A 48,056-nucleotide genomic window follows, 5' to 3' on the forward strand; every position below is an offset into this window, starting at 1 on the left:
GGCTACCTGAAGGTCATTGGCTTGAAATAGCCCCCGCACTTTTAAATCAGTTTATTCTAAGTGCAGGTAACACGCAGTATTTACAACAACGTTTACGCGTTCACAGCGACTTACTTTGTAATACCAAACGCTGTCAGCTGCCAGCCACTGGGCATAACCGCATTATTGCCATACAAAATCATCTCGACGAGCGTGCTGAATTTACTGCCATGATAGGCCATTACCAAGGCGCAAGAGACAGCTTTAGGCGCGCCATAAAAATAGCCGCTCCTTCCATACAACTAAGCTCTGCCCAAGGAAATGAGCGGTATTATGCGCTCAAAAAAAATGAAGAAGTGAAACTGTTTTTTCCTGCTGCAAAAAAACTAACGATCTCTGTACGTCAAAATATGCAGCAGCCCGATCCTAATGGTGTGGTGTACGCATCTATTGATAACGAACTGGTTGCTAGAGTAAATACCATAAATAGCCAAGCATTTGAGTTTAGCGAATACGATGTAGGCCTCGTAAACAGTGACTACCTTGCCATTGCGGCTGGGCAGTATTTAACTCTTAAAAGTCACACCAATGCGTATATTAAAATAGAGCAAAGCCACCGCGCTATTTATGATGACCGCGCAGCCGAAAAAGAACAAGAAAAACTGTTACTCCCCTATTGGCTAACCACCGCAAATGAAGCGATTGAATCGGTTTATAACACACACTCTTTTAGTGTGTTTAGCGATGATGTGTACACACAAAACAACCCGCTTTCTATAAAACGTCATTACAACTTATTATCGATGATGACAGTGCAATCAAAACTCACTGGCAGCACTGAGCATTCATCACTACAAATGCATAGCAAAACCATTAGCGAATTAGTGGAGCAACGCCTCGTTGATGAGCGGTTTTACCCACGTATTAATCAGCAAGTGCGCGAATTAACCTACCTTGGACACCAACCCATTGAGTTCGATTTAAGCATTCAACAACGTGCAACGCCGTGGTTAACCCTTATTGCAAAAACACAACAAGACACCCAATTTCAGTTAACCGCGGGTGAGCGTAATTGGCTTATAAACCTAAAAGCGACCGAACATTATCAAACACTTATGATTTCGGTGCCTATTTCAACCTCATCGGTAACGATTAAAAGGCTAACCAACACCTCGAAGCCTATCGATTTTGCCCTGTATGCGAGAACACTCGCCTCTTTACCGAGTGACGAATTACTGTATCAGCAACAGGGAGACCTCACTGAAACAAGCCCTATTATCGCTAATTTATTGAGTCGCTATTTAAACAAACAACATGACGACTATGTGGCTTCAATCGAACCCTATACACCGGCTTTGCAAAATAACCCCGATATAGACTGGCAAGCGTCACTCACAAAAGCACAACATATTGCTACATCAGCGCCTCTAGAAGCACTGGCTTTGTTAAAACCGTTGAGCACAAGCCCAGACCCTGATATTGCAATTCAAGCATGGCAGCTAAGAGTAGCCATACTGCGTGAACAACATCAGTTTCACCTTGCCAACAGTTACCTTGAAGGCTTGTATAAAAGCGCGCAGCACGCTCAGTTAAAACACTATGCCGCACAAGCCCTTGTTCGTGCCTATCAAGCAGAACAAATCGAACATAAACTTTTTGCATTATGTGCGGGGAACGTGAGGACAATAGAGCAATGTGAAGCTCAACTTATAAACCTCGCAGTAAAACAGCAAAAGAACCGTTTAGCAGTATGGCTTGCACATCAAACCCAGGCGCAAACACAGGTTGAACACAGTTTTAGTGCGCTCAATTATCAGAGTTTAACGGAACTTGAAAAACCTGAAGAGGCACTTTATCAACGCTCTATTGGCTCGCAATACGCGTTTATTAACCCAGAAGGAAAGCAACAAAGCACCCTCGTTAATAACGATATACCTTGGGTATTTACCGCTAACCGCGCAATGCATTTAAGCATAAAGGCGCGGACTAAAGCCGATCAAAGTGGTGAATATCATACCGCGTGGTTGAAAGCTGATAGTCAGTATCAGCATAAGTTAATGCCCATTTTTAGTGATATAGCGGCCACATCCCAATTCGTCAGTAATCAGCAAGCAGTCTCTATTGCCGCTAATTTGGTTATTAGCTTGCAAGCCGGTGAAACGCTCACTGTGACCACCAATCAAGCTGCTTACCTTGATATAAGTGTTATTCCAAAGCCGTTATTTGCACTTTTTGATTATTATTCTGATGCCACCACTCAAGCAACCAGCGATGATATTAGCTCGCTTATTCATGCGTACGATACAACGCCAAACAAACTCCTTATCAATGGGTTGTATCTACTATCTGAAAAACGCCTCAGCAATAATCAGTACACACAACTGCTGCAACGAATCGACACATTTCCCCCCTCTGCCCATTCGGTTTTCTTACAAAATAGAATTGAACGCTTTGGTCAGTGGCAGCCCATTGAAAACATGCTCGATTACGCTGGTACACGCCTGTTTAATATGCAAGAGACTGAACAACGTAGTTTTGCCGACAGGTTTGCTCAACACACGACTCAATCCGCACCTGAGCAAGGGATTTTATTACGCCCTTTTCATACTTTATACGTTGATTTAACGAAGACTGAAGGCACACAAATTCGCTTTAAATTTAACTTTTCTAGCGCAGAATTAGCGCGTGCAAATAGAGCAAATATCTCTTTTCAGTTAGCAAATCAACAAAAGGTGTGGTCTGTTTCTGAGCAGCAAAGCATTCCATTCACTTTTAATAAGCGAGAGTTAAACAACAATACAATTGCCGTACGTTGGCTCAACCCATACCTGTCGCAACAGCTTGCTATTGAAGCAGAGCAATATATTGCGGGGCAATGGAGAGCGTTGCCGCTACCAACAAATTTAGCGTTTTATACTGTATCAGCTGATACGCCACTTATTGCTAACTTACCTGCCGATACATTAGTAAAACTAGAAGAGATGAATGAAAACAAACGCAGCGAGCGTCGTTTTTTCCATCCAGCAGGTAAAATTGAAGTGCGCACGGATCAATTAAAGTATGTACGCCTCTATCGTTGGCATTTAAGTGAAAGAAACAACAAGATTACGAGTTTTTCTGACATCAATACGCCACTGCCAGAATTAGTCACTTATCAGGCCCCATCAATACCTAAAATAGTGAATAAGCAAGCCACTTTGCATAGCGATGAGACCAACCTACAAGGCTTTATTCGCTTTGATCGACAACATATATTTCAAAGTGCAGAAGACATTCCTGCACAACAAGAAACCGACATAGGTGTGAGGCTTCGCTTTAATGATCAACAACATTGGTATCAATTAGAAGGCTATTATGCGTTTGACGAAAAGCAGCATGACTTCATTGCCTTAAATGGTTACCACTCTTGGCTTGATGACACGAGTCATTGGTTTATCGATTCACAGATCACTAGTCGATGGCAGCTTAGTCGTGATAACTCTGATAGCCAATACGCGTTAAATGGCGCGATTAGTATTGGACAAGTATGGCGCCAAGATACAGTGCATCGGCATCAATGGTCTGTTGCCCCCTTTATTCACATCAGTAGCGCAGACTTAAACGACTACCTTAATGACGAGAAACTAAACTCTAATATTTTTAATTTTTATCGTGAAAATCATGCTTCTGGCTGGCAAGGTTCTTACCAATATCGCTACCAACCTTGGGTAGATAACTACCTCAACTTTGGTGTTGCATCTGGCTCAAATGATGATTGGCTAAGTCTTGATTATTTGCGGTTTAACAGCAGTTGGAACCAATATTACCATGGTCACATTTTGCAAGTTGGTCTTGATAGCTACTACCGTTTTGCCGATGATCATCGTGCAACAGCCACGTGGCAGTACATCAGTCGCGTAGCTTGGCAAAAGCAAATTGATATCGGCTCCTTCTCACAGGGTTGGCTAAAAATCAGTTGGCAGCAAGACTGGGGATGGAATAACCATAATATCAGTCTGGAATTTTCATCGGGCAATAATCAGCATACTGGCTTTGCTCCCTATGCCCATGATGAAATTATTTTTCCGACACTTCAACTTAACCATTTGCTAGAGCGAAGAGATTATGAGCAGTAAAGAACTTAAAAAACGCTTAGAAACCTTACTTTTTGCAGATATCGCAAGCTTTTGGTTAGATCTCTACAGGCAAAAATACCGTCAATTAGTCAACGAGCTAAGTCAATGGGAATTGATCAAGAACCAACCAGACGGACACGACGAAGATGACTGGCTATTACTGCAAGCAATTGCCTTTTTAACTCATAAAATAGATACCCTACAACATCAACTTACAAAGTTAGATGCAGATCACAGCCGTTTTATAGAAAAGCTAAGTCATGCCGAACTCAAAGCAGAAAGACAGTTCCATATACTGGATTATGCGGCCACGTTAGGGGCTGATAAACAACAGTTACAACAAGATCAAGAAGCCTTCGCACGTTGGTTTGATGAAGGGGCCATGATCAACCGTTATCAAGATAAAGTGTCTGAACTTGAGCAATCATTAAAGTTTTTAATTGGTAAACTGGGCGACTTAACGCACCGTTATTTATGCCTTCATTTACATGAAATAGAGCAGTCATGGCAAACCGTAAATTTAGAAAGCTTTTTTTTAGATTTACTCGAACACACTGATAATGATGCAATAAAAAACTCTCTTTTTAGAGCCTTGGCAAACCAAGTTACTTTATTAAGCGAGCATGTGGACGATCCGGAATTTAGCGCGGATCTGGTTGAAATGCTGTTACTCTCACTTGAGAAATCAACCACACCACATGCAGCCAAAGTGGATATATTAGAAATATTGATCAACCTTCGCCCCACCTTTACCCGTTATTTCATGCGTTCGCACATTGACTTAGAGGTCCCAAAGACGGGTAAAGCTGACCGCCAGCAATTATTTTTATTAAGCGCTTTTTCAGCCATCATCAGTAAACAACAAACGCTCAATGAGGCAAATCAAAACCTGTTACAGTTGCTGGCAGCTCACCCCTACCCGCGCGTGCGTCAAAGTGTGATAGAACAATGTTTTATTTTGCCGTGCTCATTCGCACTTGCACTAATAACCGAGCGTTTAGAAAAAGAAACCCACCTCGCAATCAGGCTCACATTAATTAAACAATTAACCGCAACCCGATTTAGCGATGGGCAACACAGCTTGATTATTTGGCAACAGCAACTGATGCAAGCTCAACATTTTGCAGAGCAACGTTTATTGCTCGAACTTGCACCACGTATTATGTTTAATTTACAGGTTGAGTGTGAGGAGCAACAAGCCAATACGATTTTCAAGCGCTTCATCGACACCTTAAATAAACACCTTGAAGCACAACAAAACCTTGCCATAAAGCGGATTATTAGCCGTGTCCGTGAACAACTTGTCAGTTTTATGCACCAACAACACGTTGCTCAACTCGAGGCAAACTTAAACACCCATTCGTCAATCAATAACCAAAACATTGACGAGGCACTACTAGGCCGGCTTTTAAGTCAACAGGCGCAAAAATATGAAGCCTACAATGTGAGTCAAAAGAAACAAGGTTGGCACATAAATCAAGGTTATCAACGCGGCTTCCGCTTTTGGCGCTTTTGGCATGAATTTAAAAACCCCAGTACAGGTAAGCGCCAAAGCTATAACCATTTACAAGCAAGAAAACCCAGTGCATACATGCATGTTCCTAGCTGCACTGTCGCAGAAATTAGCCAAACAGATGTCCCCGGCGAACCGCGATTTGATGACCTACAATTTAGTTCGCGTCCTCATTTGCCATTGCTCGACTTTCTTTTAAGTACTTTATCGCAAGATAACTTAAAATCCCCAGCGAAAACCTATACCCCTGACGGCATATTAGTCGTAACACCACCCAAAACAGTATTTAAACGCCTTCAAGCATACTGCTGGATTTCATTTAACTTTGAAGAACTTAATAATTTACGAAACGGCTCAGACATAGAGCAAAATAATTTTTTAAATGCTTTAAGAGCGAAAGGATTTACATTTGATTTCCAACAATATGGTGCGGTACTCGATAGCGACTTCCCGGTAGAATCAAGTATTGCGACTCTGTATAAAAAACTCGCCGTTACCCCTTTTATGTTTAATATTTGGGTGAGCTTTAAAGAATATGCCTATTCAATTTATCAAAACAGTATTGGTCAGCTGGTATTTTTCGTGCTGGCTTTCATAGGTTACTTTTGGACACGCCACATAAAAGTGAGCCGCCAAATTCGCGCCGACAGAGCGCAAATTCCTGTATCTATTGGTGGTTGGGGTACTCGCGGAAAATCAGGTACAGAGCGATTAAAAGCAGCACTGTTTAGTAGCTTGAGTTTAAAGCTAATCAGTAAAACAACAGGCTGTGAAGCCACATTAATTTATGCAAGAGCCAGTGGTGAGCAATTCGAAATCCCCTTGTTCAGACCATTCGATAAAGCCAGTATTTGGGAGCAAGGTGATGTGCTTCATTTTGCAAAAAATGTTAAGGCCGATGTGTTTTTGTGGGAATGCATGGGGTTAACACCTCGTTATGTCCGTATTCTGAGAAACTGGATGCAAGATAACTTTTCAACAATAACCAATGCATACCCAGATCATGAAGATATATTAGGCCCCACAGGCATTGATGTTGCAAACGAAACAAGTCATTTCATTGGTGAGAATAGCCTTGTTTTTACCAGTGAACAAAATATGGCGCCGATTTTAGAACTCAATGCCAAACGAAAAAATGCCAGTTTAATTCAAGTGCATTGGGCAGATGGTATGCAAGTTACTGACGATATTCGTGCTTTATACCCATATCAAGAACACCCCGCTAATATTGCCCTTGTGTGTAAAATGGCGCAACACATCGGCCTTAGTAAAGACTATGTGTTTAAAGAAACCTCTGCACGCATTATTCCTGATATCGGCGTATTGCAACACTACCCACAGGCACGCATAGGCGCAATATCTCAGTCGTTTGTTAATAGCATGTCAGCCAATGAGCGCCTAGCAACACTAGAAAATTGGCAGCGATTGAGCCTTTATGATTTAAATAATAAAGCAGATACGCAAGTGATCGCCTTAATCAATAACCGTAATGATCGTGTGGCACGCTCCAAGGTGTTTGCCGGCATTTTAAGCCATGATTTGCGATTCGACCGCATCGTTGTCATTGGTACTAACGTCGATGGTTTTTATAGTTATTACCTGCAAGCACTCACAGAGCGCATCGATAAAATTATCAGCAATAATGACACCAAGGCCCTTGAGATTTTACTCACTCAGCTTAATTTAATGTCATCTTGTCAACTAAAGGCACGTTTAGTTATCGCCTTTGATGAAGATATTGCTGAGAAATTACTCTTGTTAGCGCACCGCACTTCAGTAGATAAAACCGATATCAGCGAAGTACTCACGGATGCGAGTAAAAAGGAAATTTCGACAATCCTATTAAATCTAAAACATTATCAAGCCCGAACAACCTTAGACTCTTTAAAACAAGACACATCTAAGCACAGTGAAGAAATCAAGCAGCAACTCCTCAGTATTGCAAAATCAAAAGTGACCTTGCTTGATGATAGTAGTTTATCTGCGGATGCACTCACCGACACAATCTCTGACTTAGCATTAGCAAATACTCATCAAGTCATTGTTGGGATGCAAAATATTAAAGGTGTCGGCCTCAATTATGTTTATGCATGGCAACAGTGGCAAAAGATTTCACACTCGGTAGAACACCTTTTTGATGAGCAATGCACGGCCAAAGAGTTTAGGAGTACACTGTCTAATTTAAATATGATTGTGTCTTTCAATCGTTTAGATATTGATTATCTTCAAGAAAAACTAGCGCTTTTAAAGAAAAGTGCATTGGCGCAAAATGAGTTTTGCCAAGCTGAGATCACAAGTCTATTCAACAAACTAGATAAAACAGATAACAAGCAACAACACACACAACAACATCAACATGCTTTTACACGTTACTTTAACCAAGTCGTTGAATCTTTTTTAGATGCAGGGGCTGCTGTTAAACGTAAAAAGCGCGCGAATCAAATTTACCAAGACATTGCTGATCAACGCATCACATTAGAAAAAGCCATAAAAGTATTGGGTAAGTTAAATCGAAATCAAAAAGCGGGGTGGTTTGCGAACAAGTCAGAACAAGATTAACTAAATAATGACAAAGTAAAATAAAAACCATACTAAAGGAGGTTTAGCATTTTAAACCTCAAAACAATTGAAAAATCAGAATTTTCCCAAAGATAAAACAACTGTTTTATCGTCAATAAGTTACCTAATTATTAGGGTATTTCGCATATAAACAGGACCGTTCCTCGTTTGAATACGCATACTCTAAAGCAGTAAGATGATACCTGTTCAGAATAGATCATTGCAGAGACAGTATTCGTTATAAAACGACTTAACGTTTGTTAGCCACACGGTGTGTACAGCGAAATAAATTGTGTTCAAAGCCTCAAAAATGCCGGCAAATCGCTGGCATTTTTTTTACTTTGAGCATTATACCTGTACGCGCTAATAGTGAGTGTTTTGGCAGCGTATTAACATCATTGATTAGTGATCTTTTTTTGCTCAAGCATTTCTTTCCAATGCATTATCTCTGCCGGTAAAATAGGCGCAACACCTTTAAACCCAGCAACTTCAAGCATTTCTTCAACACTAACCACTCCTTTCTTACGCTTGAATACACCGCGTACATAAGCAATGGCATGTAAGCCACGCTCTGAATGAAACTTTTGCTCAATATAAAAATACTTATGATCCCATCCGACTAAACGCGTGCTTACTGTGTATTTTTGCATCGGTTTAATGTCTCGAATGTAGGTGATTGCCGTCGCGTTAACGATTGGAAACCAACGACGCTTCATAATATGCTGCAACAATCCAACCCGCTCAGTCATCCAAGTACGCGCTAAATCCATGATGCCTAAATACCGAGAGTTAGTCAGATGAAAATTTATATCACAATCAGTGGGTAATGCTTTAAATTCAATATCAATCGTATCAAGTAAGTCTTGGTAATCACGATTACGTTTAATTTTAAAAAACAATAAAATGAGTCGGAAATAGAGGTTCACGATAAAGGTCTAACCAGTTGTTAATGAGCAAAGTGTATCACAGCATATTGCTATGGCGAATATTCTGCTCTAATCTGTGCATATATTAGTATAAAAAAAGAATAATCTAATGAAATTTATTAATTTAGCGGCCTTGTTGACTGCAAGCTTATATACTCAATCTGCCTTTGCTGATTTTAATTACCCGGGCGAAGGGACTTTAAGTTACCCTACCGGGGTTGAGAAACCCTTTAAGTTTGGTTTTGGCTGGCAACAAGACACAGAGAAATTCACCATTGGTAATAAAACCTATGATATGTCGTTGCCTGAGTCTTACTCTGTCGCCATTACATTAAGTAAAGATGAGCAACAAATATGGGTACAGGAATTTAATAATGGGTTCTTCGAAGGGTTTCGTTGGCAAATTGGCGAGCACACTCTGGCATTAGAAAAACGTCAGTTTTCTGAAGCAGTCAAGGGCGATTATGTGATAAGCCTAGATAACCGAGACTACTTTTTTGCGCGCAACAATATCAGTATTGTTATTAAATTTGATAACGAGGGTATAAAAAACATCGCCATTGATGGCGTCACAAAAGACATGGGCACTAAACAATAGTGCCCAGAGGGTAATTACACTTTCACCGTTTTACGATTAATGCCGTAATCTCTAAGCTTATTAGCCACCGCGGTATGGCTTAACCCTAAACGCTTCGCTAGCTGACGAGAACTTGGATACGCCGGATACAACTTACGAAGTAACGTGGCTTCAAAGCGTTTTACGGCTTGGTCAAGTGTGCCTTCAAAGTCTGACTCCAAATAGCCTAAATCATGTGTAAATGTTGGTAATTGTAAATGCTCAATTCTAAGCTCATTATCATCTAACAATGAAACAGCGCGATAAATCGCGTTTTCTAATTGTCGCACATTACCCGGCCACGGATAATCCTGTAAAAACCGTAAACATTCCTCCGATAAAACAGGCACCGAATGACCGTTTTGCTGAGCGTATTTTTGAATAAAATGCTCAGCGAGTGGACCCACATCCGCTTTTCTATCGCGAAGTGGCGCTATTTCAAGAGTCAAAACGTTGATACGATAGTAAAGATCTTCTCTGAAGGTGCCTTCTTGAACCATGGCTGGCAAATCTTTTTGAGTCGCCGCAATAATACGAACATTCACTTTAACTTCGTTTTCATCGCCTACTTTTCTAAAAGTTCCATCCTGTAAAAAGCGTAATAACTTAGTCTGCAACTGAGTCGACATTTCACCCACTTCATCTAAGAATACGGTGCCGCCATCAGCTTGCTCTAACACGCCTCGTTTTGGGGCTGCATTTTCCTCATAACCTGCATAGCCAAACAGTTCAGATTCAGCAACATCATCTGGTAACGAGGCACACGATAAAGCAATAAAAGGTTTTACAGAACGATTAGACGCATAGTGGCAAGCACGCGCTAAAAGCTCTTTACCCGTACCTGTTTCACCGGTTATTAAAATAGGTGCTTCGAGTTGCGCCATTTTCCGTGCTTCTCTGACAACACGACGCATAGCAGTACTAAAGTTATGAATAGTGGCAAAACTTTCTTGCCCATAACGACGAAAAGCACTGACCTGCTGACCAAGACGGCTTTGCGATTTAATATTAATAACAGCACCTGCAAGCACATCCCCTTCAACGCCTTGGGGAACTGAAATAGGCAGAATATCGGCAATAAAGTCTTCACCTGCCACTTCAACACGCGTGGTTTGTCCTAATACTTCTTTACCCTCAAGCCAGCGGGTGAAGTTAAAGCCTTTCAATAAATTATTTATATTAGCGCCAATGACTTCTTTTTCTGATAACTGTAAATCACGGCATGCTGCATCATTACATAAACGCACCCATCCTTTTGCGTCTATAGAAATAACGCCGTCGGGCAAAGCTCTCAGCAGTGTATTTAGCTCATTATGTTCTCGCTCAGAAGGTAAGAATGCAGTTGTTCGCACATCTTTTACGCCATCAATTAAACGAATTGATGGCATAATTTTTTGAAACTGCTCAAACTCTATCGGTGGAAAACTCACATACATTCGGCAATTAACCGAATCAACTTCGATACCTTTTAAATCGACCTGGTAACTTACCAAAATATTGAGAATTTCTTGTGCGATACCAATTCGGTCGGCACAGTGAATATCTAAACGCATTACATCCTCAAAGAACGGGAACCTATAGTATGAGAATAATACGCTAACTCCCCATTTCTGGGTAGTCTATTGTAAAGATTTTTGGACAAACGTGTGCAAAAAACTCAATTGCTTGGGTACTTGGTCCACTCTTGGCCATCTAATTGGATATAAGGCTGTCCTTTAATGTACATCATAACGGTATCTTGGTTTTCAGCGACTACCGGAGCACTTGGTAAATTATCAAGCACACGCTTAACAGGCACCGTACCCGCAAATACATCCAGTTTCATGGTGTTATTGATAAGTTCAGACAACGAAAAATAGCTCATCGTCTGTTGTACATCATTCAAACCGCTGTGTTTAACATCAGGACCAATAAACTTCACGGCAGTGGGTACAGACACAATTGACGGGCTTGGGATTTCACGAAGACCTGCAAATTGTAGTTTATCACCCTCTAATGCTGCACCATGTTCAGGCACAACCATTAACAGTACATTGCGCCCTTCTCTTTCAAGCTGACTAATAAAGTCATCAATATCACTAAATAAATGCTGCTGGCGAATTGGATAACTCTTTAGGCTATTCATACGAGAGCGGCCCGCTAGCTGATTACCATCATGCAAGCTAATCGTGTTGTAATAAAGCGCACGTGGCTGCTTGGTATTTTTATGACTCTCCAACCAATTACTTAAGATAGCGGCATCTGAATAAATAGGCTTTCCATCGAAACCATATTGCGCAGCTTGAAATTGACTAAAATCCAAATTAGGCACTGACACGCCACCGTATTGTTTGATCAAGCCAATAAAGTCATCAAAATGACCATCATGATTTAATGCCACGCTCGTGTTATAACCTAGCTGCGATAAGTTACTAAATAATTGACACTCTTTAGCTACAGGTTTAAACAGTTGGTCTTGAGGAGTTTGCCCACAACTCGCACGCAATAACCTTATTGCTGCAGGACCACTGTATGAGGTTGCTGAATTAAAATTACTAAACAAAATATCAAAGTTATCAAATAAATCACGCGGTCTCACATCAATGGCGTCCAGGTCCGCAGTGGCCAAAGAGCAAATATTAAGCACAACTACGTCAAAGGGTTGTCCATTGAAGTTAGTCGGAAATTGGCTTTTTAGTTGAGTTTGTTGCTGATAAAAATCATCGAGTTGTTGATCAAACGTTTTTTGTGGTGACGAACTCGACACTGCGACAGGTACCTGTTTTTTCGTTGATTGATTATTCACAACCACAGGGGTTGAGAGTGTATCTGTTACTGTCGTCGCACTCAGCCAATAAACGTAAATAAACCCGATCACTGAAATACTGGTGTAGCGTATCCATTTTACTGAATACCAATACACCACGACTAAAACAAACAGCCCCAGTAATATATCAACACTGATCACTCGCGTCGCAATCTCCACAAAGTAAGCAAAGCTGAAGTCTTGTACATTTTCAGCTTGTTTAGTTAAACGTGAAATGGGGGGGAGCCACGAATCGTGATACAAAAGTGCAGCCCCAACTACGACACTGATACTCTGTTTTAAATACGTTAACCATTTGATTTGAAATGACACGGCTAAAAAAGCAAAAAACGCTAAATTTGCGACGAGATCAAATGAAATATCACCACGACTATAAAGAAAAAACTTTACTAAAAAGTATAAGTTCCAAACACCTAATCCTGAAAGCCTCACTGAGAATCCTTTTTCTGTTTTTTGGGAGTATAGGGCGTTAATAACACATGCCTAAAAGTCAATGTACGGTAAATGCTTACTATTTTTTTAAACAGGATTTTACCTGTATTACTAATCAAAACCCCCAATAATAAAGCGATAATAAAAGTAATAAAGAACTGATTTAAACTCATATTTGCTCACCTTTTAAAGTTACTTTTACGGGTTTAGAGATAGGCCTAATCACCTTTTTAAATTCAGGAGTCTCCTTATTCAATGAAGAAATATCAGCTGTTTTAGCATCAAAAACATAACTGACATTTTCTTTTAATTGCTCGGTGTAATCAGGCACGTCAACATTGGTATACCTGCGCTGCAGATGACGGCATTCTTGCTGAATGTAGAAATGATCTGCAATCACATTTTTCGACATAAAAAAGTCGCTAATTTCAAGCTTAAATAAATGCTTAATCGCACTTTCTACGTCATGCTCACGACACGCATGTAAATACAGGTAAATATAATCGTCAGCAAAGCTAAAAATATCCCCTTCACGTTTTACATGAAACAAATGCAGCGGGTGTATTGCATCTATACGGGGTAAAAGTTGTAACATAACAAGCACCCCGCTAACACCTAAATTTGCAGCTGAGTCACTATGCTTAGCAACTTGTTCAACAAATTTATTTATCGGCAGGTACCCTTTAGTCAGTACGTTTTCACTGTATTTCAATACCTCATCAATTGAGTTAGGAAGTGGTCTTGAAAACTGGAATCCTTGGATTGATTGAATTTGTGATTGTAACCGCGAAGGCTCAGAGAAACTGTATAAAATAAGGTTCACGCCTAACGTTAAAAAGAGGCACTCATCTTGATGGCGAATAATGCCATCTACATTTTGAATGACTAGCTTTAACTTTCGACCACATTGTTTGCGAAGCGAAAAGCACTCACCTGCCAATGCAGACAAATCAGTGTAGCGCGTTACCGAAAACACTAATGTAGCAGCTTTTTTTGTAAGGCCTAGTTTATACAGTGCATTATTATCTTCGACTATTTTATAAGACAGCGGTAACTTCGTCCCTTGCGGCAACGCATGTTTAACAAGCCATACCTCATCTTCATCTAATCCTTGTTGCGATGATGTTTGCTCATTCGACTCTTCTAAATGAGCATCAAAAACGCTCAATTGCCCCTGCAAAAGCTCACAATTTATAGAATGACCCGCAATTACGCCATCTTTATGGCTCCAATAGTCATATTCTAAGGTACGAATTGAGGCTTCTTGAGTAATAAAAATTTGGCCATCAAAAAGCGTATTTAAAGCCAGAAACTGGCGCCTTACATCACTAATACGCGAGCCCGAAATCAAGAATATAACTGTTACGTTTTTAGCAATAGATAAATCACGGTAAAACCCGAGCTTTTTAGTTAATTGCGCTTCAGTAAGAGGTACTAGCAGCTCTGAATCCAAGTGTAAAATCAGTGTACTATTTCGAAGCTCTTTATATTGTTTTAATTCCTGAATCACGCCGCGAGAGAAATGTAAGTTTTTTGCTAAATTTGCATCGTGATGTAAATGAAAAGGATGCAGCAAACCTTGCTCAAAAAGGCTAAATAATAGCGTGTTATTTTCACTCTCAAAAAACACCTCAACGTGTTCGGAGAGCAGGAACACAGGGTCTTTATTACTAGCTAATAGGTGTCTTACTAACTCTAATAACTGATTGTCTAAAGATGCCAACAGTGCATAATTTGCACAACGCTTGAGCACTGAGTAAGCGTTTTGTAATCCTGTAATTTGTAAATGGGGCACCAGAAAATCCTTTTAAAAGATACTTTAGCACTAGTTTTAAGCGTTATTCTATATATAATGCGGCTTATGTCCATGTATCGTAGACAAATTAAATTCAGATTTTGCCGTTATAGGTCTATTAGATGAATGACTTAGCATTAAAAAAATCAACTGTTTTAACAAAAAATGACATTGACAATTTATTACGCCAATTTGGCGGAAAAAATCAAGGTTATATTGAAATAGTCGACGTTGAAAAAAACCGTCAAACGATCGATAAATATCCTTTAATTAAAGATATCGCTTTATCTATTAAAGATACACAACAAGATAAATTATTTAACAAAAGCACATACTAAAGAATGAAAAAGATTTTCGTGAAAGGGATAAAAGGAGGTACTGGAACCACATCGGTAGTGGCAAACCTTGCGTGTGCTTTAAGAAAATCACATGAAACAGTTTATGTAATAGATCTCGATCCTAAAAGCGACATAGGCTTACACCTAGGGCTTGCATGGGACCATTTACTAGGATGGAGTGATTACGCCGATTTTGCATCTGCCAGTGAGCAGTTCCATCAAGATAATGACGGCGTCACATTCTTACCTTACGGAAGTGGCTCAAACACAAAAAGCAGCTTTAAAGATATAATAAATCATTGCCAGCAACTTCATGACAGCGATGACGCGTGGTTCTTATTTGATTGCCCTGCACATATTAATGCACTTGAATACCCGCTTGACCCTGAAGATATTTTTCTTGAAGTCATCAATTGTGACGCCATATGCCATAGTTTGATGTATAAGCAACTGAATTTTTTAAAGCAGTCTGGTTCATCGTGGCAGCACTACTTCTTGACTAATCGTTTTAATTCAGCGTCTGAATTAGAGTCTGACTTATTACAGCTATGGCAATCTGAATTGCCTCTTTTTGCGCCTTTATACATCAACAAAGACGAAGCTATCATGGAAGCAACCGCATTTCGTAATGTCGCGATTAATTGTGCTCCATACAGTGTTGCCAACGATGACTTTGAAACCTTAGCCGGTTGGCTCGTTAGTCGTGCAAACAATAATGAATCATAAGCCAACAGCAATGAAATTACCTGAACGTATCATCAAAACCTGTTTAGGCTTCTTATTTACAAAGAAGATAACTCGTTTTGTGTTTTTTAAATTTCATGGCTACTTTAATCAGCATAAAATAAGCCTACTTGGGGCATTTATTCTGCCTTTTTTGGTGTTATTTTTATCCTTGTTTATAAAACTGGATAAAAACAGAAAAAACCTAATAAAACAAAAGTTAAAGTACTTTTATCCGCATGTAACGCGCCCCGTTGTCACACCCAGTAACTGTGTACGCATTGTATTGCAAAGTATTTATTTAGCCTTGTTCAACACCACAACAACATCACAGGCACAGATAAGCTATGAGCAGCGTAAAACATGGCGAAAAATAAAGCATTCACTCAGAATACTGCGCCTTGTCGACAAAAAATTAGTGCGTGCATTTAAGCGACTTTGGCTGTTTGCTAAAACAAACCCATCAGCAGAATCTTACCAGCGTATTAGTAAAGCTGAAATTTGGAACAATCGCATACTGAAAATCGCGTTTTTCACCATACTCATTTTTGCTGTGGCAGTTTTTGTCACGGTGCCTTTCAGTATCGAAGCACAAGCGGTGTTCATTAGTTTACTGCTTATCGTTGCCTACTCGCTAAGGCGCGTTGAAGGACAGATGGCCACCATCACCATGATCACGCTGGCAGTCACAACATCAACACGTTATTTATGGTGGCGCTACACCGACACGCTTAACTGGGATGACCCCGTCGCATTAGCGTTAGGTATTGGCTTATTATTAGCTGAAAGCTATGCGTGGCTGGTGCTTATTTTAGGCTTTTTTCAAACCATTAACCCACTAAAACGTAAGCCTTTACCACTTAATGAAGACACGTCAACGTGGCCAACCGTCGACATTTATATTCCGACTTACAATGAGCCATTAAGTGTCGTTAAACCTACCACTATTGCTGCCCAAAGCATCGACTGGCCTGCTGATAAGTTAAACATCTACATTTTAGATGATGGTAAGCGTCCTGAATTCGCTGAATTTGCAAGACAAATTGGGGTTGGCTACCTCACTCGCTCAGACAATAATCACGCTAAAGCGGGTAATATGAATCAGGCTATGAAAGTGACACAGGGCGAATATATCGCTATTTTTGACTGCGATCACATCCCTGCCCGCTCTTTCTTACAAATGACTATGGGGCAATTTCTTAACGACAGCAAAGTGTGTCTAGTGCAGACTCCACATCACTTTTTCTCTGCGGATCCATTTGAACGAAATTTAAAAAACCATCGAAAAATCCCGAATGAAAACATGCTGTTTTATGGCTTAATTCAAGACGGAAATGACATGTGGGACGCTACATTTTTCTGTGGTTCGTGTGCTGTACTCAGGCGAAGTGCGCTTGAAGAAATAGGCGGTTTTGCCGTTGAAACCGTCACCGAAGATGCTCACACTGCATTAAGAATGCAGCGTGCAGGCTACAAAACCACCTATATCAATATTCCACAAGCTGCAGGGTTGGCTACTGATAGTTTATCGGCACATGTGGGTCAAAGAATTCGCTGGGCACGAGGGATGGCGCAAATTTTCCGCTTAGATAACCCTTTGTTTGGTAAAGGCCTGAATATTGCTCAACGACTCTGTTATCTCAATGCAATGTTACACTTTTTATCTGGTATCCCTCGCATTGTCTTTTTAACGGCCCCGCTTGCACTAATTTACTTCAATGCACAAATTATCTATGCGCCTTTTGTGGCTATTTTCTTATATATAGTGCCAACATTATTGCAGGTAAAAATTACTAACTCTCGTATTCAAGGTAAGTATCGTTACTCTTTTTGGGGGGAGGTCTATGAGTCTGTTCTTGCGTGGTATATTTTAAAGCCCACCACAGTTGCGTTAATTAACCCTAATAAAGGAAAGTTTAATGTGACCGAAAAAGGGGGATTAAACGACACCGATCATTACGACTGGACTATTTCAAGGCCTTACATCATCCTTTTACTTATCAATGTTATCGGCATGACCTATGGCGTATTCAGACTCTTTTTTGGTGATACATCACAGATAGGTGTGTTAATTATCAGTATGTTATGGGCAAGCTACAACGTTATAATTCTGGGTGCTGCGGTTGCCGTTGCAGCTGAAGCAAAACAAGTACGTAGCTCACACCGAATTAAAGCTAACTTCCCTGCTGCAATTAGATTAGCCAACGGACACACGATAAAGGTCAAAATCACCGATTACTCTGATAACGGCGTCGGGCTTGAAACAGAACATAGCCACCTGTGCCGTGTAAACGATAAAGTTGAACTACTAATGAGTCGAGGATTTAAGCAGTATTCATTTGCCACCTACATTTGCAACACACGCGACAAACAATTGGGCTTAACGCTTCGTGATCTAGATTTAGAAAAACAAAAAGCGTTTATTCAATGCACCTTCTCTCGTGCAGATGCCTGGCTTGATTGGCAAGAAAACTTTAAACACGATAAACCGTCATACAGTTTTTCAAATGTATTTTACACCAGCCTTCGAGGCTTTAAGAACTTGATTTTCCACGCTCCAAATGAATTAAGACCCGTCATTGTATTTGTATCGCAGGTCTTATATTTTGTGGCCTCGTTATTACCTAAAAAACCAACAAAAGCGTTTAAACCATCATGATGAAATCACTATTAACCTTGTTATTAGCAGTTGGCACTCTCAGTTTATCTGGCTGGGCTATGAGCGCAGAGCCACTCCCTGATAAATCTATTTTTGATGATGGTTACCCTGAAAGTGCCCCTGTCGAAAGTTTAACGCTCAGTTTTGAACAGTTAGGGCTTAGTAAGTTTAAACTCGATGGCGTGAGTAGTAATACACGTGTTGAGTTTACCAATCGTTTAGACAGGCTCGGGAAAAAGTTAACGCTTAACTTTTCATATACTTACTCACCTTCTTTAATAGGCCGAGTCTCGCATCTAAAAATATTTTTCAATGAAAACTTAGTCACTGTATTACCTATTGACGATAAAAATACGGTACTCGGCAGTGTAACCGAGCACAGTGTTGCGCTTAATCCCAAGCTAATTAAAGATTTTAACCAAGTGCGTTTTGAACTCATCGGTTACTACGATTTAGTGTGCCAAGACGATTACAGTAAAACAATTTGGGCAGAAATTGGCAAAAGTAGTCATATCAGCATTGAGAGCCAATCACTTGCACTTGAAAGTTTACTTGAGTATTTCCCGGCGCCGTTTTTTGACTCGCGTGATTACACCAAGCTGACATTGCCATTTATTTTTTCTTCGCAACCCGATGAGCCAACACTGGAAGCTGCCGCTGCACTATCAAGTTTTTTTGGTGCGCAAGCGAAATGGCGTAAAGCGCAGTTTCCTGTCCATATCAATAGTACGCCCACTGAACATAGCGTGGTGTTTGCAACCAATGATAATAAGCCTGACTTTTTACTAAATTATCCCGATGTCGATAAGCCAACAATCGAAATCATCAGCAGCCCGACACATCGCTATGCAAAAGTTTTATTAGTGTTAGGCAAAAACACAGAGCAATTAAAAGAGGCAGTTGTTGGATTAGTGTTTGGCTATAAAGTCATGACAGGTCGAAGCGCCACCGTTGACGCAATTGCCAGCCTGCCTTTAAGAAAAGCTTACGATGCGCCGCTGTGGGTTCGTTCAGACCGTGCTGTGAGTTTTGATGAATTTATCGAATACCCGACCCAATTACAATCACAAGGCTTTCGTGGACAACCTGTCCGTTTAGACTTACGCTTTGCGCCCGACTTATTTACATGGCGCGAAAATGGCATTCCCATTACGCTAAACTACCGCAATACCCCTGTTGAGCATGGCATGTTGTCGCGCTTAAATATGCTTATAAATGGCAAATTTGTAGATGGTTTTATTCTTGAGAACGACCATGGTAAAACCATTACTACGCAAACCTTACTGCCGCTATTATCAGACATAAACCCGAGCCAATCACGCCAAGATTTTGAGCTAACAGGGCTTGATTTAACCACTAACAATCAACTCACTTATGACTTTAACTTTGCCGTTGTAAAAACAGGCGAATGCAGTGCGATTCCTGCCGGTGGCGAATTTGGTGCTATCGATGGCAGCTCTACAATTGATGTGAGTAACTTCCATCACTATATTGCTTTACCCAATTTACGAGCATTTGCGAGTGGCGGTTTCCCCTTTACGAAATATGCCGATTTACATCAAAGCACTTTAGTGATGGAGGCTAATAGCTCTACAAATGCGATTAGCTTACTGCTGAATTTTACAGGCCATTTAGGGGCGATTACCGGTTATCCTGCTCATCGTTTGAGTATTCAATTTCCAAGTAGTCAGCTAGATTTTGCTGACAAAGATATTGTCATTATTGGTAAACCAGATTCATTTTTAAGCTCGGTCGCCGAAAACAGCTCTCTCAGTGTATTGATTGATAATAATCAACGTATTGTCGATCAAGCTATTTATAATGGTGCTTATGACAGTACCGATGCCGAAAAAATTAAAGTCAATATACGGAGTTTGGGCCGTTTAGCCATTATATCTGGTTTCCAATCGCCTTTTGATTCTGACCGCTCAGTAGTGTCTTTAATTGCCACTAACGACAATGCTTACTCATTGCTTACAGATGCACTATTAGATAACGCGAAAACATCACAAATAATGGGTAGCTCTGCAATTATTAATAACCAAGGCATTAAAACCATAAAAACCGATGACCAGTATTTTGTTGGCCACGTGCCAATCCACACGCTAATTTGGTTCCATTTTTCAGACCAACCTTTGTTGTTGGCTATTTTATCAATTCTTACCCTACTGCTCATTTCATTTATGTTATGGCGACTATTAATGTTGTTAACAAAGAAACGTTTATCTGAAGGAGATATAGCATAATGAAAACTCTTGCTTCTTTGCTATTCGTTTTAGCATTTTCAACACCCGCTTTTGCACAATTAACCTGTGCAGCGTGGCCACAGTGGAATACGTTTAAAACGCATTTTATTTCGCCTAAAGGACGTGTTATCGATTTAGGCAGCGAATATGATATAACGACATCGGAGGGTCAATCATATTCACTTTTCTTCGCCTTAGTTGCCAACGATCAAGCCAGCTTTGATACATTATTAGAGTGGACGGAAGTTAATCTTTCTGAAGGCGATTTAAGTACGCGCCTGCCTGCATGGAAATGGGGTATAAAGGAAGGTGAAGGTAAAATTTTAGATTCAAACCCAGCCTCTGACTCTGATTTATGGATAGCATACACTCTCTCTCAAGCAGCCAAACTATGGCAAGACAGGCGCTATGCAGTGCTAAGCAGTGTGCTTGCAGAACGTATTATTCGTGAAGAAACCGCACAGCTTCCTAAACTGGGGATTACATTACTGCCTGGACCTAATGGCTTTAAGGACGAAAACACTTGGAAGCTTAATCCAAGCTATGCCCCACTGTTTATCCTTAAGCAATTTGCTGAACTTTATCCGCACTCTCCTTGGCAGCAATTGCATGACAACTCTGCCAATATGCTTATTAGCACAGCCGCTAAAGGGTTTAGCCCTGACTGGGTTAATTACAATGCAGAGCAAGGCTTTTTTCATGATAAACACGCACCTGCTCTTGGAAGTTATAATGCAATACGGGTCTATTTATGGGCCAGTTTGATGGCTGAAGATGCGCCTTACAAATCAGCATTAATGAAACAATTAACCCCCATGGTTGAGCACATTGTTTCTTCAGGCAAAGTGCCCCTAGAAACACAGACTGTCACGGGGAAAGTATCAGGTACGGGACCTATTGGCTTTGGGGCTGCACTGTTGCCATTTTTAGCGGCAGAGAATGCATCGCAATCAATCACCGCATTACAACAGCAAATGATGATGGACACCGGTTTTATTAGTAGCCGCTACTATGACAGTGTGTTGTATTTATTTGGCACGAGCGCATTAAACAAACGCTTCAGCATTAATAAAAATGGCGAACTCATTACGAACTGGAGTGCTGAATGCCAATAAAATGGTTACTTGCTGCAATTATAGCAAGTCCGAGTGCAATCGCCTCTTCGACACAAAACAGCCTTGATACCCAATCTATTGATTGGTTAATAAGCCAAGTGCAACTCGGTGAGATAGAGCTAGACACTGAACTTATGACCAATAGTTTAGATAAGCTGTTGAGTATCGCGCCTAAAGACACGCAAGTGCAGTGTGCAGAGATACGCGTGCTGTATGCGCTGAAAGAAACAGAGCAAGCCAACAACTTGCTTGCAGGCATTGCTCAACAGCCCCACCCCTGTGTTGACAGCCTTGCGCTTTTGGCCAGAGTAAATAACGAAGATAAAGCCACGATTCAACAGGCTCGCCTGCGTGCGCGTGCGGGTCAATATGCTGCAGCAGTTAAAATTTACAATACGTTATTTAAATCGGCTTATCCGAATATCGAGTTCGAGCTTGAGCATATTAATTGGCTAGCCCAAGACAGCAGCCAATATCAACACGCCCTAAGGGGGTATCGTTCTTTAATGAAACGCTACCCAAATAGCGGCCGTTTTGAGTTGGCTTATGCCCGTCATCTTATTAAGAAAAATCCTGAAAATGCACACGCGATTGACCTGCTAAGTCACTACGCACACAGTAATCAATATGGTGTAGAAGCCGAATTTGCTTGGCTTTCAGCACTCGAAGACATGCCGCTTAACCAACAAACCATGCGTGCCTATGCACGTTATTTTGAAGCGTACCCAAAAAGCAGTAAGGGGCAGTTACAATTTAGTGATTTTGAAAAAAAATACCAAGCAGAGCAAAGAAAGCTTGCAGATCCTGCCTACAAAGCGTGGGTTAGAGGCAACCAAGCACTTGAAAAGAAAGATTTTTCAAAAGCACAGAGGTATTTTAATTCTGCGTTATCAGGGCGTCCAACAGACCCAGAAATCTATAATAGTTTGGGTTTGCTTAATCTTCGGCAAGGCAATAATGAGCAGGCTTACAACTTTTTTAAAAAAGCACAACAATTCAGCACAGATGTAAATCGTATTACCGTATTAAAAGGCTTAGCAAACACAGCACGATTTTGGCAGTACATCGATGAGGCAAAATCGGCACTCAGTGCATCACACTTTAAACGTGCTGAACTTAAGCTAAATTTAGCCGACACTCTCGATGAAGACCCAGACACCGTGCTGTTTTACCGCGCACAACTTGCTGAACAAAGTGGTCAATATCAAACGGCTATGAATTTGTATAAGCAAGTATTAAAAAACGATCCACTGGCAGAGTCGACCCTAAGCGCAATGCTTCGCCTCAGTGCGTCAGATGGTAATTATACGAGAAGCCATCAGTTTTATAATGGCTTAAGCACTCAGCAGCAAGCGCTTATAGCCCAAGATTATACACTTTTACAAACTCAGCAATTACGTGAACAAGCCGATGAATTAACCGCTAAAGGTGACCTCGATGGAGCAGTACAACGCTTATTAGTCGCCATAAAACAAAGCCCGCGCCAAAGTTGGTTGTACTATGATCTAGCAAACTTATACCAACAACAGGGGTTGGTTGATCATGCCAAAGCTCTTTACAAAAAAACCTTATGGCAGTTCCCTCTTGATGCTGAACTTCGCTACAGCCATGCTTTGTTTTTACGCTCATTGAATGACTACGAGGGGGCATTAGCAACCCTTGATTATATTCCAAATAACGCACGCACTGAGCAAATTAATGTATTAACAGAGCAACTGAGTATTAATGCCAAACTTGAAAAGCTTGCGACAAATAATACGGCAACGAATAAAGCCACAATTATTTATAAACTCACGGAATTAGAAGCGCAACCACTCACCCCGCTTATGCAGGCAGAGCTGGCAACTCAGTGGCGACAAATTAATGAAAATAACTATGCTATTCGACAGTTAAAGAAGGCGCTTACGCGCGATCCAAGTCTCAACCCTTACTGGCATATGCTCTATGGTGGCTGGCTTATCGAAAGCGCTAATCAAGCAGACACCGACACATGGCTTGCGCATTACCAATTACCCACTAAGGCAACTGAGGCCGAGCAAGCGCAGTGGTTAGCTTTGCAAATTGACTACATTAACACCTTTGAGCAAGGACAACGTCGTATTGCAAAACTGAGCTCACTCGATCAGCAACACAATAATAATCCCCAATTAGCTGAAGCCCTTATCACTGCGTATATTGAACAAAGTGAAGGCGACGCTGCAATCAACCGATACCAACAACACACTGCGGCCGGATTCAGTGTTTCGATTGATACCGCATTGGCAGTTGCTAAATTAAGTCGAGAGCAAGGTGAGCACCTTTTAGCGGATCACATCATTGCAGAACAGGTCCATGCTGTTAATGCACAAGAGGCATACCGCCAACAACAGCTAATGGCTGCCCTCGGTAATGTTGAAAACCAGTCAACAGCCCTCAAGCTCGCTCAACAATTACTCGCCAAGTCAAACAATAATGCCGAGCTTTATTATCAAGCGGCATCCGTTGCCGATTCGCTTGAACAAACTACCCGTGCAGAGAATTGGTATCGTACTGCAATCGCCCCGCAAACACACAACCAGACCACTCTCAGTGATGAACAAAATTATGCGCTTTACGCGCTGAACGACGATGCACCTTGGTACGTCAATAATGCGAAACGCCAGTTGCAGCGTATTGAGCGCAATGAGCAGGCGTATATTACTGCGGCCATCAACCTTAGCAGCCAAACCAGTACTCAAAATGAGTCATCATTAGGGGCAGGCGCCACTCCCATAGAGGCTGGTTTCCCGCTTTTTGGTGGCACCGGTATTGTAAAGCTCGATCCGATGACGATTTCAAGTCAAGAAACACGTTTTGATGAAACCTTCGCGGGTAGCCGCTACGGACAAGGTGCGTTGTGTATTTTCGATTGCCCATTGACCAGCATTAAGCCGAAGCAACAAGGTATCGATATTGGCCTTGCGTGGCAAAACGAACAGTGGCGCTTTGATATTGGCACGACCCCACTGGGCTTTTTAGTTGAGGACATTGTTTGGGGCATTGATTACAACGGCGATATTGGTGATTTTGGCTATGGTGTTACAGTGAATAAACGCCCTGTCACCAGCTCAGTTTTATCGTATGCGGGTCTAGAAGATGTATTCACTAACCAAGTGTGGGGTGGCGTACGCGCTACACAACTTCAGCTCAGCCTTTCTCACGATCTAGGACTCGACTGGGGATTTTGGGGCAGCACAAACTATCAATTGCTCAAAGGTAAAAACGTTAAAGACAATCAAAGTTACAGTCTTATGGGGGGCAGTTACTACCGAGCCATCCGACAGCGGGATCAAGAGTTAAGCTTGGGCATTAACCTATTACACTGGTCTTATAAATATAATTTAAGTGAAGAAACGTGGGGTCATGGTGGCTATTACAGCCCGCAAAACTACTTAGGGGCTTCTTTTCCCGTGGTTTATGATCACCGAATTGGTCACAATTTTATTTATCGTCTTCGTGCGGGTGTATCGTGGTCAACAACAACGACTGACGAAATTGAATTTTTCCCGAACGATGCTCTTTTGCAGGCTCAAGCACACGCGCAAACAGACGTAACCGGAGTGACGCCTATTTTTGAAGATGATAAAAGTAATGGGCTTTCTTATAACTTAGGAGCCAGTTTTGAATACCGTTTTACACCCCATTGGTTTTTTGGCGGATATTTAAATTTAGATCGTGCAGATTTTTACGAACCAAACTATGCACAGTTCTATTTTAGGTACTACTTTAAGCCGGTTTATAGTGAACTGACCTTCCCTGGAAAGCCTGTTGTACCTTACCAAAGCTACTAAACACTGGCCTATAACCCTTCCCCTGAACTGAAGGTCTATGTATACTGTAGCGCGCATGTAGCTAGGATAAGGGTGTGTCTCTTACCCTCAAGTTCATAACTTGAACAACAAACCATTATCTTAGCTGCATCACACACATGGCCGCCCGTTCAACAATAAAATACACAGAACGACCAATGCAAAAATAATAAGGCCTCAACAAAAACTTAAAGTTAGGAAGTAAATATGAGTTCATTACCTAAAGCAGGTGACTTTTTAGGGCATCCTAAGGGGTTATTCCTGTTGTTCGGCACAGAAATGTGGGAACGATTTGGTTATTACGGCATGCGTGCCATTTTAGTGCTGTACTTAGTTGCACTTGTTCAAGAAGGTGGTTTTGGTTGGTCAAATGCTGATGCATTGAGCCTTTATGGTACCTTCACTATGGCTGTTTATATTACGCCATTACTTGGTGGTTGGTTAGCTGATAACGTGCTAGGTCAGCGTAAAGCAATTATCCTCGGTGGTTTATTAATGGCTGCTGGCCATTTTACCATGGGTATTCCTCACAGCTATTTAGCAGGCCAAGAAGAAAACGTTTTCTATCTTGGTTTAACACTACTGTGTTTAGGTAATGGTTTATTTAAGCCAAACATCTCAACAATGGTAGGTGATCTATATAAAGAAGGTGATCAACGTCGTGATGGCGCGTTCACTATTTTCTATATGGGTATCAACTTAGGGGGTGCGCTTGGCCCACTTATCGCTGGCTATGCTGCTGCATCAATGGGCTGGCAATGGGGCTTTGTAGTGGCAGGTATCGGTATGGTGATCTCTGTACTAATGCAACTTGCACTGAGCAACAAATACCTAGGCGATATCGGTGTGGTTCCTTCTGCTAAGCTTTCACAAGCACAATCAGAATCAAACACGAAAGAGCCACTGACTAAAGTGGAAACTGACCGTATTAAAGTTATCTTCACAATGAGTGTATTCAGTATCATCTTCTGGATGGGGTTTGAGCAAGCAGGTGGTCTTATGAACCTATTTGCCAACGACTACACTAACCGTATGCTATTTGACTTTGAAGTACCTGCATCTTGGTTCCAATCGTTAAACTCTATTTTCATCATTGTATTTGCACCGCTCGTTGCCATTATTTGGTTAAAACTTGATAAGCGTGAGCCTAACTCACCTGTTAAGTTTGCTATTGCACTTATCTTCTTAGCACTTGGCTTTATCACCATGATTTTGGCACTAATGACGCAAGGTCAAGGCGATAACCTGCAAATCAGCATGATGTGGCTCGTGTTATTTTACTTATTCCATACATTAGGTGAGCTATGTTTATCACCAATTGGTTTATCAATGGTAAGTAAACTAGCACCACTGCGTTTAGCGTCAATGCTTATGGGTATTTGGTTCCTGTGTACAGCTGTTGCAAACAAGATTGCTGGTTTCGTAGGTTCTTTCCTAGGTGAAGGCGAAGCGGCTGTTGAAAATGCAATGGGTATCTTTATTGGTTTAGGTGCGACAGCAATCATCTCTGCTGTCATCATGTACTTATTAAGCGATAAACTTGTTAAGTGGATGCACGGTGCTGAAGGTCAGCATGCGCCTCACACACAAGAACACATTCTTGCAGAAGAGCTAGAAGTGACTGCTGAAAAGCAATAATACGTTTCCCCACAGCGCCTGCTGTGGGGATTTTCTTTCTAAAGGCTACTTCCCCGTCCTCAATACTGATACAATAATCCAACGTTAATCGGTATATCGGCAAGGACGTTACATTGCGCTTTTTAATTCAACTGTCAGTTTTTTTAACTATTTCATTACTCGCAGCCTGCGGGGGTGACAAAACAACAAAAGAAACAGCAGTCCCCCCGACTCAAACCGGGTTAATTATTTCTGCCGATAATGGCTTAACTGAGCAGTTTGATAATGGCAAAGTCATTCTCACAGCCCCAAAGAATACCGTCACAACAGACACAACCTTCACGTATACATCAACAGCTGCGACACCTACCGATACTGACCAAGGCATTGTCTCTGCGCGCTATACATTCAGACCGAATAATGTGGTTTTTTCAGACCCACTAACCTTAGCGATTAAGCTACCAGAGCAACAAACTGATGTTGTTTTTAGCATCGTAATTTTAAAAAATGAGCAATGGCAGCCCCTTACGACAATAAAAAATGACGATGACTTTGCAGTCAGTCAAATCACTGAGTTTGGCACATTTGCTTTAAAGTCGCGCAGTGTGCCTGCGGTCAGTAAAACGATTGGTGAACAATGTGATGAGAATGCAACATCACAAACCGTCCGCTTTATCCATGTAGCTGACTTACATGCTCGCTTTGGGTTTAAAGAGCAGCTTTTTAGTCGTATCCGCAGTTATTACGACAATGCAAAGCAAGCGAACCCAAACACCCTCTTTACGAATGGTGGGGATGACTATGAAAAAGGCACGGTTGCTGAACAAACATCGCAAGGCTTAGCTACGGTTGAAGCCATTAAAGCAATGGCATTTGATGTGAGGGTTATTGGTAATCACGATTACGCCTGGGGTCCTGAGCAATTACTTGATTTTGCCGATGACGACAATGCCATTGTGCTTGCCAGCAACACGGAATACGACGGTAATGCCGACATTGAATTTGCAGCGGTTGATTTTTCAGTGGTAAAGGTAGGCTGTCTGCGTATTGGTTTTTTTGGCATGACTTCAGTGCCATGGAATGAGCTTGATAATCCGATTGAAGATGATCCAATTCCAGATTTTATTGCTAACTTCAAAATGAACTGGCAATGGCAAGAAGTGGCAGAGCAAATCGTTAATCAATATCGACAAGACGTAGACTACATGGTGATGGTAAGCCACCTTGGGGAAGGCACTGATACGCGTATTGCTACCACTGTATCTGGCATTGACTTAGTGCTCGGTGGGCACACCCATGGCGGCGAAAATTATCAAACTCTCGAAAACGGCAGTCTTGTAATTCAGCCAAACTTTTTTGCCCAAGGTCTAACCGATTTAACCTTAACCTTCGACCTTAAAGATAAAAGTATCACCGATGTTGATTACAATACGGTGTCGACCAGCGACATAATGACAGTTAGCACAAACACAAAAACAGCAATAGACGAAATTATGGGCCGCTATGCCCCCGACGCCAATACCGAAATTGCCGTGTCTGAAAACTACCCAAGCGCTGAGGAAGTAGCCCTGCTCACAGCGAAAGCAACAAAACAACAATTTGCAGCTATTGATGCAGCCCTTTTTGATGCAAGCCAAGTACAAGATCGCTGGTTGCCCGGCACACTCACACAAGAAGATTTTCATGCTGCGTTTAAAGTTGAGCGCCAACCCTCAAATACATCAGGCTTCAATGCAATTTACCAAGTCAATGTCACAGGCGCTGAGCTTAAAGCCATGGTACAAAGCCAACCTGAGTGGGTTTACTTAGCCCCCGCGAGTATTGACGATGCTGCACAGTATCAAGTGGCACTTTTTAAAGGCCCTGCCCTCAATAGCACCTTATTCTTCCCGACTGTGCCAGCATTAGAGGCAAATTTATTGGCCGAAAGTTGGTGGATACTGGATAACTATGCCCGTTTTCGTACCAGCCAGTGTTTATATTTAGACACAGAGAATACACTGAGTGCCTGCGAAAATGAGGATGTAGTCACTGTCTGGAATTTTAATGATCCAAGCCAAGGGTTTAAAAGTGACTTAGGTCCCGCAACTCTTAACTTCTTCGACCCAGAACAACGTAATTGGGGAGAAGAAAACAGCCAATTTTCGACGACCAGCGCATTACAAATTGCTGATTTAAAAGACGGTATATCAGGGGTATTAGCGTTTTCTCGGCACAGTCCAAGTCAAGGCTTACTACTAACAGCAAATAGTGCTGCCAATGGCGACTTTACCAATGACGGATTGATTGCCGATTACACACTCGTCATGGATTTACTGTGGCCTGAACAAAGCAGTCAACAATGGCGCGCTCTGTTACAAACCGATATCACCAATATAAGCGATGCCGACTTATATACGAATAAAGCTAACGCGATAGGTATTGCTACAACTAAGAGTGGTTACTTTGGTAACCTAAACGCTGGTGAGTGGCATCGCCTTGCTTTTGTATTCTATGCAGCGCCGACTAACGGAGCACTAAAAATTTACCTAGATGGTAAGCTTATCGGTGTGAAAGACGAAGGCGAAATAAACCAGCGCTGGGCGATTGATAAAGCAACCTTACTGCTGACCGATAATGACTATGAAACGGAGCCTGGGTATTTAAATGCGCTGCTGTTTGCAGGCCGAGCCATGACAGACAATGAAATAGCCACCTTAGGCGCAGCAAAACAACAATTGAATTATGTCCGCTCAACACGCATCTTAAATAACGTTGTTGAACGTCATTACCAAACGGCACCACACATAATGAATAATCCGTGGTTACAACAACGCAGTAAGTTTTTTAACAAACAACGCCAAAGTGTAAACTAATTAATACACACAAGCTAAATAAAAAGGCCAATATTGGCCTTTTTAACTCCTTTTAAAAAAGCATTTAAAGCATTTAAATTCAAAAGCTTAATAACAAAAAACAGTGTGCATCATGCGTCCTATTAAGCCTTCTATTTGCTTAAGCCTAGGGTGATTGTTGAAATTAAAATCATTGTCCCATTTAATTTACAAAACACACCGTCGCTAAATAAGCCTCAGATCTTCCCCTTATCGGTTTTCTGGTTAATCATCCGCTCATTACACAACAATAACTTTTTTAGCGCAGTGCTTATAATTGCGGGAGTAATGACAATGAGCGAAGTAAATAATCCGTTAGGTTTAGTGGGCATTGAATTCACTGAATACGCAACACCTGATGCAGATTACATGGACAAAGTATTTACTGATTTTGGTTTCTCGAAACTCAAAAAATTCAAAGGTAAAGACATTGTTTACTATAACCAGCACGACATTCATTTCTTACTAAACAATGAGCGTGAAGGTTTCTCGGCCGAATTTGCTAAAAGCCACGGCCCAGCAATCTGTTCAATGGGTTGGCGTGTAGAGAATGCTCAAAAAGCATTTGAAGTAGCGGTTGAACGTGGCGCAAAACCTGCCACTGATTCAGCACACAAAGACTTACCTTACCCTGCAATTTACGGTATTGGTGACAGCTTAATCTACTTCATCGAACAATTTGGTGACAAAGGTTCAATCTATGAGTCTGATTTCGAAGACTTAGAAGAGCAAAACGTTGTTGAAGACAAGGGCTTCCTTCGTATCGACCATTTAACAAATAACGTCTACAAAGGCACCATGGAAACATGGGCTAACTTCTATAAAAATGTATTTGGTTTTACTGAAGTTCGCTATTTCGACATTAAAGGTCAAAAAACAGCGTTATTATCTTATGCACTTAAATCACCGTGCGGAACCTTCTCTATTCCAATCAACGAAGGTAAAGATAACAACAACAACCAAATCGATGAGTACCTAAATGAGTACAATGGTCCGGGTGTACAACACTTAGCATTCCTAACGAATGACCTAGTAGGTTCACTTGATAAGCTAGACCAATCAACAATTGCAACGCTAGATATCATCCCTGAGTACTACGACACCATTTTTGACCGTGTACCTTGGGTTAAAGAAGACAAAGAAAAAATCCGTGAGCACCAAATTCTTGTCGATAGCCAGAGCGAAAACTGCTACTTGTTACAAATCTTCTCGAAGAACCTTTTTGGTCCTATCTTTATTGAGATGATCCAACGTGTAGACGACGGTGGTTTTGGTGAAGGTAATTTCCAAGCATTGTTTGAGTCTATTGAACGTGATCAAGAGCGTCGTGGTGTAATCTAAACCACACGTAACCAAAAAAGCAGCGTGTTTAACACGCTGCTTTTTGTCGTTTTGATTTCTGTTTTCAACGTAACTGTTTAAATTGCGCAGATTGCCTCCATATCACTATCTAACACATCAGCGCGAACTAATAAGGAAAGAGTATGAGCCTAATTAACGAAACCCATGATATTAATTTAAAAAGCTGGGTGAGTTCAGCAAACGAAGCGAACTGTGACTTCCCGATTCAAAACTTACCATTCGCAGAAGTTCGTCGTAAAAACTCAGACGAAGCGTTTCGTGGTGCCGTTGCTATTGGCGATCAAGTAATTGATTTAGCGAAAGTGAATGAACTTGGTATCTTCTCAGGTGATGCACAGGTTGCTGTTGCAGCGGCTAGCAAAGCAACGCTTAATGAGTTTATGGGTTTAGGTCAGCAATACTGGTCTGCACTGCGTCTTGCATTATCAAACGCACTTCGCGAAGGCGCCAAAGAGCAAGCTCAGCTTACTGACGCCCTCATTGCACAGGCTGATATAGAATTTGCACTGCCATGTCGCATTGGTGATTACACAGACTTTTATACCTCTATCTACCATGCAACGGCTGTCGGCAGCTTATTCCGTCCTGATAATCCTTTACTGCCTAACTATAAATGGGTACCCATTGGCTATCATGGTCGTTCTTCATCGATTGATGTATCAGGTCAAACATTCCACCGTCCAAATGGTCAAACAAAAGCACCTGACGCTGAAGTACCTTCATTTGGCCCGTGTAAACGCCTAGATTACGAATTAGAGCTCGGTATTTACTTAGGTAAAGGTAACGAGCTGGGCGATGCAATTGCCATCGAAAACGCTGAAAACCATGTATTTGGTTTCTGTGTATTCAATGACTGGTCAGCACGTGACTTGCAAGCATGGGAATACCAACCTTTAGGTCCATTCCTTGCGAAAAACTTTGCATCAACTGTCTCACCATGGATTGTAACAACAGAAGCACTTGCACCGTATAGAACACAGTGGACGCGCGATGAAAATGATCCGCAACCAATGGACTACTTAGAATCGACGCACAACCGTGAATTTGGCGCGTTCGATATTAAGATGGATGTGCAAATTGAAACTGAAAAAATGCGTAAAGAAGGTCACGCTCCAACGCTAGTTTCTAAATCAAGCTTCAAGCACTCATACTGGACAGTGGCACAAATGGTCACACACCACACGGTAAACGGCTGTAACTTCCAACCTGGTGACATGCTAGGTTCGGGTACGCAATCTGGCCCAGAGCACGAAGAAGCGGGTTCTTTATTAGAGCTTTCACGTGGTGGTAAAGAAAAAATCACACTTGAGAACGGTGAACAACGTACTTTCTTAGAAGATGGTGACAACGTTATTATGCGTGGCTGGTGTGAAAAAGAAGGTTTTGCACGTATTGGCTTCGGCAGAGTTGAAGGCACCGTATTACCTGCTAAATAGAAATACTTATCTATTTTCATAAACTAAGGGCATTTTTTGCCCTTTTTTTTGTACTTTTTTTAACTGAGTTACAATTTTTTGCTAGCTTTTTTAGTTCAGATTGCTATCTTAGCTCGGTTATTAGCCGATTTATGTACGCCATGTTAGTTAAACTTAAGTCTTTTTATCGCACGTTTTTTCCAGCTCGACAGCTGCTGATCCGTCAAAACGGCGAAGTAAAACACCTTATATTAGCACCTTGGGTACAATTAACGACTTTACTCGTCGTTTTAACCGCTCTTGTTTGGTTGAGCGTGTCAACATTACAAATCATTTCGCAAGCTGACAAAATGTCTCAAATAGAGCAAACCCAGCTTAGCAAACAACAAGAATGGCAAAAGCAATACCAACAACAGCAAGCCATTTACACAAAACAACTTGAACAATTGGCGGTGTTAGAGCAAAAACAAGCTTTACTGCAAAGCATGATTGAGTCTTTACCTGAGTCAATGAACAAACCAGCATTAAATAATGAGGCTGAACCTATCCTACTGCCGATTCAAGAGAACGCAGACGAGTTTCATGCCCCATTAGAAGACGAGCAACTACCTGCACAGGCAAAACAATACGAAAGCGCCTCAATGCGCATTACACGCCTTAATAAGAGCTATGACTACACCTTCAATTTTTTAGATCAGCAAATTAAGCAACGCCACGAAGAGATTATCGCAATGCTTGAAGGGGCAGGATTAGACAGCGCACTTGCTCGCAGTTCTGTAGCTGAAGATACCGACACTGCACAAGGGGGTCCGTTAGACTTATTTGATGAGTCTAAAATACCCAGTCAATTTTTGGCCATTGCAGACAAACTCTTGGCATTAAACAATTTAGAAAATTTATTAAGTGAACTACCGCAAACACTGCCTGCAGCCGATTACTATATTTCAAGCAGTTACGGTTTACGTAAAGATCCAATGAATGGCCGTCGCGCTTTTCACAAAGGAGTAGACCTGGCAGGTTGGCACAAAACAGAAATTTTTGCGCCTGCTGATGGCACCGTACTTCGCGCAGGTCGCAATGGCGGCTATGGTAATTTTATCGAGCTACAACATAAAAATGGCTTCGTAACACGCTTTGGTCACTTAAATAAAATTAAGGTGAAAAAAGGCCAAACAGTCACTAAAGACGATGTAATTGGTTTAATGGGTAGCACTGGTCGAAGCACCAGCACGCACCTACATTACGAAGTTTTAGTGAATGGTAAACATGTCAATCCAGTTAAAATAACAAAGGCGCTTTCTCGTGTTCGGTAAGAAAAAAAAAGCAGCAACCAGCAGTAGCTCATCTTTAAAAAGAACCAACCACACTCCCTCTATCATTGCAGAAGATATGCGTTTGACGGGCTCACTCACCAGCCAAGGTGAAGTTCAACTTGATGGTCGCATTGAAGGTGATTTGCGTGTAAAGCATTTAGTGATTGGCCTAACCGGTATGATTGAAGGCATGATCGAAGCTGATAGCGTGGTCGTTAAAGGTAAAATTATTGGTTCGTTGATTGCAAACAAAGTGATGATTGAAAGTAGTGCCGAAGTGCATGGTGATGTCTTTCACGACACTTTAAGCATTGAAGCAGGCGCAATGATAGAAGGCAGCCTAAAACATCGACACGAAGAAGACAACGTTGCCCCTATTAAACCTGAAGCAGGCGAAGAAAGTACATCCTCGCTGCTAGTCGATGATGACAACGACTTGTCATTTGTTAATAAACAAGCCGCTGACAAGTCTTAACGCTTTTTAGCCGTTATATACATTGTAATGTCTGCGGTGAATACCAATTCATCGCGGCTGTTATACACCTTAACGGGTACAACTAAATCTTCTTTATCTAGCCATTGCCTAGGGAAATCTATCTCAGCCACTGCGCGCATATCACTATCCACTTTTGCTAAATAATTAACCGTCATACTTTTTGGGATCCAACGGTGCGTTTTAGCAGGTACGGTGGCATCAACCATTAGCCCTGCACATAATTCAGCAATATTACACTGAGCAATGGCATGTATCGTACCAATATGATTATGTATCGCACGGCGATTTTTAACCGTTGCACTGCAATAGCCCAATTTCAATTCATTGACGACAGGCTTTATTGAAGCAAAGTAAGGCGCTTTAAAACACACGGCTTTACTAAAAAGCCATTTTCCTTTTGGCAAAGACTGGCACTTCGACCAAATTTTTAACAGATTCGATTGTGAGCTCACGACATCTATCCAATTTTTTTATTAGAAATAAAAACTAACACATCAGACCAGATAGCGAAATGAAAATTTAAAGTAACCATTACTCGCGCAAACATAATGACAACGTATGTATCACACAATAACCCGCATCAACGCTTTTCTTTTCTTTAAGGGGCACATAAAATACCGTTTTAAGGAGAGCGAATGCAGTCACGCCAGCACAAAAACCCCAGTTTACTATTCATCTTAGGCCTTCTGGTTATCTTTAGCCCGTTAGCTATTGATATTTATTTACCGGCTTTTCCAACTATTGCAGACCAGTTTCATGCATCGGAGAAACAAGTACAACAAACCGTTGCAATTTTTATGCTGACCGTAGGACTTGGGCAGTTAATCGCAGGTCCTTTAGCAGATAAGTTTGGCCGTAAACCTGTCGCCATTGCAGGAGTAACTTTATATGGTTTGGCTGCCTATGGCGCTTACCTATCTCCTGACTTTACTAGTCTTATGATCGCAAGAGCACTGCAAGGCTTGGGCGCCTGTGCAACCTTTGTCGTGGCATTTGCCATAGTTAGAGACCGATTTGGCAGTGAACGCAGCGGTCAGATAATTACTTACCTCAATGGTATCGTGTGTTTTATCCCTGCCCTCGCCCCTATTTTAGGTGCGTGGTTAACGGTGCAATTTGGCTGGCGTATGAACTTTTTATTTATGGCTGCCTTTGCCCTCGCAGGCTTACTTATTACGCTAATACTTTATAAAGAAACACGCCCTGCCGACAGTGTATACAGTGGTCACATTCTTGATTTACGGCGCTTTATTCCCATAATCAGCACCCCTCTGTTTTTATTTCATAGCTTAATTTGTTTAGTGACTATGTCAGCAATTTTGGTGTTTGTGACCTTAGCACCCGGCTGGCTTATTACTGAATTAGGCGGTAGCGTCAGCGATTTTACTTTTTGGTTTACCTGTAACGCCGTGCTTAGCATTCTAGCTAGTTTCATAATGCCTCTGTATATAAAGCGACAACCTAAACGCGCATTAAAAATTGGCCTTATGTTATTAGTGCTCTCTGGCGGTTTAATGCTCATTTTAAGCCAGCAGCGTAGCGCTATTGCCCTCATGTTCCCCATGTTTATAGCTGCATTTGGCTTTGCATTAACTTTAGGGTCATCAGCCGGTAGAGCGTTAAGCTTATACCCAAAACAAGCGGGGACTGCATCTGCACTTATTGGTTTAATGCAAATGAGTGGCGCAAGTTTACTGGTGTTTATAACACAGTATTTAAACTTAGTTACGCCCGTTTTAATTGGTGTGCACTTCTTAATGCTTATACCTTTTGCTTATTTACTCTTAAAACACAAACACTTGTCATAGAGTTTAGTTCACATTCGTTACCAAATACGGGTAAATGAGAATAGTTATATTCTATTTACCCGTTTAGACTTCTCAATATAACATTAGATTATAAAAGACCTGTTTCTAGAATTTTTTGTTCCGTTTTTATGGATAATTTTACTTGTACCCACGGTTTTATTAAATTATTGTTTAATTAAGTTAACATTTAGTTAACCCAATAACACGTTTGGGATACGAAATATGAAAAAGAATAAATTAGCTTTAGCGTTAATCATCAGTGGTCTGTGCGCAGCAGGAACTGCACACGCAGCAAACGACCGTTATATCATCCAAGTAGACAACAATAAAAAAGGCGTGGTGAAAGCCCTTGCTAAAAAACTGGGTGGTGATATCAAAGTTGATGGTAATGGCTTTATTGCAGCACAATTTACTGGTCACGATTTAGCAAGCGTTAAAGGCTTACTTAATAACCCACATATTAAACTCATTGAAGAAGATCATAAACGTGTACCCATGGCGGTATACAATGATGATGCTGGCAATGCAATGCAGCAACAGTTAACTCCCTATGCAGTTTATCAGTCACAAGCTGATCAAGTAACATTTGATGCCAATGCCGGTATGAAAGTGTGTGTCATTGACTCAGGCCTTGATGCATCAAACCCTGATTTTGTGTGGGGTAATATCACAGGTGATAACGATAGTGGCACAGGCAACTGGTTTGACAACGGCGGTCCTCACGGTACTCACGTAGCAGGCACTATTGGTGCTGCTGACAACAACCTAGGTGTTGTTGGTATGGCTCCGGGTGTTGCTATGCACATCATCAAAGTATTTAACGCTGAGGGATGGGGTTACTCGTCTGATCTAGCTCATGCAGCTGATTTATGTTCTCAAGCAGGCGCTAATATTATCAGTATGAGCCTTGGCGGTGGTGGCTCAAACAGCACAGAATCAAATGCATTCGCAAACTTCACAAACGCTGGCGGCCTTGTTGTAGCAGCAGCGGGTAATGATGGAAACAGTGTTCGTTCATACCCTGCTGGTTACCCATCAGTAATGATGGTAGGTGCAAACGATGCAAACAATCAAATTGCTGATTTCTCACAATTCCCAAGCTGTACGTCGGGCCGTGGTAAAAATGTAACGACTGACGAAACAATCTGTGTAGAAGTCACTGCGGGTGGTGTTGATACCTTATCTACATACCCTGCTGGCATGGCAACGGCTGCAAGCTTAACCGCGGATAATACCGGCTATGCTACATCTGCAATGGAAAACTCAGGAAATGCTGCGGGTACAGCTTATTATATGGGTACAGCAGAAAGCGTTGATACAGCGGCATCAGGCAAAGTATGTATGATTGACCGTGGTGTCATTTCGTTCTACGACAAAGTGGCAAACTGTGAAAACTCTGGCGGTATTGGTGCAGTTATCATCAATAACGAAGCGGGTATGTTATACGGTACGTTAGGCGATACAAACAACACAAGCATTCCAGCCGTAGGCGCAGCACTTGAAGACCGTGCAGCTTTACTTGCAAGCACGAACATTAGCATTAACATTGGTACTAGCGATTACGGCTACATGAGCGGCACTTCAATGGCAACCCCTGCAGTTTCAGGTGTGGCAGCGCTGGTTTGGTCAAATCATCCACAATGTACTGGTACTGAAATCCGTGCTGCACTTAAAGCAACAGCCGAAGACCAAGGCGCTGCGGGTCACGACGTTTACTTCGGCCACGGTATTGTTAAAGCGGCTGCGGCTGATGCCTACCTAACAGCTAATGGCTGTGCGGGTGGTAATAACGGTGGCGGTACGACACCGGGTGGTGATGAAATTAGCTTATCAACATCAGGTTATAAATCAAAAGGTGTTGCGTATGTTGATCTTAGCTGGAATGGCGCAGCAACCAGTAATGTAGATATTTACCGTAACGGCAGCAAAGTAACGTCTGTAGCAAATAACAACAGTTACACAGACACAATTACAGCGAAAGGCGGCGGTTCTTACACTTATCAAGTATGTGAAGCACAAAGCACAACTGTTTGCTCAAACAATAGCACAGTCGCGTTCTAATACTTTCCCCAACCTCGATGAGCGGGCAACATTGCCCGCTTTTTCTTTTCTTGAAAACTTGTTAACATCAAGCACCTAGCTTTATTCACCTGTGCCAATGATCAATCCTGAGTTTTTACTGTCGTTTTTAGGCGCCAGTTTTTTAATCGCTATTGCCCCCGGTCCTTCTAACGCTTTTTTAATGGCACAAACCTTTGCAAATGGAAGAGCGGCAGGCTTGCAAAGCGCATTTGGTTTTGCGTTAGGCGGGGTTGTGCATACCTTTTTTGCTGTTATAGGTTTAACCGCTATTTTAAAAGCCTCTACAGTTGCTTATACCACGGTTCAATATTTAGGTGCTGCCTACCTGTGTTATTTAGGATTAACGACGTTAAAAGCAACGGTTAGCCAGCCTAATCCACAATGCGAAGATAAGCCCCATGTAAGCACCAGTAAAAAGCAGAATGTCATGTTTCAAGCCATGATGACCGAAGTGCTTAACCCAAAAGTTGCGTTGTTTTTTATTGCTTTTATACCGCAGTTTGTCGACCCGAGCTTATCGTCAACCACATTTCAGTTAGCATTTTTTGGATTACTCTATCCTCTTTTTGCTTTTCCTATCGACTGCACGTATATTTATTTCGGCGATAAGATAGCCAGTTACTTTCGTGATCACCCGCAAACCCAACTTTGGATTGATAGAATCACAGGACTGGTCTTTATTGCACTGGCAATTAACCTTCTAATATAAGAGCACTTATGGAACAAAAACAACAAGCCTTACCCGCCAAAAAAAATATTGCCCTTGTTGCCCATGATGGTAAAAAAGCAGCACTGAAAGCATGGTGTGAAAAACACAAAGCGATATTAAGTAAACACACTTTATATGGCACAGGCACAACAGGCCATTTAATAGAGCGTACAACAGGTCTTGAGGTTATTAAGCTGTTAAGTGGCCCAATGGGTGGAGATCAGCAACTAGGGGCTAAAATCGCTGAACACGAAGTGCATATGCTGGTATTTTTCTGGGATCCACTGGCTTCTCAACCTCACGACCCCGATGTAAAGGCGTTACTGCGTTTAGCTGCAGTGTGGAACATACCTGTAGCGTGTAATGAAGTCAGTGCAGATATGCTCTTAAGCTCACCAATGATGGAAAGTGAGCTTAATCGTACGCTACCTGATTACGAGAAGTACTTAGCTACGCGCCAAGTAACATTGTAATTTTTATCAATGAGCACATTTAGCGATAAAGCGTATGTGCCCATTTAGTTAATCCGGCTGTTACGCTACCAAAATGGTCTCCATTGAGCATATCAATATTTCCCAGATGTGTTTTTAACGCTGCTTTAATTAATGGCGACTGGGCACTGCCTCCCGTTAAATAAATTACGTCGGGTGAAGTGCCGGCCTCTTGTATCGCCTGTTTAGCCAGTGCCACAATTTGGTTTATTGAATCTTCTACCGCTAAAGCTAAATCATTGAGCGTTAAACATTGACTCAACTCTGAATCTAAAAAGCTTAAATCAGTATTGAATGTGTCTGTTGATGAAAGTGCTATTTTTGCAGCCTCACCTTGCTGAACCAACTGGTGACCTTGCTTATTTTGCTGTAAATGAATTAAGCGCTTAAATAAATCAGGTTGCTGCACTTCGCGCAATTGCGTAACAAGTTCTCGATGATGAGCGTCACTATAAAATTGGCTTTGCAGGTTCACATCATTAATTTTGCACGCTTGCCAAAATGGCTGATTTGGTAAAGGTAAGCCCGACTTAAACTCAGTGCCTAAGCCTAATAATGGCATTAAGCCATGAAAGCTCAGGGCGATGTCTAAGTCATTGCCCCCTACTCGTTTACCACTGTGTGCTAAAAAGTCATTGTCGCGACATTGATTTTGACGAAAGCCTGGACCCATCTGCACAAATGAGCAATCACTGGTGCCCCCACCAATATCAACTACCAGTACTTTTTTATCCGCCTGTAGCGACGTTTCATAATCAATCCCCGCAGCCAGTGGCTCATATAAAAATGATACCTCTTTAAAACCCGCACGTTTTGCTGCTCGCTCTAAAATTCCCAGTGCCTGTTGGTTTGACTCTTCCCCGCCCACTGACTGAAAGTTTACAGGCCGACCAATCACTGTTTCAGTTAAGTTTTGCTGTAAAGACTGCTCTGCACGCTGCTTAATTTTTAAGATCATCGCTGTGGCTATGTCTTCAAAAAAGTTAATTTGACCTTGCTTTAAGCCGACTGCGCCAAAAAATGACTTGGGTGATTTAACGAAATAACCTTCTTCTGGAAATTGAACATACTCGCTAATCGCTTCACGACCAATAAATAAGGTTTCATCGCCTGTTTGAATATCTAAATCAGACTTCACACGGGGTATGGTATTGAGTAGCGCTTGGCGCTGTGCCCTAAATTCAGCTTCTTGATCGCTCCCTGTCAAATGTTTCGCAACAAAATCAACAACAAGTGCACTATGGTGGGTATATAACGTTGATGGTAAATAGTGTTTGCCCTGCTCAAGCGGCACCAATGATACTTGCTGCTCATTATTCATCACACCTATTGCACAATTAGAGCTTCCGTAATCAAAGCCTGCAAACATTCTATCACCTATACATCAACAAAAAGGCCGCGAAATTTACCATAGTCGCGGCCATTTTTGAATGCTTAAACGTTACAGCGGTACTCGCTCATGTAAAAAGCTCGCGAAACGTGGCAAACCATTTTTAGTAAATCCATGATATTTATAAGTAATGGTGCTACCTATCGCAGGAGGAAATTGCCGTTGCTTATCAGAAAACCCCGAACCTATTTTAAATTCAACACCCTCGGCATTGCGCACCTTAAGTGCACCTAACATATTTTTATACTTACCTTTGCCAGGAAAGTGAGCAATCACGACCGCTTCTGCATCAAGATAAGGCTTAAGCTTTAACAAAGCATCACTGCGACCCGCTTTATGTGTAGCTAAAGCAAGGTGCAACATTACGCCTTCAGCGCCCTTCGCAACAAGCTCATCCATAAATAAGCTTAGCTGATGGTTATCGGTAAACCGTCTTTGTTTGACTGCTCTGATATGCTCTGCGTTAATTTGCGTTACTAAGCCTGCGTAATTCTGATACCGCTGACTAAATGGCAACGTAGCATCAGGCATATCAAATACCTGATAACTTACTGTGTGCCACTCGCTATCGTTCGGTTGATGTGTGCGAACAATCCCGCTAAGGTTGGCAAAATCTTGGCGTTTCGTCCACAACTCACCATCGAGCCAAACATCAGGCAATGGGGCTGTAAACCAAACGGGTGCATGGATGAGGTGACCATTACGAGTGACAAGTTTATTTCCTGTCCAAATGGCTCTTATACCGTCATACTTTTCGCTCACTAAGTAATCATTAATATTTACCTTGTCTGCATCATAAACATTAGCAAGGAGAACATCTGGGGTGACTGCTGCGGTGGATGAAAAACTGATAACGAGTAAAAACACAGACAGGTGCTTTTTAATAAAGGTAATCATAATTGCTTCCTTGCAGTAATTAATAACAACGTGACCATAATCGAGTAGTCACGTTTTCCTTTACTATAGTTTAGTTTGTACCCATTTGAAAACTTCTTGAAGATTTGCCATGACCGCGGCTGCTTTTGAAAAATCGTGTTCAACGGTAAAGTGATTAGGCACTGCAAACACACTAACATTAGCGTTATTTGCTGCTGTAACACCGGTAAATGTATCTTCAACAGCGATAGCCTCATCGGCATTAATATTCAGGCTTTTAAGGGCGAGTTGATAGGGTTCACCTGCAGGTTTAGGGTTTTTGACATCGTCTTTCGTGACAATACAATCAAACCAATCAAATATGCCATATCCCTTTAAAATCGGATACGCTTCATCTTTAGCACTTCCTGTTACTAAGGCCATTTTTAAACCACTTTCTTTAACTTGCTCAAGCACGTCTTTTGCGTGTGGCATTAAAGCCGGTAAGTTTGCACTCACAAAATGACCAAATGCAGTGTATTTCGCGTCTGTAAGCGCCTGAGGCGAAATAGTTAATTGATAGTTTTCAACCACTTCTTTCGCTGCCTCAAGGGTTGGCCTGCCCGAAAATCGCTGGCAAAAAGTGGCTTCATCATAGTGAACGCCAAACGGCGCTAAAATGTCATTCCAGATATTAAAATGCACACTTTCAGAGTCGACAAGTGTGCCATCCATATCAAACAATACTGCTTTTAAAGTCATCCTCATTCCTTTTACAGTCTAAAAGATAAAAGGTGCCATTTGGCACCTTCGATAAATATAATATGTTACTCAGTTAAACCCGCAGGTGGCTCTGCAAAAGCCTCTTCACCCGTTTCAACATCAACCAACTCATAGCCACGCTGCTTTCTAACCACTTTCAATATAGGTTTTGAAAAAGCGGTTTTTAAACGATCTGCATCGGCTTCTAGTTCTTCAACAGTATGACCAAACGGTGCGGCACCTGTTTCAGACCAATTGGTCACTTTGCCATTGAGATTATATTCAACTTCGTGAATTTGATATTGTGCAGCCTCATCTTTAGTCGCTTCACAAAAAATGACACGGTAATTCCAAAATCCAGCCATGATAGTTCTCTTATAAATTAAGTTATAACCCGTACTTTATCAGTAACAAGAAGGTTTATAAACGAAAAAACCCGCTATAAAGCGGGTTTTAAAAACGTAACGTTTAAGGTTAGAAGAACTTAACCTTAAACTCTACACCAACAAAGCGGCCTTCATTAACCATTGCTGTGTTGTTGTTGAAGTCGATTGCACCAATTGCTTGTTGCTCGTCAAATAAGTTACGTGCAAATACAGCAGCTTCATACTCATAGTCACCTTCTGACCATGCATAACCACTACGTAAACCCACTTCTGTTAATGACTTGCCTTCAAACTCAACTGACTCATATAAGAAGTAGTTGATTTCGCTACGGTAAGACACGTCAGCATAGGTGAAGAATTCACCGCCAGCGAGTTCTTTACTGTAACGTAGTGTAAGGTTTGAAATCCACTCAGGTGCATGTGGTAAGCTGTTTCCATCAATAAACGCTTTGCCATCAACAACCGGGTCGGTAATTGTTAAACTTGGACGCTGTGGAACCGCAATAGATACGTTTTTGTCTTTAAGTTCAGTGTTATTATAACTTAAGTTAAATGTTGCGTTTAACTCATCAGTTAACATCCACTCTGTGTCTAACTCAAAACCATAGCCAGTTGTTTTATCAGCATTAAGTAAACGAGTTGTGTTCGCTGTACCGCCAACAGCAGTTAACTGTTGGTCGTCCATATTAAAATAGAACACGGTCGCATTAACACGGCCACGGCCGTCTAATACATCTGATTTAACACCCATTTCATAAGATGTCACGGTTTCTGAATCCGCTTTGGTTACTTCGTCTGCAAAAGTAATACGGCCCTGAATACTAGGTGCACGGAATGTATTAGCAACACGCGCATATAGATTTACATCATCATTAAACTTGTAAGAAGCTGAAATATCCCAACTGATATGATCATCACTCGCATCTTCTGTACGCGTTATATCAGTTTGGCACTGCATTAGGTCATTGTTACATTCGTTTAAATCGGCTGGTACAATTTTACGGACCGCAACAAAGTCTTTATCGTCATCTGAGTAACGAAGGCCCGCAGTTAGCTTCAAATCGTCGGTTAAAGTGTAATCGACCGTACCAAATACAGCCCAAGCTTTAGTATCTTGCTGCTGATTAACATAGCCATTCAATGCACCACCAGCCAAAGTATTATAACCAAAGTTATCAATGCTTACTGACTCGTCGAAATAGAATAAGCCCGTTTGATAGTTAAAATCACCGACAAAATTACTCGAGATACGAAGTTCTTGTGTGTATTGGTCATGCTTTGGTAAACCACTTTCACTTTCTGAAGGGAAAGGAATAATACCAGGGCCTTGGTAGTCGCCTAAGAATGCTGCGCCATAGCCACCATCAATATCACCACGAGAGTTAACTTTTGCACTTTCCCAGCCTGTGATTGAAGTAATTGTATGGGCTTCAAGATCATACTCAAGTTTTAAGCTTACACCTTCAGCATCTACTCTTTGGAATTCACGTGCAGCGGCATCATGATAGACCACATCGTCTTGAAAGCCATCGACTAAGTCGTTTGAACCCGCTTTGATGGCATTCGCACGGAATGGAATTGGAGTACCTTCCATGTTACGAACGTGGTAATTAAGTAATGCTGAAAAATCGTCTTTTTCATACAAGAACTGTATACGAGCAGCTCTATCGGTATAGCCACCTAGTATGTCATCTTGTTCAAAACCTGGGGCGCGATTATCAATATAATCATCTTTATCTTGCCATAAAACAGAAACACGAGCTGATAAATTATCTGTCAGGCCACCACCAACAGCACCTCTAAAGTCAATCGCATTATTAGTACCGTAAGAAACTGAGCTAAACCCGTCAAACTCTTGACTTGGTTTTACTGTGTCAAACTTAACAAGACCGGCTGGCGTGTTGCGACCGAACAACGTACCTTGTGGACCACGAAGTACTTCTACACGTGCCACGTCAAATACAGGAAAACCTTTTAAGATTGCGTTTTCTTGAACGACATCATCAACAACAAGCGATACCGGTTGTGAAGCATTTAAATCGAAGTCAGTGTTACCTAGACCACGAACATAAAAGCGAGGGAATGTACGACCATACGAAGATTCAATTGATAAGCTTGGAATTTTCGCATTCATAAAACGAATATCCATACCAGCTGAACTATAAGCATCAAGCTTATCACCTTGTAGAGCCGAAACAGCAACAGGTACTTCCTGTGCGTTCTCTACACGCTTACGCGCGGTGATTTGAATGACTTCTAATTGGTTGGTTTTTTCAGCAGTGGCTTCTTCTGCAATAGAAGAAAATGAAGTACCTGCTACTGCAGAGAACAACGTTGCATTAATTAGGGTTGCTAACGTAGATCTTTTCATTGCTTTCATGTCGGGTTTTAACCTTTTTAATGCACTCTTATTCAACGGTGATGATGTTGCGTCAATTCATTTGACGGGTTCGGCCAATTTTTCGCGCCTTGTAATAAGCTGCGCGGACCTCTTAATCGAGAGTGCAAAACGAGGTAAAGAGGCTGAACGAACGCTGACGATTATAACACTTCATAACGCTTTTACTGCATTAAAAATGATAAATAAACAAGTTTTTTACAACAGTTAGCGACAACATCGACACATTTAGAGGATTTTATGCAAATATTTTTTATTTTAGCGGACATATGTCCTGTTCAATTAAATGCAAGAATGTGTATACATTATGCGCAAATGATAACGACTGTCATTTAAGCGTCCATTGTCCACTAATCGGTTACTCGCGCAAATTCTGGGTTAGCAAGCTCACAATGATGCTCGTTCAACAACCCCAAAATAGCCAAGTTCAACTCCTCAATTACTTCCATATAAAATGCAAAATCAACAGTCTCTACGTAGCTTAGTACATCAACTTGCAAAGCCCAAGGTGTAAAGCCTTTAAAGCGTACCCGACATGGCTCAAACGCTATGTATTGATGTTTCTCTAATAACTCTCTCACTGCCTGCATGAAGCTTTCTAAGTTCTGCTTGAGTGTGTTTGCACTAAGCATCAGCTTTGGCCGATACGAAATACGCTCTCGCTCAGAAATATTTTCCAGTTGCATATCAACAAATTTAGCATTGGCCACATAGATAACAGAGCGGTCTAATGTACGAATACGCGTGGCTCTAAGCCCTATCTCTTCAATTGTTCCAAGATGGCTGCCAAATTTACATAAGCTACCAATTTTGACCGGTGCAGAGATATATAAGGTGATTGCGCCTATAATATTTTCGACCGTTTTTTGTGCTGCAAGCGCAATTGCTAAGCCACCTATCCCTAAACCAGCCAATAACGTCGTCGCATTAAACCCCAAATTCTCAAACCACATAAACAGCACAATAATGACGATGCTGGTTTTAAGTACATTGCTTACAGGACGTAATAAGAACACTCCCTGTGGTTTATCTTGCATAATGAAGCGATTACTTAGCCTATGCTTGGCGATATCAACCGCTCTTAAGCATACCCATGCCCAAGCTATTAATAACACCGTTGCGCCATGAAATAGAGCCAGTACGGCAATGGTCACATTAGATTGATCACTTAACGATCGCGACATTAATACGGCCAGTAATAAACAAACAGGCCCGTTAATAAACCGTACGACATCTTTTTCGACTGGGACCTTTAAATGCGCAAGCACAAAGGTCACTATGCGCGTTAAAATGACTGCAACCACTAAAAATAACAAAAATGTGAATGCAAAATAAATCCACTGCCAGAGCATTACCCCTAAAAACTCGACATCAGGCAAGCGCTTATATAACCATTCACCCACTCGATTATATCCATACTCTTTCGTCAGTAAGGGAATTTGACTTACCGTTGCATTTGAAATTTTCCAAATACGGTTGCCTGTTTTTTCATCTGGCACGATTTGCAATAAAATTTGCACCTTGCCCTGTGATGTCGAGATCTCTCCCACTAAGTCACGATAACTCGGCACACTTTCATTTTGCTTTCCTTTTGGCTTATTACTTAAGCTATCAACATCAACCCATAAGGTTCGGTCGAGGACCACAGATAAGTTTTCGGCAAGTTGTGCCTTACCAATAGCTTCAACATCTTTCGGCAGGTTACGATAATCGAGGTAAAAACTGGCACGTTCAAAGTCACGGGCACGGGTTGCTTTTAAATAACCTTGCATTGAACTTCTCGGGGTCATCCGAGAAAAGGCATCGAACGGTAATTCATCAGTCGGTTCAACTAACTTAGAATCAGGTTGTGAGGTAACGGCTTGTTGGGTTTGGTTCTCGGGTTTTGTTTCGGTGTGCTCTTCTTTATTGTCTTTATCGATAAGCGACTTAACGGTCACTTCGGGAGTTGTCGTTGCAGTCACAGGCTGCGAAAACAGTACCATGCAACACAGTAATAACCCAACTAGCTCTAGCGTAAACTTCTTAGCTATACTCTTCACACTTCTTTCCTTGTCCGAAAAACTTTAAACCATAGAAAAATTTATCTTTTTAAATTAGAGCATGCTTTCATTAACTGTACAGGGCAACCGCATACTTTTACCCAAAAATAAGCTCTGCTCTGAATTCATCGGCCCAGCCAGCCATTTTGAGTTTGCTTCTCATGCTGGCTTTCTTGGGGTGTAAACGAGCCATATTCAAACAAAATCGCCTAATCACTCCGACATTTTCCGCTCCGTCCTCTTTGCGTATTCGGCTATCATCTTCTTTAAACGTCACGTCTAACACCCAGTGGACTTTATTTTCGACTTCCCAGTGTGCTCGGATAGCCTGGTTGACCGCAGCGGGGTCAATATCCAGTGAACTGATGTAATATTGCGTTTCAGTGCTCACCTCTTTGTCTTTAAGGT

At 41.5% G+C, this 48,056-nt stretch carries 31 protein-coding genes (1 of these 31 only partly in view); 19 read left to right on the forward strand and 12 right to left on the reverse strand.

What is annotated here, in order from left to right; genetic code table 11:
- Both BM378_RS15570 and BM378_RS15575 read left to right on the forward strand, forming a co-directional pair.
- Nucleotides 1-4,094: the 3' portion of a hypothetical protein gene (locus tag BM378_RS15570; protein ID WP_074989552.1), read on the forward strand. 181 nt of this gene lie to the left of the window's left edge; 4,094 of the gene's 4,275 nt are visible here — the last part of the coding sequence; its start codon lies off the left edge, out of view; it ends in the stop codon at nucleotides 4,092-4,094.
- The gene (locus tag BM378_RS15575) at nucleotides 4,084-8,166 is read left to right on the forward strand and encodes a poly-gamma-glutamate synthase PgsB (protein WP_074989553.1); all 4,083 of its coding nucleotides are present in this window, start codon (nucleotides 4,084-4,086) and stop codon (nucleotides 8,164-8,166) included. Before BM378_RS15570 ends, BM378_RS15575 begins: the two co-directional genes overlap by 11 nt.
- Nucleotides 8,167-8,561: 395 nt before the next feature.
- Here BM378_RS15575 and BM378_RS15580 read toward each other — a convergent pair whose 3' ends face one another.
- Complete coding sequence (locus BM378_RS15580) at nucleotides 8,562-9,092, reverse strand: thioesterase family protein (RefSeq protein WP_036966987.1); 531 nt, start codon at nucleotides 9,090-9,092, stop codon at nucleotides 8,562-8,564.
- Between the two features lie 109 nt (nucleotides 9,093-9,201).
- Here BM378_RS15580 and BM378_RS15585 point away from each other — a divergent pair, with 109 nt between their 5' ends.
- Nucleotides 9,202-9,690 carry a hypothetical protein gene (locus BM378_RS15585; protein WP_036966984.1) on the forward strand — a complete coding sequence of 163 codons (489 nt, stop codon included), beginning with the start codon at nucleotides 9,202-9,204 and terminating at the stop codon, nucleotides 9,688-9,690.
- A 14-nt stretch (nucleotides 9,691-9,704) separates the two neighbouring features.
- Here BM378_RS15585 and tyrR read toward each other — a convergent pair whose 3' ends face one another.
- From tyrR to bcsE, 3 genes are all read right to left on the reverse strand, one after another.
- Nucleotides 9,705-11,261, reverse strand: a complete 1,557-nt coding sequence (gene tyrR, locus BM378_RS15590) for a transcriptional regulator TyrR (RefSeq protein WP_036966980.1) — start codon at nucleotides 11,259-11,261, stop codon at nucleotides 9,705-9,707.
- A gap of 104 nt (nucleotides 11,262-11,365) precedes the next feature.
- Nucleotides 11,366-12,946, reverse strand: coding sequence for a cellulose biosynthesis protein BcsG (bcsG, locus tag BM378_RS15595; protein WP_074989554.1), 1,581 nt, complete (start codon nucleotides 12,944-12,946; stop codon nucleotides 11,366-11,368).
- 169 nt (nucleotides 12,947-13,115) lie between these two features.
- A complete protein-coding gene (gene bcsE / locus BM378_RS15600; protein WP_074989555.1) occupies nucleotides 13,116-14,741 on the reverse strand; it encodes a cellulose biosynthesis protein BcsE in 1,626 nt (541 codons plus the stop codon).
- A gap of 122 nt (nucleotides 14,742-14,863) precedes the next feature.
- On the opposite strand from bcsE, the gene bcsR reads away from it, so the two are divergent.
- The 12 genes from bcsR to BM378_RS15660 all read left to right on the forward strand — a co-directional run bounded on the left by bcsR (nucleotide 14,864) and on the right by BM378_RS15660 (nucleotide 34,704).
- Nucleotides 14,864-15,079, forward strand: coding sequence for a BcsR/BcsP family cellulose biosynthesis protein (gene bcsR / locus BM378_RS15605; protein ID WP_074989556.1), 216 nt, complete (start codon nucleotides 14,864-14,866; stop codon nucleotides 15,077-15,079).
- 3 nt (nucleotides 15,080-15,082) lie between these two features.
- Nucleotides 15,083-15,805, forward strand: a complete 723-nt coding sequence (bcsQ, locus tag BM378_RS15610; RefSeq protein WP_074989557.1) for a cellulose biosynthesis protein BcsQ — start codon at nucleotides 15,083-15,085, stop codon at nucleotides 15,803-15,805.
- Nucleotides 15,795-18,461 (forward strand): UDP-forming cellulose synthase catalytic subunit, encoded by a 2,667-nt coding sequence (bcsA, locus tag BM378_RS15615; protein WP_083422925.1) that lies wholly within the window; start codon nucleotides 15,795-15,797, stop codon nucleotides 18,459-18,461. The genes bcsQ and bcsA overlap by 11 nt, the downstream gene beginning before the upstream one ends.
- Nucleotides 18,458-20,707, forward strand: a complete 2,250-nt coding sequence (gene bcsB, locus BM378_RS15620) for a cellulose biosynthesis cyclic di-GMP-binding regulatory protein BcsB (RefSeq protein WP_074989558.1) — start codon at nucleotides 18,458-18,460, stop codon at nucleotides 20,705-20,707. The genes bcsA and bcsB overlap by 4 nt, the downstream gene beginning before the upstream one ends.
- Entirely contained in the window at nucleotides 20,707-21,822 is a 1,116-nt protein-coding gene (gene bcsZ / locus BM378_RS15625) for a cellulose synthase complex periplasmic endoglucanase BcsZ (RefSeq protein ID WP_074989559.1), read from the forward strand. The genes bcsB and bcsZ overlap by 1 nt, the downstream gene beginning before the upstream one ends.
- On the forward strand, nucleotides 21,813-25,631 hold the full coding sequence (locus tag BM378_RS15630; RefSeq protein ID WP_074989560.1) for a cellulose synthase subunit BcsC-related outer membrane protein: 3,819 nt from the start codon (nucleotides 21,813-21,815) through the stop codon (nucleotides 25,629-25,631). The genes bcsZ and BM378_RS15630 overlap by 10 nt, the downstream gene beginning before the upstream one ends.
- 225 nt (nucleotides 25,632-25,856) lie before the next feature.
- A complete protein-coding gene (locus BM378_RS15635) occupies nucleotides 25,857-27,287 on the forward strand; it encodes a peptide MFS transporter (protein WP_036966954.1) in 1,431 nt (476 codons plus the stop codon).
- A gap of 113 nt (nucleotides 27,288-27,400) precedes the next feature.
- Nucleotides 27,401-30,121, forward strand: a complete 2,721-nt coding sequence (locus BM378_RS15640; RefSeq protein ID WP_074989561.1) for a metallophosphoesterase — start codon at nucleotides 27,401-27,403, stop codon at nucleotides 30,119-30,121.
- Nucleotides 30,122-30,433: 312 nt separating this feature from the next.
- Entirely contained in the window at nucleotides 30,434-31,480 is a 1,047-nt protein-coding gene (gene hppD, locus BM378_RS15645; RefSeq protein WP_036969124.1) for a 4-hydroxyphenylpyruvate dioxygenase, read from the forward strand.
- A gap of 143 nt (nucleotides 31,481-31,623) precedes the next feature.
- Nucleotides 31,624-32,937: a fumarylacetoacetase gene (fahA, locus tag BM378_RS15650; RefSeq protein WP_065978848.1), complete on the forward strand. Its 1,314-nt coding sequence runs from the start codon at nucleotides 31,624-31,626 to the stop codon at nucleotides 32,935-32,937.
- 140 nt (nucleotides 32,938-33,077) lie between these two features.
- Nucleotides 33,078-34,229 (forward strand): M23 family metallopeptidase, encoded by a 1,152-nt coding sequence (locus tag BM378_RS15655; RefSeq protein ID WP_036969122.1) that lies wholly within the window; start codon nucleotides 33,078-33,080, stop codon nucleotides 34,227-34,229.
- A complete protein-coding gene (locus tag BM378_RS15660) occupies nucleotides 34,219-34,704 on the forward strand; it encodes a bactofilin family protein (RefSeq protein WP_074989562.1) in 486 nt (161 codons plus the stop codon). Before BM378_RS15655 ends, BM378_RS15660 begins: the two co-directional genes overlap by 11 nt.
- Here BM378_RS15660 and BM378_RS15665 read toward each other — a convergent pair.
- The gene (locus BM378_RS15665) at nucleotides 34,701-35,177 is read right to left on the reverse strand and encodes a hotdog fold domain-containing protein (RefSeq protein WP_036966946.1); all 477 of its coding nucleotides are present in this window, start codon (nucleotides 35,175-35,177) and stop codon (nucleotides 34,701-34,703) included. The genes BM378_RS15660 and BM378_RS15665 overlap by 4 nt on opposite strands.
- Nucleotides 35,178-35,360: 183 nt before the next feature.
- Here BM378_RS15665 and BM378_RS15670 point away from each other — a divergent pair, with 183 nt between their 5' ends.
- The 4 genes from BM378_RS15670 to BM378_RS15685 all read left to right on the forward strand — a co-directional run bounded on the left by BM378_RS15670 (nucleotide 35,361) and on the right by BM378_RS15685 (nucleotide 39,797).
- Nucleotides 35,361-36,533, forward strand: a complete 1,173-nt coding sequence (locus tag BM378_RS15670; protein ID WP_074989563.1) for a multidrug effflux MFS transporter — start codon at nucleotides 35,361-35,363, stop codon at nucleotides 36,531-36,533.
- A gap of 222 nt (nucleotides 36,534-36,755) precedes the next feature.
- Nucleotides 36,756-38,594: a S8 family serine peptidase gene (locus tag BM378_RS15675; protein WP_036966941.1), complete on the forward strand. Its 1,839-nt coding sequence runs from the start codon at nucleotides 36,756-36,758 to the stop codon at nucleotides 38,592-38,594.
- Between the two features lie 97 nt (nucleotides 38,595-38,691).
- A complete protein-coding gene (locus BM378_RS15680; protein WP_036966939.1) occupies nucleotides 38,692-39,324 on the forward strand; it encodes a LysE family translocator in 633 nt (210 codons plus the stop codon).
- A gap of 8 nt (nucleotides 39,325-39,332) precedes the next feature.
- Nucleotides 39,333-39,797 carry a methylglyoxal synthase gene (locus tag BM378_RS15685; protein ID WP_074989564.1) on the forward strand — a complete coding sequence of 155 codons (465 nt, stop codon included), beginning with the start codon at nucleotides 39,333-39,335 and terminating at the stop codon, nucleotides 39,795-39,797.
- 19 nt (nucleotides 39,798-39,816) lie between these two features.
- Here the strand turns inward: BM378_RS15685 and yegD are convergent, their stop codons facing one another.
- The 7 genes from yegD to BM378_RS15725 form a co-directional block, all read right to left on the reverse strand.
- Nucleotides 39,817-41,184, reverse strand: coding sequence for a molecular chaperone (yegD, locus tag BM378_RS15690; protein WP_065978847.1), 1,368 nt, complete (start codon nucleotides 41,182-41,184; stop codon nucleotides 39,817-39,819).
- 72 nt (nucleotides 41,185-41,256) lie between these two features.
- Complete coding sequence (locus BM378_RS15695; protein ID WP_036966933.1) at nucleotides 41,257-42,102, reverse strand: DNA ligase; 846 nt, start codon at nucleotides 42,100-42,102, stop codon at nucleotides 41,257-41,259.
- 63 nt (nucleotides 42,103-42,165) lie between these two features.
- A complete protein-coding gene (locus BM378_RS15700; protein WP_074989565.1) occupies nucleotides 42,166-42,822 on the reverse strand; it encodes an HAD family hydrolase in 657 nt (218 codons plus the stop codon).
- Between the two features lie 65 nt (nucleotides 42,823-42,887).
- Nucleotides 42,888-43,187 (reverse strand): hypothetical protein, encoded by a 300-nt coding sequence (locus BM378_RS15705; protein WP_036966929.1) that lies wholly within the window; start codon nucleotides 43,185-43,187, stop codon nucleotides 42,888-42,890.
- A 109-nt stretch (nucleotides 43,188-43,296) separates the two neighbouring features.
- On the reverse strand, nucleotides 43,297-45,588 hold the full coding sequence (locus BM378_RS15710; protein ID WP_074989566.1) for a TonB-dependent receptor: 2,292 nt from the start codon (nucleotides 45,586-45,588) through the stop codon (nucleotides 43,297-43,299).
- Between the two features lie 368 nt (nucleotides 45,589-45,956).
- Nucleotides 45,957-47,648 (reverse strand): mechanosensitive ion channel family protein, encoded by a 1,692-nt coding sequence (locus BM378_RS15720; RefSeq protein ID WP_227006802.1) that lies wholly within the window; start codon nucleotides 47,646-47,648, stop codon nucleotides 45,957-45,959.
- Between the two features lie 97 nt (nucleotides 47,649-47,745).
- Nucleotides 47,746-48,056 (reverse strand): ISAs1 family transposase (locus BM378_RS15725; RefSeq protein WP_143104598.1); only part of this gene is annotated, 311 nt, incomplete at its 5' end.

It is taken from the genome of Pseudoalteromonas lipolytica, from assembly GCF_900116435.1.
Classification (GTDB): domain Bacteria; phylum Pseudomonadota; class Gammaproteobacteria; order Enterobacterales; family Alteromonadaceae; genus Pseudoalteromonas; species Pseudoalteromonas lipolytica.

Coding starts and splice junctions, on each gene's coding strand:
- BM378_RS15575 (WP_074989553.1), top strand. CDS start 4,084: ATGAGCAGTAAAGAACTTAAAAAACGCTTAGAAACCTTACTTTTTGCA.
- BM378_RS15585 (WP_036966984.1), top strand. CDS start 9,202: ATGAAATTTATTAATTTAGCGGCCTTGTTGACTGCAAGCTTATATACT.
- tyrR (WP_036966980.1), bottom strand. CDS start 11,261: ATGCGTTTAGATATTCACTGTGCCGACCGAATTGGTATCGCACAAGAA.
- bcsR (WP_074989556.1), top strand. CDS start 14,864: ATGAATGACTTAGCATTAAAAAAATCAACTGTTTTAACAAAAAATGAC.
- bcsQ (WP_074989557.1), top strand. CDS start 15,083: ATGAAAAAGATTTTCGTGAAAGGGATAAAAGGAGGTACTGGAACCACA.
- bcsA (WP_083422925.1), top strand. CDS start 15,795: ATGAATCATAAGCCAACAGCAATGAAATTACCTGAACGTATCATCAAA.
- bcsB (WP_074989558.1), top strand. CDS start 18,458: ATGATGAAATCACTATTAACCTTGTTATTAGCAGTTGGCACTCTCAGT.
- bcsZ (WP_074989559.1), top strand. CDS start 20,707: ATGAAAACTCTTGCTTCTTTGCTATTCGTTTTAGCATTTTCAACACCC.
- BM378_RS15630 (WP_074989560.1), top strand. CDS start 21,813: ATGCCAATAAAATGGTTACTTGCTGCAATTATAGCAAGTCCGAGTGCA.
- BM378_RS15635 (WP_036966954.1), top strand. CDS start 25,857: ATGAGTTCATTACCTAAAGCAGGTGACTTTTTAGGGCATCCTAAGGGG.
- hppD (WP_036969124.1), top strand. CDS start 30,434: ATGAGCGAAGTAAATAATCCGTTAGGTTTAGTGGGCATTGAATTCACT.
- fahA (WP_065978848.1), top strand. CDS start 31,624: ATGAGCCTAATTAACGAAACCCATGATATTAATTTAAAAAGCTGGGTG.
- BM378_RS15655 (WP_036969122.1), top strand. CDS start 33,078: ATGTTAGTTAAACTTAAGTCTTTTTATCGCACGTTTTTTCCAGCTCGA.
- BM378_RS15670 (WP_074989563.1), top strand. CDS start 35,361: ATGCAGTCACGCCAGCACAAAAACCCCAGTTTACTATTCATCTTAGGC.
- BM378_RS15675 (WP_036966941.1), top strand. CDS start 36,756: ATGAAAAAGAATAAATTAGCTTTAGCGTTAATCATCAGTGGTCTGTGC.
- BM378_RS15680 (WP_036966939.1), top strand. CDS start 38,692: ATGATCAATCCTGAGTTTTTACTGTCGTTTTTAGGCGCCAGTTTTTTA.
- BM378_RS15685 (WP_074989564.1), top strand. CDS start 39,333: ATGGAACAAAAACAACAAGCCTTACCCGCCAAAAAAAATATTGCCCTT.
- yegD (WP_065978847.1), bottom strand. CDS start 41,184: ATGTTTGCAGGCTTTGATTACGGAAGCTCTAATTGTGCAATAGGTGTG.
- BM378_RS15695 (WP_036966933.1), bottom strand. CDS start 42,102: ATGATTACCTTTATTAAAAAGCACCTGTCTGTGTTTTTACTCGTTATC.
- BM378_RS15700 (WP_074989565.1), bottom strand. CDS start 42,822: ATGACTTTAAAAGCAGTATTGTTTGATATGGATGGCACACTTGTCGAC.
- BM378_RS15705 (WP_036966929.1), bottom strand. CDS start 43,187: ATGGCTGGATTTTGGAATTACCGTGTCATTTTTTGTGAAGCGACTAAA.
- BM378_RS15710 (WP_074989566.1), bottom strand. CDS start 45,588: ATGAAAGCAATGAAAAGATCTACGTTAGCAACCCTAATTAATGCAACG.